The sequence below is a fragment of the Candidatus Methylomirabilota bacterium genome (assembly GCA_003104975.1).
Classification (GTDB): domain Bacteria; phylum Methylomirabilota; class Methylomirabilia; order Methylomirabilales; family Methylomirabilaceae; genus Methylomirabilis.
Genome location: PQAM01000018.1, coordinates 113355 through 170254 on the forward strand (window position 1 = coordinate 113355; position 56900 = coordinate 170254).

The 56900-nt window shown below is 61.5% G+C and carries 57 protein-coding genes, 5 tRNA genes and 1 other RNA gene (2 of these 63 cut by a window edge); 32 read left to right on the forward strand and 31 right to left on the reverse strand.

What is annotated here, in order from left to right:
• Positions 1-62, forward strand: the end of a protein-coding gene (locus tag C3F12_13425) for a hypothetical protein (protein PWB42905.1). It extends 136 nt beyond the left edge of the window; 62 of the gene's 198 nt are visible here — the last part of the coding sequence; its start codon lies off the left edge, out of view; the stop codon is at positions 60-62.
• Between the two features lie 16 nt (positions 63-78).
• Here the strand turns inward: C3F12_13425 and C3F12_13430 are convergent, their stop codons facing one another.
• The 22 genes from C3F12_13430 to C3F12_13535 form a co-directional block, all read right to left on the reverse strand.
• Complete coding sequence (locus C3F12_13430; GenBank protein PWB42906.1) at positions 79-1398, reverse strand: hypothetical protein; 1320 nt, start codon at positions 1396-1398, stop codon at positions 79-81.
• A gap of 218 nt (positions 1399-1616) precedes the next feature.
• A complete protein-coding gene (locus C3F12_13435; GenBank protein PWB42907.1) occupies positions 1617-2789 on the reverse strand; it encodes a hypothetical protein in 1173 nt (390 codons plus the stop codon).
• A 378-nt stretch (positions 2790-3167) separates the two neighbouring features.
• A complete protein-coding gene (locus C3F12_13440) occupies positions 3168-3407 on the reverse strand; it encodes a DUF2442 domain-containing protein (protein PWB42908.1) in 240 nt (79 codons plus the stop codon).
• Complete coding sequence (locus tag C3F12_13445) at positions 3382-3627, reverse strand: DUF4160 domain-containing protein (GenBank protein PWB42909.1); 246 nt, start codon at positions 3625-3627, stop codon at positions 3382-3384. The genes C3F12_13440 and C3F12_13445 overlap by 26 nt, the downstream gene beginning before the upstream one ends.
• A gap of 194 nt (positions 3628-3821) precedes the next feature.
• The gene (gene aroF, locus C3F12_13450; protein ID PWB42910.1) at positions 3822-4838 is read right to left on the reverse strand and encodes a 3-deoxy-7-phosphoheptulonate synthase; all 1017 of its coding nucleotides are present in this window, start codon (positions 4836-4838) and stop codon (positions 3822-3824) included.
• Positions 4839-4845: 7 nt separating this feature from the next.
• A complete protein-coding gene (gene atpC / locus C3F12_13455) occupies positions 4846-5253 on the reverse strand; it encodes a F0F1 ATP synthase subunit epsilon (protein ID PWB43035.1) in 408 nt (135 codons plus the stop codon).
• A 54-nt stretch (positions 5254-5307) separates the two neighbouring features.
• On the reverse strand, positions 5308-6729 hold the full coding sequence (atpD, locus tag C3F12_13460; protein PWB42911.1) for a F0F1 ATP synthase subunit beta: 1422 nt from the start codon (positions 6727-6729) through the stop codon (positions 5308-5310).
• Positions 6730-6874: 145 nt separating this feature from the next.
• Positions 6875-7747, reverse strand: a complete 873-nt coding sequence (gene atpG / locus C3F12_13465) for an ATP synthase F1 subunit gamma (protein PWB42912.1) — start codon at positions 7745-7747, stop codon at positions 6875-6877.
• Between the two features lie 90 nt (positions 7748-7837).
• On the reverse strand, positions 7838-9364 hold the full coding sequence (locus tag C3F12_13470) for a F0F1 ATP synthase subunit alpha (GenBank protein PWB42913.1): 1527 nt from the start codon (positions 9362-9364) through the stop codon (positions 7838-7840).
• 18 nt (positions 9365-9382) lie between these two features.
• Positions 9383-9934 (reverse strand): ATP synthase F1 subunit delta, encoded by a 552-nt coding sequence (gene atpH, locus C3F12_13475; GenBank protein ID PWB42914.1) that lies wholly within the window; start codon positions 9932-9934, stop codon positions 9383-9385.
• The gene (gene atpF, locus C3F12_13480; GenBank protein ID PWB42915.1) at positions 9931-10620 is read right to left on the reverse strand and encodes an ATP synthase F0 subunit B; all 690 of its coding nucleotides are present in this window, start codon (positions 10618-10620) and stop codon (positions 9931-9933) included. The genes atpH and atpF overlap by 4 nt, the downstream gene beginning before the upstream one ends.
• A 42-nt stretch (positions 10621-10662) precedes the next feature.
• Complete coding sequence (locus C3F12_13485) at positions 10663-11067, reverse strand: hypothetical protein (GenBank protein ID PWB42916.1); 405 nt, start codon at positions 11065-11067, stop codon at positions 10663-10665.
• Between the two features lie 79 nt (positions 11068-11146).
• Positions 11147-12289, reverse strand: coding sequence for a tRNA 2-thiouridine(34) synthase MnmA (locus C3F12_13490; protein ID PWB42917.1), 1143 nt, complete (start codon positions 12287-12289; stop codon positions 11147-11149).
• Positions 12290-12320: 31 nt separating this feature from the next.
• Positions 12321-13490, reverse strand: coding sequence for a cysteine desulfurase NifS (locus C3F12_13495; protein ID PWB42918.1), 1170 nt, complete (start codon positions 13488-13490; stop codon positions 12321-12323).
• The gene (locus C3F12_13500) at positions 13487-14197 is read right to left on the reverse strand and encodes a hypothetical protein (protein ID PWB42919.1); all 711 of its coding nucleotides are present in this window, start codon (positions 14195-14197) and stop codon (positions 13487-13489) included. Before C3F12_13500 ends, C3F12_13495 begins: the two co-directional genes overlap by 4 nt.
• Positions 14198-14220: 23 nt before the next feature.
• Positions 14221-15060: a chromosome partitioning protein ParB gene (locus tag C3F12_13505; GenBank protein ID PWB42920.1), complete on the reverse strand. Its 840-nt coding sequence runs from the start codon at positions 15058-15060 to the stop codon at positions 14221-14223.
• Positions 15035-15805, reverse strand: a complete 771-nt coding sequence (locus C3F12_13510; GenBank protein ID PWB42921.1) for a chromosome partitioning protein ParA — start codon at positions 15803-15805, stop codon at positions 15035-15037. Before C3F12_13510 ends, C3F12_13505 begins: the two co-directional genes overlap by 26 nt.
• 92 nt (positions 15806-15897) lie before the next feature.
• Entirely contained in the window at positions 15898-16683 is a 786-nt protein-coding gene (rsmG, locus tag C3F12_13515; protein ID PWB42922.1) for a 16S rRNA (guanine(527)-N(7))-methyltransferase RsmG, read from the reverse strand.
• Positions 16607-18358, reverse strand: a complete 1752-nt coding sequence (locus C3F12_13520; GenBank protein ID PWB42923.1) for a hypothetical protein — start codon at positions 18356-18358, stop codon at positions 16607-16609. Before C3F12_13520 ends, rsmG begins: the two co-directional genes overlap by 77 nt.
• The gene (locus tag C3F12_13525; GenBank protein PWB42924.1) at positions 18316-18531 is read right to left on the reverse strand and encodes a membrane protein insertion efficiency factor YidD; all 216 of its coding nucleotides are present in this window, start codon (positions 18529-18531) and stop codon (positions 18316-18318) included. Before C3F12_13525 ends, C3F12_13520 begins: the two co-directional genes overlap by 43 nt.
• Positions 18509-18874 carry a hypothetical protein gene (locus C3F12_13530; GenBank protein PWB42925.1) on the reverse strand — a complete coding sequence of 122 codons (366 nt, stop codon included), beginning with the start codon at positions 18872-18874 and terminating at the stop codon, positions 18509-18511. Before C3F12_13530 ends, C3F12_13525 begins: the two co-directional genes overlap by 23 nt.
• Before the next feature lie 72 nt (positions 18875-18946).
• Positions 18947-19081 carry a 50S ribosomal protein L34 gene (locus C3F12_13535; GenBank protein PWB42926.1) on the reverse strand — a complete coding sequence of 45 codons (135 nt, stop codon included), beginning with the start codon at positions 19079-19081 and terminating at the stop codon, positions 18947-18949.
• A gap of 471 nt (positions 19082-19552) precedes the next feature.
• Between C3F12_13535 and dnaN the strand changes: the two genes are divergently transcribed.
• The 18 genes from dnaN (at position 19553) to C3F12_13625 (ending at position 36349) form a co-directional block, all read left to right on the forward strand.
• Positions 19553-20659 carry a DNA polymerase III subunit beta gene (gene dnaN, locus C3F12_13540; protein ID PWB42927.1) on the forward strand — a complete coding sequence of 369 codons (1107 nt, stop codon included), beginning with the start codon at positions 19553-19555 and terminating at the stop codon, positions 20657-20659.
• 81 nt (positions 20660-20740) lie between these two features.
• Positions 20741-23221 (forward strand): DNA topoisomerase (ATP-hydrolyzing) subunit B, encoded by a 2481-nt coding sequence (gene gyrB, locus C3F12_13545; GenBank protein ID PWB42928.1) that lies wholly within the window; start codon positions 20741-20743, stop codon positions 23219-23221.
• A gap of 147 nt (positions 23222-23368) precedes the next feature.
• Positions 23369-25894: a DNA gyrase subunit A gene (locus C3F12_13550; protein ID PWB42929.1), complete on the forward strand. Its 2526-nt coding sequence runs from the start codon at positions 23369-23371 to the stop codon at positions 25892-25894.
• A gap of 108 nt (positions 25895-26002) precedes the next feature.
• Positions 26003-27277, forward strand: coding sequence for a serine--tRNA ligase (locus tag C3F12_13555; protein ID PWB42930.1), 1275 nt, complete (start codon positions 26003-26005; stop codon positions 27275-27277).
• Between the two features lie 93 nt (positions 27278-27370).
• Positions 27371-27456 (forward strand) — tRNA-Ser (locus C3F12_13560).
• Between the two features lie 83 nt (positions 27457-27539).
• Positions 27540-27631: transfer RNA gene (locus tag C3F12_13565), tRNA-Ser, on the forward strand.
• Positions 27632-27734: 103 nt separating this feature from the next.
• Positions 27735-27824: transfer RNA gene (locus tag C3F12_13570), tRNA-Ser, on the forward strand.
• A 102-nt stretch (positions 27825-27926) separates the two neighbouring features.
• Positions 27927-28016 (forward strand) — tRNA-Ser (locus C3F12_13575).
• Between the two features lie 112 nt (positions 28017-28128).
• Positions 28129-29079, forward strand: coding sequence for an ADP-glyceromanno-heptose 6-epimerase (gene rfaD / locus C3F12_13580; GenBank protein PWB42931.1), 951 nt, complete (start codon positions 28129-28131; stop codon positions 29077-29079).
• Positions 29080-29095: 16 nt separating this feature from the next.
• Positions 29096-29360: signal recognition particle sRNA large type (gene ffs, locus C3F12_13585), an RNA gene on the forward strand.
• 101 nt (positions 29361-29461) lie between these two features.
• Positions 29462-31249 (forward strand): DNA polymerase III subunit gamma/tau, encoded by a 1788-nt coding sequence (locus C3F12_13590; GenBank protein PWB42932.1) that lies wholly within the window; start codon positions 29462-29464, stop codon positions 31247-31249.
• A gap of 19 nt (positions 31250-31268) precedes the next feature.
• On the forward strand, positions 31269-31583 hold the full coding sequence (locus C3F12_13595) for a YbaB/EbfC family nucleoid-associated protein (protein ID PWB42933.1): 315 nt from the start codon (positions 31269-31271) through the stop codon (positions 31581-31583).
• Positions 31584-31589: 6 nt separating this feature from the next.
• Positions 31590-32189, forward strand: a complete 600-nt coding sequence (locus C3F12_13600) for a recombination protein RecR (GenBank protein ID PWB42934.1) — start codon at positions 31590-31592, stop codon at positions 32187-32189.
• 122 nt (positions 32190-32311) lie between these two features.
• Positions 32312-32386: transfer RNA gene (locus C3F12_13605), tRNA-Asn, on the forward strand.
• A gap of 195 nt (positions 32387-32581) precedes the next feature.
• Complete coding sequence (locus C3F12_13610) at positions 32582-34372, forward strand: phosphoenolpyruvate carboxykinase (GTP) (GenBank protein PWB42935.1); 1791 nt, start codon at positions 32582-32584, stop codon at positions 34370-34372.
• A 100-nt stretch (positions 34373-34472) separates the two neighbouring features.
• Positions 34473-34655 carry a hypothetical protein gene (locus tag C3F12_13615; protein ID PWB42936.1) on the forward strand — a complete coding sequence of 61 codons (183 nt, stop codon included), beginning with the start codon at positions 34473-34475 and terminating at the stop codon, positions 34653-34655.
• 3 nt (positions 34656-34658) lie between these two features.
• Positions 34659-35198, forward strand: coding sequence for a hypothetical protein (locus tag C3F12_13620; GenBank protein PWB42937.1), 540 nt, complete (start codon positions 34659-34661; stop codon positions 35196-35198).
• A gap of 182 nt (positions 35199-35380) precedes the next feature.
• Positions 35381-36349, forward strand: coding sequence for an aldo/keto reductase (locus tag C3F12_13625; protein ID PWB43036.1), 969 nt, complete (start codon positions 35381-35383; stop codon positions 36347-36349).
• 65 nt (positions 36350-36414) lie between these two features.
• Here C3F12_13625 and C3F12_13630 read toward each other — a convergent pair whose 3' ends face one another.
• Together C3F12_13630 and C3F12_13635 are read right to left on the reverse strand one after the other, a co-directional pair.
• Positions 36415-36750, reverse strand: a complete 336-nt coding sequence (locus C3F12_13630; protein ID PWB42938.1) for a toxin-antitoxin system HicB family antitoxin — start codon at positions 36748-36750, stop codon at positions 36415-36417.
• Positions 36734-36994 carry a toxin HicA gene (locus C3F12_13635; GenBank protein ID PWB42939.1) on the reverse strand — a complete coding sequence of 87 codons (261 nt, stop codon included), beginning with the start codon at positions 36992-36994 and terminating at the stop codon, positions 36734-36736. Before C3F12_13635 ends, C3F12_13630 begins: the two co-directional genes overlap by 17 nt.
• Before the next feature lie 276 nt (positions 36995-37270).
• On the opposite strand from C3F12_13635, the gene C3F12_13640 reads away from it, so the two are divergent.
• The 12 genes from C3F12_13640 to C3F12_13695 all read left to right on the forward strand — a co-directional run bounded on the left by C3F12_13640 (position 37271) and on the right by C3F12_13695 (position 45693).
• Complete coding sequence (locus tag C3F12_13640) at positions 37271-38500, forward strand: 2,3-diketo-5-methylthiopentyl-1-phosphate enolase (protein PWB42940.1); 1230 nt, start codon at positions 37271-37273, stop codon at positions 38498-38500.
• Positions 38497-39165, forward strand: coding sequence for a 2-hydroxy-3-keto-5-methylthiopentenyl-1-phosphate phosphatase (gene mtnX / locus C3F12_13645; protein PWB42941.1), 669 nt, complete (start codon positions 38497-38499; stop codon positions 39163-39165). Before C3F12_13640 ends, mtnX begins: the two co-directional genes overlap by 4 nt.
• Entirely contained in the window at positions 39162-39845 is a 684-nt protein-coding gene (mtnB, locus tag C3F12_13650) for a methylthioribulose 1-phosphate dehydratase (protein PWB42942.1), read from the forward strand. The genes mtnX and mtnB overlap by 4 nt, the downstream gene beginning before the upstream one ends.
• Positions 39846-39847: 2 nt before the next feature.
• Positions 39848-40381 carry an acireductone dioxygenase gene (locus C3F12_13655; protein ID PWB42943.1) on the forward strand — a complete coding sequence of 178 codons (534 nt, stop codon included), beginning with the start codon at positions 39848-39850 and terminating at the stop codon, positions 40379-40381.
• A gap of 498 nt (positions 40382-40879) precedes the next feature.
• Positions 40880-41260 (forward strand): fluoride efflux transporter CrcB, encoded by a 381-nt coding sequence (crcB, locus tag C3F12_13660; protein PWB42944.1) that lies wholly within the window; start codon positions 40880-40882, stop codon positions 41258-41260.
• A gap of 4 nt (positions 41261-41264) precedes the next feature.
• Positions 41265-41606, forward strand: coding sequence for a hypothetical protein (locus tag C3F12_13665; protein ID PWB42945.1), 342 nt, complete (start codon positions 41265-41267; stop codon positions 41604-41606).
• Positions 41607-41766: 160 nt separating this feature from the next.
• Positions 41767-42201: a hypothetical protein gene (locus C3F12_13670; GenBank protein ID PWB42946.1), complete on the forward strand. Its 435-nt coding sequence runs from the start codon at positions 41767-41769 to the stop codon at positions 42199-42201.
• The gene (locus tag C3F12_13675) at positions 42201-42656 is read left to right on the forward strand and encodes a hypothetical protein (GenBank protein ID PWB42947.1); all 456 of its coding nucleotides are present in this window, start codon (positions 42201-42203) and stop codon (positions 42654-42656) included. Before C3F12_13670 ends, C3F12_13675 begins: the two co-directional genes overlap by 1 nt.
• A 299-nt stretch (positions 42657-42955) precedes the next feature.
• Positions 42956-43582, forward strand: a complete 627-nt coding sequence (locus C3F12_13680; protein ID PWB42948.1) for a PEGA domain-containing protein — start codon at positions 42956-42958, stop codon at positions 43580-43582.
• 436 nt (positions 43583-44018) lie between these two features.
• Entirely contained in the window at positions 44019-44327 is a 309-nt protein-coding gene (locus C3F12_13685; GenBank protein ID PWB42949.1) for a hypothetical protein, read from the forward strand.
• Positions 44328-44336: 9 nt separating this feature from the next.
• Positions 44337-45398, forward strand: a complete 1062-nt coding sequence (locus C3F12_13690) for a farnesyl-diphosphate farnesyltransferase (GenBank protein ID PWB42950.1) — start codon at positions 44337-44339, stop codon at positions 45396-45398.
• Positions 45399-45408: 10 nt separating this feature from the next.
• Positions 45409-45693, forward strand: coding sequence for an acylphosphatase (locus C3F12_13695; GenBank protein PWB42951.1), 285 nt, complete (start codon positions 45409-45411; stop codon positions 45691-45693).
• A 524-nt stretch (positions 45694-46217) separates the two neighbouring features.
• Here the strand turns inward: C3F12_13695 and C3F12_13700 are convergent.
• The 7 genes from C3F12_13700 to C3F12_13730 form a co-directional block, all read right to left on the reverse strand.
• A complete protein-coding gene (locus tag C3F12_13700; protein ID PWB42952.1) occupies positions 46218-46853 on the reverse strand; it encodes a hypothetical protein in 636 nt (211 codons plus the stop codon).
• A 1-nt stretch (position 46854) separates the two neighbouring features.
• Entirely contained in the window at positions 46855-48528 is a 1674-nt protein-coding gene (ilvD, locus tag C3F12_13705; GenBank protein PWB42953.1) for a dihydroxy-acid dehydratase, read from the reverse strand.
• Positions 48529-48607: 79 nt separating this feature from the next.
• A complete protein-coding gene (locus tag C3F12_13710; protein ID PWB42954.1) occupies positions 48608-49867 on the reverse strand; it encodes a hypothetical protein in 1260 nt (419 codons plus the stop codon).
• Between the two features lie 81 nt (positions 49868-49948).
• Complete coding sequence (gene hemG / locus C3F12_13715; protein PWB42955.1) at positions 49949-51430, reverse strand: protoporphyrinogen oxidase; 1482 nt, start codon at positions 51428-51430, stop codon at positions 49949-49951.
• A gap of 26 nt (positions 51431-51456) precedes the next feature.
• Positions 51457-52419 (reverse strand): ferrochelatase, encoded by a 963-nt coding sequence (gene hemH / locus C3F12_13720; GenBank protein PWB42956.1) that lies wholly within the window; start codon positions 52417-52419, stop codon positions 51457-51459.
• Positions 52394-54388 (reverse strand): uroporphyrinogen decarboxylase, encoded by a 1995-nt coding sequence (locus tag C3F12_13725; GenBank protein PWB43037.1) that lies wholly within the window; start codon positions 54386-54388, stop codon positions 52394-52396. The genes hemH and C3F12_13725 overlap by 26 nt, the downstream gene beginning before the upstream one ends.
• Positions 54389-54637: 249 nt before the next feature.
• A complete protein-coding gene (locus tag C3F12_13730) occupies positions 54638-56365 on the reverse strand; it encodes a hypothetical protein (GenBank protein PWB42957.1) in 1728 nt (575 codons plus the stop codon).
• Between the two features lie 347 nt (positions 56366-56712).
• Between C3F12_13730 and C3F12_13735 the strand changes: the two genes are divergently transcribed.
• On the forward strand, positions 56713-56900 hold the beginning of the coding sequence (locus tag C3F12_13735) for a hypothetical protein (GenBank protein PWB42958.1). 313 nt of this gene lie beyond the right edge of the window; the window shows 188 of its 501 coding nt (coding positions 1-188); its start codon is at positions 56713-56715; the stop codon falls past the right edge of the window.

Sequence of the window (56900 nt, forward strand, 5' to 3'; positions counted from 1 at the left end):
TAACGGCTAGGTCCTTACTAACCGTTCCTCGATCCGCAGCGGTAATCATGCGACAGAAATAATTAAGTAAGAAGCTCCCTATCCCTGCTGCTCTTTCCGGTTTGTCGCTAAAATGGTTCTCTGCCGCGCGATATAGGGACGGGCACGAGAAAAAATCTCGTCAAAGCGGCCAGACCTAATCCCTTCAAAACGTGTGACCTCGATATTAGCGATCTTGAGGCGATCTGCCGCGCGGATATCGGGGTACACCTCGTTGAAGACGATCGATCCAACGCCCGCCTGCGTAATTTTCTCCGCACACTGGAAGCACGGAAACGTTGTGGTATATAAGGTCGCACCTCGTGCCCTGAGCCCAGCGATTAATAGTGCAGCAACTTCGGCGTGGATCGCGGTGCACCAGCTCATCGCCCGCTCCGGCCAAAAATACTTTTCCAGATTTGAACCGCAGCACACGCACTTCCAGGGTGGCTCCTCCGTTCTAGGCTCCGCGATGGCCCTGCCACAGTTGGGACATCTTGCTCTTTGATTTGCAAGAGTACGATATGAGTCGTAACGCACGATATCGCGATAACACCTGCCGGGAACGCCATTTTTAAGGTCGGCACCATACCCCGGCTCCTCGACACAAGGCATGGTCACGCTTGGATTTTCGTTGAAGCCTTGGCCGACAACTTCCCCCAGTTGCGAGGGTGGGGCATCCACAAGGACCGCTCCTACCTGACGCTTCAAGCACTTGGAGCCGTGCGATGCAGAGTACGCCAGATTCATCAGAATCTCCTCCGGCCGCGCGTACCGAGGCGATTCACCGGTCAACAGGTTGACGTAATCCACCAGCTTAGAACGCAGACGTGTGAGAGTCACTGAATTATCGTTGTTGATCAGAACATCAGAGTTATCAACACACAGCTCTACTTGCTGTCCAAACGGATCTTCTTGGTCGCGGTCCCGTTCATTATCAGCAGTGAACTTCTCGAAGGCGTCCTCACCCTGATAAACATTCGGCAAGCGATCAAAACGATCCGAGGTTGTGCAATCAAGTGCAATGAGATAAAAATTGCGCCCAAAGTGCTCTCGTAAGGTTTGAATCTCTCCGATATTACGAATACCGTCAACGACTATCTTGTCGTAAGTGGTACCTGATTCGAGGTTTGTTAGCATCCGCCCAGCTAGCTCTCCAGGGTTGTGCGCGCTTATGCGAATCTCATTGCCGAGCGCCTGCAAATCGGATCGTTGAGGGCGCCTTCTAGGGTAACGCCTCTTCCATTCGTCACGAATTATGTCGGACAGCACAAATACAGAATAGCCGAGGCGGTCCCTTAGGATTCCCGCGGCAGTGGAGCAACCACTCCCAAAAGGGGCCGTGAGACCAATCGCAACACTACGGCTGGAAAGGCTCATCGACTACTCCTTGCATTGTACTGGTTGTGACACTGTCGCTGACGTACACCCGGCTAGGACGGGCGAAGGCCGTCTAGCGCTATGCCGATAAACGCCGAACAAAAAGCGGGGGATAATCCGCAAACCGCTGTGGGACCTCCCCCATGCGGTCGTCTGACGCCTGGGCTGCAGTGGCTGACACATGCCAGCGCCGGCCACTGCAGCCCTTAGTTGGGTGTTTATGCAGATAGCTTCTTGTATATCGATGTGATTTGGTACAAGGCAGAATAGCAAGCTTTACTCTTGCCCATATTCCAGGGATTATGGTTGGCAATTTCCTGATAGACGGCTTTTGCTGCTCGTATTAGCTCATCTTCAGAAAAAAAGTGTGGAGGGTCGATTCGCCAACCAATGGGGGTTTTCTTGGCGAAGGCCGACAGGGAGGCAATAATCGGGAAGATAATGCCATCCGGAACCTCCTTAATCTCCCTGCCATCTCTTTCAATTGCGCGTATACCAGTGCCGACGAAACCCTGATGGGACTTCCACTTGTCGTAAATTTCAAGGGCCTGAGCCGCGATATCCAAGTAGAACTGATATAGTTCGACATACTTACCTTGTTCTGGATCTGACGGGTCAGTCTTTCTCTTGTAGATCTCCTGAAAATCTTTCAAGCACTTAGTCTTCATGCTGTAGGTATAGACCTTGTTCATATCACCGGGCTTGAACCACAGTTCTTCTGGGACTAGAGCAGTTATGACTTGCAGGAGTCTCTCCGTCTTGATGTAATCATCTGAAAGCTTAGTCTCAGACTTTTGGAGCTTGGCATCGGGCAGTTTAGCCTGGAGGCTCTGTTCAAGCTCATCCAATTGTCCGAGCCTTCCTGCGATTGAAATAGTCATAACATCATTCTGGAAGTTCCGGGCAATCGAGATCTCAGCAATGAGGTCTTCGTTGTCCGATACCACAACTTCAAACTTTATGTGAGAGGGGAATACATCTTCGGGATTCCTGTTCTTAAGGAAATCCCTGATCACTCCTTGAGTCTGAGAGCCATTAATTATGCTTGGCCTCCGCAGAATAAGATATTTGTCTTTTTCGTTAATTTCACAGTCTCGTGCAACTATCACTATTCCACTATTTAATACAGAGAAGTTGTGGGGGTTGTTTTCCAGGGTATCTTGAATGGCTTTATGCACTTGAGTCGGTCTCCGCTTCTTCCTGCCCTCTGCTTCGAGAAGATAGTCGCGAACGTTTTCATCGGTAGGAAGGTCTATTGCAGCAGAGATGGGGGCATGACCAACATAAATACGTCTATTGTTGTCGATGTCTTCTGGGGAGCTAATGTGACGGACGCTGTGGAAGGGGAAATGAACTTCTTTGCTCTGCTGCGCTGCTGTGAGCCTAGGCATGGCACTCCTCCTTTTGTTCAGTTGAGGCCATCCATTCAAGGCCACCAGAACCATTCTGGGGCAGGATGAGCCAACTAGAAGCAATTGTACGTGCCGCATGAAGGATGTCAAGGAAAATCGAACGCCTAACTATTCTCCCTCTACAATGATCAGCCTCTCCCAAACTGCTTTCTTTTCAGCCGAGGCAGACGGCACAGTGTTCGCTCTTGCTTGGCAGCGAATTCCCATGGACTCTGACTATGGTGTGAGCAGCTCAAAATATGGACATAGATCCTCGAAGTGTGTATATCGCTGCGCCTCAGGGGCGTTTACAGGATACGGATACTGTTATCGCCATTTTCAACAAATACGCGAAGGACTGGTGCGTCGCTAGGCCGTCTATGTGGCTAGCAGACTCTCTACCTCTATATCCTCATCAACCTGTGGCCAGTGGATGCCGATACCGTCACCGATCAGTTCCCACTGGGCGCGCTGTTCAGCAGTTGCCCCCAAGAGGCGAGGAAACCACTGAAGCGGCGCGGAGATCTCTCGCCCATCAGCCAGCAGCACACGCAGGGCGTCCTCGGTAAAGGATACCTCCCTGGCAAGCGGCTCAAGTTTCTCTACCAAAGTGCGCATACCATCTCCTTTCAATCTCGGCCCTATTGTCCTCGATCAGCCTAGCGATCTCCTGCAATTCGTGGCTACGAAAGTTGCGGGAACGCGCAAGCTTGAGCGGTCGCATCCAATACTTCGCGTATCCTCGATCCTTTGCGACATGTACGTGCATCGGCTCGCCGCGATCAGGGCTGAAAAAGAAGATGCGATACCCTCGTAGGTTATGGAAAATTGTGGGCATATCGGCAGCTTACCTCTACCCTCACCTCTCCGCATGGCAGCGACAAGAACCTGACCTACCGACCTCCCTGTCATAGTCGAATCCGTTACACGAAACGGGGGAACGTATCAACGCGACCCGATGCTAATCCGCAGGTTAGTTGAATGTCAAGGATAAGGTGGAGGTGGACGACTGGGCGCGCCGAAAGCGCGAAGCTAGATCCGGCGGCCGACGGCCGAGGCGAGGGGGCGCAGCTCGTCCATGAGCTGCTGGAACGTATTGAGCTTGAGCGACTGCAGCCCATCCGACTGAGCCGTCTCCGGCGTCGGGTGGACCTCGATCAGGAGGCCGTCGGCCCCGCAGGCCACAGAGGCCTTGGCCATCGGCGCCACATACTCCCAGTGGCCCGTGCCGTGGCTGGGATCGATGACGACCGGCAGGTGGGTCAGTTTGTTCAGGACCGGGACCGCACTCAGGTCGAGGGTAAAACGGGTGCTGGTCTCGAAGGTCCGAATCCCGCGCTCGCAGAGGGCGACGTTGTAGTTGCCCTCGGACAGGATATACTCGGCCGCCATGAGGAACTCCTTGATGGTAGTCGCCATCCCGCGCTTGAGCAGGACCGGCTTGCCGACCTCGCCGACCCGCTTGAGCAGGGCGAAGTTCTGGACGTTGCGGGCGCCGATCTGCAGGATATCGGCATAGGCCGCGACCAGGTCCACGTCGTTGGGGTTGACCACCTCGGTGATGATCTTCAGCCCGGTGGCCGCCCGCGCGGTATCCAGGAACTTGAGCCCCTCCTCGGCGAGTCCCTGAAAGGCATAGGGCGAGGTGCGCGGCTTGAACGCCCCGCCCCGCAGGACGGTGGCGCCGGCCGCCTTCACCGACCGGGCGGTCTGCACCATCTGTGCCTCGCTCTCCACCGAGCAGGGGCCGGCCATGACGACAACGGCCGGTCCGCCGATCTCCAGCTCGCCCACCCGGACGATGCTCTTGCCGCCCTTGACCTCACGGCTGGCCAGCTTGAACGGCTGGAGGATCGGAACGACCGTATCGACGCCCGGCATGACCTCGAGCGACTGCAGGCGATCCTTGCCCCGCTCATCCCCGACAGCCCCGATAACCGTCCGCTGCGTCCCCTCAATGATATGGGCCTGGTAGCCAAGCTCCTCGATCCGCCGAATGACCTCTCGGATCTCGCTTTCGTGGGCCCCCGTTTTCATAACGATAATCATACCGGTCTCATTGTTCCGACGGTCGTCCCTTGGCGGCGACCGCCATCCGGGCCAGCGCCCGCTCAAGGGCGACCTGCGCCCTGGCATGATCGATGGCCTCATCCCCAAAGCGGCGCAGCCGCTCCTCGGCCCGCGCCTTAGCCTCTTTGGCCCTGGCCACGTCGATTTCTTCCGGCCGCTCCGCCGACTCCACCAGGATGATCACCTTGTCGGGGCGAACCTCGGCGTACCCCCAGTCAACGGCCAGAAACCGCTCCTTCCGACCTCGGGTGTAGGACAGCTCGCCGATCTTCAGCGTCGTCATAAACGGGGTATGGCCTGGCCAGACGCCGAAATACCCCTCCTGGCCGGGGGCCATCAGCTCTTCGACCTCTTCGCTGATAATCAACCGCTGAGGCGTCACCACCTCGAGCATGAATGTGTAACCGCGCTGTTCTGCCATGACGTGAGGATGCCTTATGCGGCGGGATTATTTGTGGCCCGCCAGCCGTTCGGCCTTCTCCCGGGCCTCATCGAGGGTCCCAACCATGTAAAATGCCTGCTCCGGCAGCTCGTCCGCCTTCCCCTCGATCAGCTCCTTGAACCCCTGGATCGAGTCTTTCAGTTTGACATAGCGACCCGGCTGCCCGGTAAACTGCTCCGCGACGAAGAAAGGCTGCGAAAGGAATCGCTGGACCTTTCGCGCCCGCGCCACAACGAGCTTGTCGTCTTCGGACAGCTCGTCCATTCCCAGGATGGCGATGATATCCTGAAGGTCCTTGTAGCGCTGCAAGATCTTCTGAATCGACCTGGCCACAGCGTAGTGCTCATCACCGACGATCCGGGGGTCGAGGATTCGGGAGGTGGACGCCAGCGGATCGACCGCGGGATAGATCCCCAGCTCCGTAAGCTGGCGGGAGAGAACCGTTGTCGCATCCAGGTGGGCAAAGGCCGTCGCCGGGGCCGGATCGGTGATGTCGTCAGCCGGGACGTAGATGGCCTGGACCGAGGTGATAGACCCCGTCTTGGTCGAGGTGATCCGCTCCTGCAACTCGCCCATCTCCGTGCCCAGCGTCGGCTGGTAGCCGACCGCCGAGGGCATCCGGCCGAGGAGCGCCGAGACCTCGGAGCCGGCCTGCGTGAAGCGGAAGATGTTGTCGACAAAGAGGAGCACATCCTGCTTCTCCTCGTCTCTGAAATATTCGGCCACGGTCAGGCCGGTCAGCGCCACCCGCAGCCGAGACCCGGGCGGCTCGGTCATCTGGCCATAGATCAAGGCCGTCTTCTCAATAACCCCCGACTCCTTCATCTCCAGCCAGAGGTCGTTCCCCTCGCGGGTTCGCTCGCCCACCCCTGAAAAGACCGAGATGCCGCCATGCTCCATGGCGATGTTGCGGATCAACTCCATGATGACGACGGTCTTGCCGACCCCGGCGCCGCCGAAGAGACCGGTCTTACCGCCTTTGGTATACGGCTCCAGCAGATCGACGACCTTAATGCCGGTCTCCAGGATCTCGACCTTCGTCGCCTGTTCGTCGAAGGCCGGAGCGGGGCGGTGGATCGGGTAGTGCTTCTTTGCATCCACCGGTCCCTGTTTGTCGACCGGCTCCCCGATGACATTCATGATCCGACCAAGGGCAGCCTGGCCCACGGGAATGGTGATCGGCGCACCGGTATCGACCACATCCATCCCCCGGATCAACCCGTCGGTGGAGGAGAGGGCGATGGCACGGATCCGGCTCTCGCCCAGGTGTTGGGCTACCTCGATCACCAGCCGTTCGCTGTAGGAAAAGATATCTTTGGTCTGCTGGGCCTTGACCTCAAGGGCGTTGTAGATAGCCGGCAGCTTGCCCGGCTCAAACTCGACATCGACGACAGGCCCGATGACCTGTACGATCTTCCCCGTGTTCATCATCTCACTCCTGTGTCATTGCGAGGCGAAGCCGAAGCAATCTCACAGACTTTCAGGACAACGACGATGAGATTGCCACGCGCCCGTTGGTCGCTCGCGATGACGGCATGTTCTAATCCTTCAGCGCCCCACGCACTATGCACCTCTACCCGCGGGCCGCCCGCAATGCCTCGGCCCCACCGACCACCTCGAGCAACTCCTTCGTGATCCGTTCCTGTCGCGCCTTGTTGAACTGAAGCGTCAGCAGGTCGATCATCTCGGAGGCGTTCTTGCTCGCCGCATCCATGGCCGTCATCCGGGCGCCGTACTCGCCGGCCAGCGATTCCATAAGCGCCCGATAGACCTGCACCTCAACATGCTTGGGGAGCAGCCCCTCCAGGATCGCCTGGGGCGACGGCTCGTAGATAAAGTCGAGGGCGGCTATATCCTCCGGGGCCTGTAGCGGCTCGATGGGGAGGAGCCGCTCCACGATGACCCGCTGGGTGGCGACCGACTTAAACTCATTATAGATCAATTGGATCTCGTCCGCCTCCTCGGCGATATAGGCGTTGGCCAGCTCCCGGCCCAAGGCGGCCGCATGGCTGTACGCCAGACGATCGAAAAAGCCAACCTGCTCCGACCGGATGGTGTAGGGGCGTCGTCGATAGAAATCGCGCGTCTTACGCCCGACCACCATCAGCGTGACGGTGGTGTCGCCGGGCGTGTTGCGGAGAAGGTCGAGCGACCGGCGCATGATGTTCGCGTTAAACCCGCCGCAGAGCCCCTTGTCGGCGGCGATGATGACGACCATCTTCTTGCCGGTTTCGCGCCGGCAGAGGAGCGGATGATACGTGGGGTCGGCCCTCAGCGCCAGGCTGGCGAGCACCTCCTGCATCTTGTAGGCGTAGGGGCGGGCCTCCAGGATCCGGTCCTGGGCGCGGCGCAGCTTGGCCGCCGCCACCAGCTTCATCGCCTTGGTGATCTGCTGGGTGCTCTTGACCGATGTGATGCGCCGCTTAATATCGCGTAGTGTCGCCATGTATCTTTTGTGCGTAGGGGCGCTGCTCGCTGCGCCCTCACCGGGCAGGGCAAGCCCTGCCCCTACACCCTATACCCTATCCCCTGTCTTTTACGCTGCCTTTCGGGCGGCCAGAAACTCGGTTTTGCACTCGGTAATCGCCTGGTCCATCTGGGCGCGGAGCGCATCGCTCAGTTCGCGCTTTTCCCGAATCTCCTGGAAGATACTCGGGTACCGCCCCTGGACGGAGTGGAATAGCGCCGCCTCGAATTGAGAGACCGCGTCGACCGGAAGATCATCCAGGTGGCCGGCCGTCCCGGCGTAGATGATGAGGATCTGCCGCTCGACCTCAAGCGGCACATACTGTCCCTGTTTCAACACCTCGACCATGCGTGCGCCCCGATTGAGCTGGGCCTGGGTCGCCTTGTCCAACTCGCTCCCGAACTGGGCGAAGGCGGCCATCTCACGATACTGCGCCAGGTCGAGTCGAAGTTTGCCGGCCACCTGCCGCATCGCCTTGATCTGGGCCGAGCCGCCGACCCGGGAGACCGACAGGCCGACGTTGATAGCGGGCCGGACGCCGGCGAAGAACAGGTCGGTTTCCAGGTAGATCTGGCCATCGGTGATCGAGATGACGTTGGTCGGGATGTAGGCCGAGACGTCGCCGAGTTGGGTTTCGATGATCGGCAGCGCGGTGAGCGACCCGCCGCCCAGATCGTCATTCAACTTGGCCCCGCGCTCCAGCAGGCGCGAATGCAGGTAAAAGACGTCGCCCGGGTAGGCCTCGCGGCCGGGCGGCCGACGCAGCAGCAGCGAGAGCTGGCGATAGGCCTGGGCATGCTTGGACAGATCGTCGTAGACACAGAGGGAGTGACGGCCGGAGTCGCGGAAGTACTCGCCCATGGCGCAGCCGGCATACGGGGCGATATACTGGAGCGGCGCCAGTTCCGACGCGGTCGCGGCAACAACCGTGGTGTAGGCCATCGCCCCAGCCTCTTCCAGCGTCTTGACGACCTGGGCGACGGTAGAGCGCTTCTGTCCGACCGCGACATAGACGCAGAAGACGTCCTTCCCCTTCTGATTGATGATGGCGTCGATAGCGACGGCGGTCTTGCCGGTCTGGCGGTCGCCGATGATCAGCTCGCGCTGACCTCGGCCGATCGGGATCATCGCGTCGATGGCCTTAATGCCGGTCTGCAGCGCCTCCTTGACCGGTCGGCGGTCCACCACGCCGGGGGCCAACCGCTCGATGGGCCGAAGCTCCTGGGCGTCGATGGGGCCCTTGCCGTCTATCGGCTGGCCCAGGGCGTTGACGACCCTGCCCACCAGCGCCTCGCCCACCGGCACCGAGGCGATCCGCCTCGTCCGCTTAACCAGATCGCCCTCTTTGATGGCCTCGGCCTCGCCCAGCAGGACCGCGCCGACATTGTCTTCTTCGAGGTTCAGCACCATCCCGTAGACGTCGTGCGGGAACTCCAGCAGTTCGCCGGCCATGGCCTTCTCCAAGCCGTGGATGCGGGCGATCCCGTCGCCTGCCTCGATAACGGTGCCGACCTCCGCCACATCCACCAAGGCCTCGTAACCGGCCAGTTGCTGCTTGATGATTTCGGTGATCTCTTCCGCTTTGATCTGCGCCATTCCGCTACCCTTTCAGTATCAGCGATACTCGCTCTTCAGCAGGTGTTCGCGTACCCTTTTCAGTTGTGTCCTGACGGATCCATCGTAGATGGTGCTGCCGATCTGCGCCACAAAACCGCCCACAATGGCAGGGTCGACCTGCGCCTCCAGATAGATCTCTTTCCCGGTTGCGGCCTTCAGGCGCTCCTTCAGTCCCCGCATGATCGGTTCGGGCAGCGGGGCCGCTGAGGTGACGGTTGCCTTCCCGCGGCCCAGCCGCTCGTCGGTCAGTTCCTCATACGCGAGGACGATCTCGCCGAGGTGCGCGAACCGTCGTTTTTCCAGGATGAGATTCAGAAAATTCGCGGTGAGCGGCTTCACGCCGGTCCCCTCCGCAATCGTGTGGAGAACGCGCCGCTTATCGGTCAGCGGGACGGCGGGGCTTGCGAAGAAGATCGTGATCTCGCGCGTCCGCTTGATGGTCTCGACCACGGTATGGAGATCGCGTCCGACCGCCTCCAGCAGGTGCTGGTCCGACGCGACATCGGCCAGCGCCTTGGCATATCGTCTGGCGAGACCGGCGGCCCTCACCGGCCGCTCCCGATTTCGGCCATCACCTGCTCGGCCAGGCGACGGTGATCATCGGTCGTCAGGCTGCGGGCGATGACGCGCTCGGCGACACCGAGAGAGAGCCCGACCACCTCCTGGCGAAGCTCGGCCTTGGCCCGTTTGACCTCCTGCTCGATCTGCGCCTTGGCCTCGGTGACCAGACGGGCGGCCTCGTCACGCGATGCCTTGAGCAGACGCTGCCGCTCCTCCTCCACCTCGCGGACCGCAGCCTCTCGCATGGCGGCCGCCTCCCGGCGAGTCGCCAGAATCTGCGCCTCGTACTCCTTCTGCGCCTGGGCGGCGGCCTCTTTCGCCGTCTTGGCCTCCTCCAGCGAGCGCTTGATCCCGTCGGCCCGCGTGGCCAGGAACTGGGTGAGCGGCTTAAACAGGAACTTGTACAGTACGGTGATCAGGATCAGGAAGTTCACCACCTGAATAAGCAGTGTCATATTCAGGTTGATGATCCCGGGCTGCTCCCCGCCCCCATGGGCCTCCTCGGCGGCCCAGACAGGGAGGGCCGCGACAAGCGACAGGCCGAGGCAACAGGCGACTGCCGCAACAAGTCGAATACGATCCTTCATCATGGTTTTCGTTCCCCCATATTTAACCCTGTCATTGCGAGCGACCAGAGGGAGCGCGGCAATCCCACCGTTCTCCTCCAGAAACATTACGAGATGGCTTCGTCGCTCCGCTCCTCGCAATGACGATTGTTATTTCTGTTCTTGGCTGGCGGCATTCGTGTCCGGCAGCGACGAACGAACGATGAAGTAGCCGCCCATGCCAAGCTGAACGACAAGCAGGCCGAGCGCCATTCCGATCAGATTCACAGGCAGGTAGACGATCGCGAGAAACACGATGAGGGCGACCCCAAGGAGCCTCAGAATGGATCGGACCCACCAGTACCGCTGACCACGCGATCGGGGCGTCGAGCGCTCCGTGAGACGGACCACCGTGAGAACAATCAGCCTGAAACTGAACAGGCTAACGAGGGCGCCGACGGCCAGGCCCAGGGCCCAATCCCACTTCCCGAACAGTCCGAAACCGACGAGCCCGGCCGCGATAAGGCCAAGCGCGCCAACCTGCGTGCCCCGGACGAACTGCTCCCGCTCGTTCATACCACCAGTAAAAGACGCCACCGGGCCCCTTGAGTCGAATCCGGCAGCCCTCTACACGCCAAAGACCCCTTAGCTTGCCCTATCGTTCACAATCTGTCAAGCCTTTTTTGCCCACAACGCCACAGCCGACCTCGGCATCGGCCGCGACGATGGCGCCGCCCACGAGCAGGTCGGGCTCGGACGCATCGTAGAACACGGCCGCCTGGCCCGGCGCGGGTGCGGGCTGGGGTTCCTCCCACCGGACCCGGACCCGCCCGTCGCCAAGGGGACTCACCGTTGCCGGCATCGCGGCCTGCCGAGAGCGAACCTTCACAAAGACGGGCCGCTCGTCGTTCAAGCGGTCCCACGCGATCAGGTTGAGCCGGTCGGCCACAAATTCATGCCGCTGCAACTCATCCCGTCTGCCCACGACGACCGCGTTGGCCGTCGGGTCAAGCCGGATGACGTAAAAAGGGCCCCCCGCCATCCCGAGGCCGTTGCGCTGACCGACGGTGTAGAGCGCCAGGCCCCGGTGCTGTCCGAGAATCCGGCCGCCGCTATCGGTAATGGGGCCGGGTCGCAGACGGTCCCCGCACTGTTCCCGAAGGTAGGTCCGGTAATCGCGGCCGACAAAGCAGAGGTCCTGACTGTCGGCCTTGTCGGCGATCCGCAGGCCATAGGCCGACGCCCATTCCCGGACCTGGATCTTAGTCATCTGACCAACGGGAAATGAGAGTCTTGCGAGCTGGTCCTGGGTCAGACTGTAAAGAAAGTAGCTCTGGTCCCGCTCGTTGTCGATTCCGCGGCGCAGCAGGTAACGACCCCCAGGTCCTCGCGTAACCCACGCATAATGTCCGGTCGCCAGTTGCGCGGCCCCCAACCCCACCGCCTGCTGCAGCAGGGAGCCGAATTTGATCGTCTCATTACAGCGCACGCAGGGATTCGGGGTCAGTCCGCTGAGATACGCTTCTGTAAACTCGCGGATCACGTCGCGATGAAACTGCGACTCATAATTCAAGACGTAATAGGGGATGCCCAGTTGCGAGGCCACACACCTCGCGTCCTCGGCGTCCTTCGCGGAGCAGCAGCGGTCGGCCCGCTCCGAGCCGTTCCCGGCGTCTCGAGGCAACAGCCTCAGGCTGATCCCGACAACCTCATACCCCTGCTCCATGAGCAGCGCAGCGGCAACGGCGCTGTCGACCCCGCCGCTCATCGCCACAACAACTCTCGGTTTGCGCTTCATGGATTTGATCCTTGTCTTTTCCGCTCTTACCCTATCCCCTAACCCTTATCCCCTGTGCTTGTGCGGCGCGGACCCGTGCCACCAGCGGCGGCAAGAGCTCGATGACGCGCTCGACCTCCACCTCCGTCGTCCCGGCGCCCAGGGAAAACCGGATCCCGCCCCCGTCGATCTCCGGCGTTCGGCCCATCGCCTGCAGCACATGTGACGATTCAAGCGAGCCCGCGGCGCAGGCGGCACCCGCGGAGGCCTCGACCCCCTCCAGATCCAGGGCGACCATCAGTAAGTCCGCCCGAATCCCCTGAAACGAGATGTTGGAGGTGTTGGGCAGCCGTCGGTTCGGGTCGCCGTTCCGCCGCGTCCCGGCGATCCGGCCAAGAGTCGCCGCCTCGAGGCGATCCCGGAGCGCCCGTAGTCGGTGGCCCTCGGCCGACATCGATGCGAGCGCAAACCTGGCCGCACAGGCCAGGCCGACGGCTGCGGCCACATTTTCCGTCCCGGCTCTCATGCCGTGCTCCTGCTCCCCTCCATGTATCTGTGGGGTGATCTGTGTCCCCGGGCGAATATAGAGCGCCCCAATTCCCTTCGGCCCGTAAATCTTGTGCCCCGATACAGTGAGCAGATCGACTCCCATGGCCTCGATATCTACCGGCAAACGACCGAAGGTCTGAACGGCATCAACATGAAAGACGATCCCGCGCTCCCGCACAAGCTGCCCGATCTCGGCGACTGGAAAAATCACCCCGGTCTCGTTGTTGGCGTGCATAAAGGAGACAACGATGGTGTCGGGTCGAAGGCTTCGCCTGACCGTCTCTGGATCGATCAGGCCCTCGACATCGACCGGCAGATAGCTGACCTCGAAACCCTGAGCCTCAAGGGCGCGACAGGCATTGAGGACGGCCCGGTGCTCGACCGCCGAGGTCACGATGTGGCGTCCGCGCTCCCGTGCGGCCCAGGCCGCGCCCTTGATGGCCAGATTGTCGGCCTCTGTGCCCCCCGACACGAAGACGACACTCGCCTTGTCCCGTGCGCCAAGCGCCGACGCCAAGGTCTCGCGGGCCTCTTCCAGCGCCCGTTTGGCTTCGCGACCTGGACGATGGCCCGAGTTTGCGTTGCCGAAGCACGACTCGAAATGGGGTCGCATTGCGTCCAGAACCCCTGGCCGGACGGGGGTCGTAGCGTTATAGTCAAGGTAGATGCTCATCTGGCTGAGCAGACCGTGCCGAACAGGCGGGCGCCGACTATCAGGAGATAGAACGTAAGAAACGGCCACAGCAGGAGGCCAACGGCCGGAATGGCCCCAATGAGCCCCGCCACAATGAACGCTCCGAGGGCGAGCAGATATGCCTCGACGTACTCTGCTAGAACCGTTCGGATCTGCCCCCAGACAACCGCAGGGTGCAAGACGGCCTCAAGCCGCCGCTCCTCTAGATACCTCGCAATCCCCATCGGAAGAAAAAATCCGACCGTGATCCCCGCGAGCATTCCGACCATGACCAGGACGACACCCAGCACCAGTCTGGTTCCCCCCTTGACCAGGAGGCCGAAGCCGGAAACGACGAAGAGGATGGGGACGATCTCGTAGGCCATGGTCAGCGCAAACAGCAGCAGCCCCTTCGCGGACAGGCTCGCCCATTGCCGCCATGACGGTAACGAGCCCGCCGGAGGGATCGCGAGGGCGCCCTGAAAGGTTGCCAGCACAAAGCCGAGGATGGGAAAATTGGCGGCCTGCGCCAGCAGGGAGCCTGCGGGGGCGAGGTCTCGAGTGAGCAGGAGGCTCAGGGTGACAAACAGGCCCTCGAGGAGCAGTCCGATGCCGCCCCCTATCGCAATCTTCCGCGGCCACTCCCGATCTTCCAGGGGGAAGGCCAGCGCCTTCGCTGCCCGGTTAAGCAAGTCGGCCCCGGCAATGTTTCACGTGCAACATCTATCACTCAGCCGCGCCCGCAGATGCGCTCGTAGATCCGATCGAGGTCGTCCATCGAGTAAAATTCCACCTCGATCTTCCCCCCCTTTCCCTTCCTGCTGATCTGAACCTTGGTGCCGAGCGCCTGTCGAAGGGCGTCCTCGGCTACCAGAATCGCCGGTTCGTTGGTTGTCGGGCGCCGCCTGGAGGCGTCGGGCTGTTTCAGCCGTCGAACCAGCGCCTCGGTGGCGCGTACGGACAGGCCTCGGCGAATCGTCTCGTCACGCACCCCGATCTGGTCCGCGGGCCGCTCAAGACCCAACAGGGCTCGGGCGTGCCCTTCGGACAGGACGCCGTCAATCAGGTCGGTCTGGATCGGCTTGGGCAGCTTGAGAAGCCGGAGTGCGTTGGCCACCGACGAGCGGTCCCGACCGACCCGCCGCGCCACCTCTTCCTGGGTCAACCCAAACTCATCCTGAAGTCTCAGGTAGGCCTCAGCCTGCTCAATCGGGTTCAGATCCTCCCGCTGCAGGTTCTCGACCAGCGCCACCTCCAGCGCCTGATGGCTGGAGAGCTCCTTCACCAGGGCCGGAACCGTGTCGAGTCCCGCAATCCGCGCAGCCCTGAGGCGCCGCTCCCCGGCCACCACCTCGAACCGCCCTCCGTCTCGACGAAGCAGAATGGGGAGAAGCACCCCATGCGCCCGGATGGAGGCCGCCAGCTCGTTGAGCTTGGCATCGTTCATGGAGCGGCGGGGTTGAAGCGTGCCCGGCACGATCTCCTCTATGCGAATCTGCATGACCCCGGACCGCTCTGCCCCGGGGATCAATGTCTCCAGCCCCCTACCGAGGGCCCTGCGTTGCGCCATCGATGATCTCCCTGGCTAGGTGAAGGTAACTCTCGGCCCCAGACGAACGACTGTCATACAGCAGAACCGGTTTCCCGAAGCTGGGCGCCTCGCTCAGTCGTACGTTTCTGGGAATCACTGTTCTCAGGACCGAGTGCGGAAAGTGGCGCCGCACCTCCTGTTCTACCTGCTCACAGATATTGAGCCGCATGTCGTACATGGTCAGGACGATCCCCTCGATCTGCAGATCAGGGTTGAGCCTCGCCCGACAGAGGGTGATCGCCTCCATAATGCGGGCCAAGCCCTCCAGGGCGTAGTATTCGCATTGGAGCGGGATCAGAACCGAGTGAGCCGCCGCGAGGGCATTGACCGTCAGCAGACCAAGGGAGGGCGGGCAGTCGATCAGGACAAAGGCGTATGTGTCCGACCCTGCCCCTAATGCACCCCTCAGGCGATCCTCTCGATCCGCACTCAAGGCCAGCTCGACCTCGGCCCCAATCAGGCGCTCGCCTGCGGGGACCAGGTCCAGCCCTGGGGCTACCGTCGGTCGCGCCACCTCAGCGACCTTCACCCCCTCCATCAACAGGTCATAGGCGGTCGGCGTCGCCTCGCGCCCTATCCCCAATGCGCTTGTGGCATTACCCTGGGGATCCAGATCAACAAGGAGCGTCCGCTGCGCTGATGCGGCAAACGACGCCGCCAGATTCACCGCCGTTGTCGTTTTGCCGACCCCACCCTTTTGGTTCGCGATAGCGATGATCCGCATTCCCCTCCCCCTCTCACTTAACCCAGAAGGGTAACACAGCCGGCGACGGCAACAAAGCGCAGAATTGCGAGAGGTTTCACGTGAAACATAGTTTAGCGGGCAGTCTTCTCCAAGATAAGCAGACAGGTGGGCGCATAGCCGGTATCGGGGGCGGGTCCATCTACGATCTGTACTCGTATTCCCATTGGTGTGAGCAGAGGGCGCATCGACGGAAGCGCGTCGCGCGCCTCTTGGCCCGCCTGCAAAATCAGTCGCCCGCCAGGCCTGAGGAGCGGTTCAACCAGACACGCCATCGCCGGAACCGGCCCAACCGCACGCGCAAAGGCCACATCATACCTGCCCTGATGCTCGGGATTGGCGCAAAGCTCTTCCGCTCTCGCCTGGATACACCGAACCCCGACCAGCCCAAGACGTCGAATAATCGCCCGCAGAAAGGTGGCTCGGCGACGCCTCGGCTCCAGTAAGACCATGTTGATCTCCGGGTAGCCGATCTTCAACACCAGGCCGGGGAAGCCCGCGCCCGATCCGATATCGATGGCATGCACGGTCGGGGTGGGCTCGAAGGCGAGCCGGTGGGTGAGGGAGCGCAGGAATCCTTCGCGAACGATCGCGCCCTCGGATCTCAACCCGGTCAGATTTACCTGAGGAGCCCACCGTTGCAGTTCAGACAAGTAGATGCCGAGGGCATCCCGCTGGGGCGGTGTTAACTGAAGCCCTATGCGATCCAGCCCGCGGCGCAGCAGCTCGCTACCGCTGACCGCAGCCCGTCGGCCCTCTGCGGGCACCGGTCGGATCGGTCTTTTAGGTGGTTTCCGGTCGACTGAGGGCGAGCTTGCCTTGCCTCTGTAGCCAGGCCTGCTGGCCCATCTGGAGGACATTGTTTACAAGCCAGTACAACACCAGCCCCGAGGGGAAGTTCCAAAACATAAAGGTGAACAGTGTCGGCATCATCCACAGCATCATCTTGGCCTGCTGCGGATCGCTTGAGCTGGGGGGAGACATCTTTTGCTGAAAGAACATGCTGGCCCCCATGAGGAGCGCGAGCAGGTTGAAGGGGTAGTCCTTCAAGCCCCACATCTCTACTGTAAAGAGCGCATCCGGTCGTGAGAGATCGTTGATCCAAAGAAACGGCGCCCGCCACATCTCCACCGAGCTCGAAAGGGCATTGTACAACGCAACGAAGATCGGGAGTTGAAGCAGCATGGGGAGGCAGCCGCCCAATGGATTGACCCCGTGCTTTCTATACAGCGCCATGACCTCTTGTTGTTTCTTTGTGGCATTGTTCTTGTTCCGCTCCGAGATGGCCGCAATCTTTGGTTGCAGGTCCTTCATTGCCTGCATCGATCGAAGACTTTTTACCGTCAGGGGATGCAATACGATCTTCTGGATCAAGGCGACCAAAATGATTGCAACGCCGTAGTTCCCGCTGACACGATGCAAGAACCGGAGCAGATAAAGCGCCGGGCGGGCGAGCGCGTCAAACCACCCCAGGTCGACGAGTTGACTCAGGTCAGATCCGGCCGCCTTGAGATGGTCGAGCTCCTTCGGCCCGCCGTAGAAGGCGAAGCGTTGAATCAGCTCCCCTCCCGGGTCGATGCTCTGCGCCGACGAGGCAAGGGCGATTACCGGTTGGCCCTCCGGCGCCTTGCGCACCACCGCCACGCTGTCTTTCCCCTCCGGCAACAGTGCTGCGGCAAAATACAGATTCTGCAGGGCCGTCCACGACACCCGCCCGCTATGCGTGACGGGGTCTTTCAGGCTGCGAAGGTCATCCGTCACACGACGGCCGTCTATCCAACTTGTGGCCGACACCGCCTCCGCGGTTTGCTTACCGGCCCCGCTATAAAAACCCGGACCCCACGCCAGTTCTGGTGTAATGGTGATCGGCTTCTTGCCGGTGTTTTTCCAGAACAGTTCGACCTCAACGCGGTAACTGTTGGTCTTGAATGTCAGACGCTTGGAGAGCTGAAGAGGCCCGCCTCCGCGCGATGAGAAGGTGATCGCTCCGGTGTCGGACGCTGACCGAAGGCTGAGTTGCGATTTATCGGCATCGAAGTCGGCAGGCGCCGGCTCCTCCGGATTGCCGCTCGAGGTCCACAGCGGGCGCAGCAACCCGTCCTGCGGCGACGCTACCAACTCGAGCCCCTGCCCGTTGGCAATCCGATACTGGTTGAGCCGCCAACTTTTCAGCGCCCCACCCCGAGAGGAAAAGACGGCGCGCACGACATCGGTCTCCACGACAACCTCTCGCTCCGGCAACGCGGGCACAGCCTCCCGTCCACGCGGTTGGCCTGATACAGCGACGCCTTCACCTCGCTGGGGCGCTGTCGGTGTTGTCGTGGTAGAGGTAGGCTCTTTCTTCGACGGCGCCTGCGGCCCTCGAGGGCCAGGCAGGAGGAATTGTGCGCCGAAAAGAATGATGGTCGCAAGCGCGACCGCCAACAGTGCACGAGCTTGATTCGACATGGAGCTCCTATCTTTTATGGCTACCGATCCAGCCCGGAGACCGATTATTGAACCGGATCGTATCCACCCTCGCACCAGGGGTGACATCGGGCGAGTCGGCGCACCGCAAGCAGCAGCCCCCGCGTCAGTCCGTACCTGCCGATCGCTTCGTACGCATAATCACTACACGTCGGGTAAAATCTGCAGGCCGGGGGGAGTAGCGGCGACACAACGACCTTGTATGCTGCCAGCATCCCTCTAGCAATGAACGCTGGCATCATCCGATTTGACCGATTTGGAGGGATTCGGTGGTGAGTGTCTGCACACATATTCAAAAAGGCTGCGAATTTGATTCCTCATATCTCGTCGGCTCAGCGCGCCGATCCCTTTTTTGGAGGTGATGAGAATCTCAATATTCTCGGGAAGCCGGTCACGATTGAGTCGGAACGCCTCGCGTGATTGGCGTTTTGCCCGGTTTCGAACGACTGCTGCCCCCGTGCGTGCGCCGAACGCCAATCTAAGCGCTTGTTTTTTTGTTGACGCAAACCGAGCATAAAGCGTAAAATAACCGGTGTAAAAAGCCCTTCTTGGCCGAGCTGTACCGCTCGATTCCGGCTGTTGCATTTCCGTGATCGATCTCTAACGTTTGAGACTATTAGACTGGCGGCACACAGCGGGGGCGAAGAACAAGATTAATTACACGGTGAGCCTTTTTCGGCCCTTAGCCATTCTTCGCTTGATGACATTTCGGCCGTTTGGGGTGCTCATTCGAGCAAGGAAGCCGTGCGTTCGTTTTCGCTTACTGTTATTAGGTTGGTACGTCCGTTTCATAATAAGTTCCCTTTGAACAGTAGAGGGTTGACGTCCAATTGATCACGAAAATGAAGCTAAATATAACTTCTCACTTTTCCGCTGTCAAGCCCAAATAGTGTATGGAACCCACTGGGCTGACGCGTATTGCCTTCCTTTTGCTCTGCGTGATGTAGGTTTTTATCTAAGTATCTGAATATAAAGCGATAATAGTTTTCAACAGGTGTGGACAAGGTGTGCGTAAGTGACCGGTCTCGACAGGGTACCGTTCGCTGTGGGAACCCTGTTGACACCTGTTGATACACTTCGTGAGTGTGCCGGTTTTACACAGCATTCAACTGACACAGAATCTCTATAGAGCCGGTGTGCATGCGGCTTGATTAAATCATCCACATTTCCAGGGGCCCTATTACTACTTCGATCTTTACAAGATCTTCTTAAAGATATTTTAATAGAATAACCCCATAATCCTTTCGGAGGAGTGAGGAGTATATGCACATCAACGCGTTGCGGGATGATCTACTGGACGGTGTTGGGCCTATTCAGGCTGTTGTTGAAACCAAACGAAGTCTTCCCATCCTCTCCCACCTTCTCCTTGAAGCCTCCTCCTCCCACCTGTCGGTGTTTGGAACCGATTTGGATGTTGGGGTCCGCAAACGGATTCCTGGACAGGTGTTACAGGAGGGATCTATTGCGCTTTCAGCCAGAAAACTCTATGAAATTGTCCGCGAGCTCCCTGCAACTACCGTTGACCTTACCGTTGATGGGGAATTGACCGCCACGATCACCTGTGGCAACTCCGAATTCAAAATAAAGGGCCTCTCCCGGGATGATTTTCCATCGATGCGCGAAGCCAAGCAGGGCGGGATTGTCCTGGATCGTCGCCTGTTTCGTGATATGATTCGCCGGACGCTTTTCGCCGTCTCCTCAGATCAGACTCGGTATACATTAAACGGCATCCTTTTTCGGGTGACGCCGACGGATGTGCGAATGGTGGCGACCGACGGTCATCGGCTGGCCATAACGACCCATGAGCTGTCGGCTGATAGCTGTCAGTTAACCGCTCAAGTCGATGCTATTATTCCGCGGAAGGCTGCGGCTGAGACGCTGAAGTTACTGCGAGAAGATCCTGGAGAGGTGATGATTGAGATTTCCGACAATCATCTACTCCTTCAGACCGATGATACCCTGATTGATGCGCGTCTTATTGAGGGACAATTCCCTAATTATGAGCAGGTCATTCCTGTGAATGCGACCAAAGAGGTGACCGTCAACCGCGAGACCTTTGTTGCGGGGCTTCGGCGTACATCCACCATTCTTGGTGAGCGCGCGCTCCCCACCACCTTGAAGTTGATACCCGGGAGGCTGCTGTTGAGTTGTGTCAACCTTGATCTTGGGGAGGCACGGGAACGTCTCGATGTCGAATATCAACAGGAGGAGGTGACGGTAGGATTCAACGCACGGTATATCCTGGATTTTCTTGGTGCGTTGACTACCGATCAGGCGACGATCCGGTTGCAGGATGCGCTCAGTCCGGCTCTGTTTTCCGGTAAGGGCGACGCGCGATATACGTGTGTTATTATGCCGATGAGGCTTTAGAGAGTGACCGGCGAGTCGGCCATTGTTCACTGATCACGTACCACCGATTATTGGTCACTACTTACCGATAGGACGAGGTGTATGAATCAAGAATCGAAAGATCACCCCAACCCTCTGACGAGTCAGGGTGGACCGGACCCATCGACCCCGGTTGAGGTCTACGACGCGACCCAGATCCGGATCCTCGAGGGTCTTGAGGCGGTACGGAAGCGCCCGGCGATGTATATCGGCAGCACGGGTCCGGACGGGCTCCACCACCTCGTCTACGAAGTTGTGGATAATAGCGTGGATGAGGCGCTCGCCGGATACTGCGACCAGGTGGAGGTGACGATCCACTCGGACAATAGTATCAGTGTTCTGGATAACGGCCGCGGCATCCCGATCGATATCCACGAGCAGACCGGCCGGCCGGCCGTGGAGGTGGTGATGACCACCCTTCATGCCGGCGGCAAGTTCGATAATTCGGCCTACAAGGTGTCGGGCGGGTTGCACGGCGTCGGTCTGTCCGTCGTCAATGCGCTTGCAGAGCGGCTCGAGGTCGAGATCTGGCGTGACGGCAAGCGGTATCTTCAACAGTATGAGCGGGGCAAGCCGACGGGTGATCTTGAAGAGGTCGGGAAGGCGCGGAAGACCGGAACCCGTGTTACCTTCGTTCCGGACCGTGAGATCTTCGACGATCGAGTATTCAGCCTCGATACCCTCAGTAATCGGCTGCGGGAGCTGGCGTTTTTGAATAAGGGCCTCCGTATTCGGCTGACCGATGAACGGATCAACGAGACACGGGAGTTCTACTATACGGGGGGGATCCGGTCGTTCGTCGAGTTGCTGAATGAGAACAAGGCCGTTCTTCACCCCAAGCCGATCCATATCGAGGCCCAGCGTGACCTGACCGTCATTGAGGTCGCCATCCAGTACAACGACGGCTACGGCGAGACGGTGTTCTCCTTTGCCAACAACATCAATACCCATGACGGCGGGACCCATCTGATCGGATTTCGATCGGCCCTGACCAGGACGATCAACAGTTATGCCGCCTCTCACGATCTGCTGAAGAACCTCAAGGCGACGCTTACCGGCGACGACATCCGTGAGGGGCTCACCGCCGTCATCAGCGTGAAGCTCCCCAACCCTCAATTTGAAGGGCAGACCAAGGCCCGCCTCAACAACCCCGACATGAAGGGCCTGGTGGAAACCGTCGTCAATGAGAAGCTGGCCGAGTATCTGGAAGAGAGCCCGGCCATCGGCCGGCGTATCGTGGAAAAGGCCGCCGACGCGGCCCGCGCGCGGGAAGCGGCCCGCAAGGCAAAAGAACTGGCAAGGCGGAAGGGCCCGCTCGACGGGGATGATCTGCCTGGCAAGCTGGCCGACTGTTCCGAGAAAAATCCCGCCCTCTGTGAGCTGTATATCGTTGAGGGCGATTCGGCCGGAGGCTCGGCGAAGCAGGGCCGCGATCGGCGATTTCAAGCGATCCTGCCGCTGCGGGGGAAGATCCTGAATACCGAGCGGGCGCGGGCCGACAAGATGCTGTCGTCGGCGGAGATCCGGGTCCTGATCTCGGCCATCGGAGCCGGCATCGATCCCGAATTCGACCTCGGGCGACTGCGCTATCACCGGATCATTATCATGACCGATGCCGATGTTGATGGGGAGCATATCCGGACGCTGCTGCTCACCTTTTTCTTCCGACACCTGCGTGAAATCGTCGAGGGGGGCCATCTCTACATCGCCCAACCCCCGCTATACAAGGTCAAACGGGGGAAGGTCGAACGGTATCTCAAGAACGACCGGGCGATGGAAGAGCACCTGTTGGAGACCGCGGGCGAAACACTCCGGATAGACGGCAGCAACGGCGGGACCGCCTGGACCGGGCAGCGACTGGTCGGCATCCTTCGGAAGCTGATGGTGTGGCAAGGCTGCCTGCGGGCCATGGAGCGGCGTGGGCGGCATCCCGGCGTTGTGGCGGCGGCGGTCCAGGCCGGCGGCGTCTCCTACGGCACGCTGAGAGATGAAGGCAAGACGGACCGGCTCCTCGCGCGGCTGCTGGAGATATTGCGGTCCCAGGCGGACCGGCTGGGGCCGGTTGAAGGACGGATCGAGTGGGATGAAGAGGAGGCGGCCAATCGGATTATCCTCTCCCTTGGCGGTAACGGCAAAGGACAGCGCAGCATCACGACGATCGATCAGGCGCTTGTCGGATCGCCGGAATACCGGGAGCTGGAAGGGGCGGCCGCCGCCCTGTCGGGACTTGGCGCCCCCCCGTTCGTAGTCGCGACGGAGGGTGATACCGCGACCGCCGAATCATGGAGCGATCTGCTTGATAAGAGTCTGACATTGGCCAGAAAGGGTCTCACGATCCAGCGATACAAGGGTCTCGGCGAAATGAACCCCGAACAGTTGTGGCAGACCACGATGAATCCGGAAAGCCGGACCCTGCTTCATGTGAAGGTCGAGGATGCGGTGGCCGCCGAGCAGATCTTTACCACCCTGATGGGCGATCAGGTGGAGCCGCGTCGGCTCTTTATCGAGCGACATGCCCTGGAGGTCAGCAATCTGGATATCTAGGTGACAGCCAGGGTGTAGGGCGTAGAGGGTGTGGGGTGGGGGGGGGAGCGTGGCCCCCAGAACACGACGACATGCCAACGATGAACGGTCATCACGTCAAGGCCCGGAGACCGGGCCGTTTTCGTTTGTGTGAAGCGGAGGGGGCGAATGCCTGACGAGCCGCAGCAGATTGGGTTAAATCGGGTAGGCGAGCTGCGACCGACCGACATCCACGAGGAGATGCGTCGGTCCTACCTGGACTACGCCATGAGCGTCATCATTGGGCGCGCTCTGCCCGACGTACGGGATGGGCTGAAACCGGTCCACCGCAGGGTGCTCTATGCCATGCAGGAACTCGGGCTCACCGCCGGGAGGGCTTATAAGAAGGCGGCCCGCGTCGTCGGCGAGGTGCTGGGCAAATACCATCCTCACGGCGATACGGCGGTCTATGACACCATCGTTCGCCTGGCTCAGGACTTTTCCATGCGGTATCCCCTTATCGACGGCCAGGGGAACTTCGGCTCGGTGGATGGGGACGCGCCCGCGGCGATGCGGTATACCGAGGTCCGGCTCGCGAAGATCGCCCAGGAGATGCTGCGGGACATCGATAAGGAGACGGTAGACTTCGCGCCAAACTTCGATGAGACCCTTGAAGAGCCGATGCTGCTGCCGGCGGCGCTCCCAAACCTGCTGGTCAACGGCTCTTCGGGGATTGCTGTCGGGATGGCCACCAACATCCCGCCCCACAACCTTGGCGAGACGGTCGACGCCCTGCTGATCCTGCTGGAGGATCCGAATGCGGCGCCGGACCAGCTTATGGCCGCGCTGCCGGGACCCGATTTTCCGACCGGCGCCTATATCTATGGCCGGACCGGGATTCGGGATGCCTATCTGACGGGCCGCGGCCTTATCCGGATGCGCGCCAAGGCGTTTGTCGAGAAGAGCCGGGGCGCCCGCGAGGCCATTATCGTCTCAGAGCTGCCGTATCAGGTGAACAAGGCCAAACTGATCGAGCGGATCGCCGAGCTGGTTCGAGAGCGAAAGATCGAAGGGATCGCCGACCTTCGGGACGAGTCGGATCGGGAGGGGATGCGGATCGTCATTGAGCTCAAAAAGGATCAGCCGGCCGAACCGGTCCTGAATCAGCTCTTCAAACATACCGCGATGCAATCGACCTTCGGCGCCATCATGCTCGCCCTTGTCGAAGGTCAACCGAAGGTCCTGGCGCTCAAGGAGGCGCTCAGCCATTTTATTGAACACCGTAAGACCGTCGTCGTGCGGCGGACCCGCTTCGATCTTCGAAAGGCCGAGGAGCGCGCCCATATCCTGGAAGGATATCGAATCGCGCTGGACCACCTGGATGCCGTTATCGCCCTGATCCGACGATCGCGCTCGGCGGATGACGCCCGTGCAGGCCTGATGGCGCAGTTCGCCATGAGCCAGATCCAGGCCCAGGCCATCCTGGAGCTGCGTCTGCAACGCCTGACCCAACTTGAGCGGCAAAAGATCCAGGATGAGTACAGCGAGACGATCGCAGCCATCGAGCGGTATCGGGCCATCCTCGCCAGCGAAGCCCTGGTGCGTGAGATCATCAAAGAGGAACTGCTGGCCGTCAAGGACGCCTATGGCGATGCGCGCCGGACCGAGATCCTGGAAGAGACCGCCGAGATCGAGCTGGAGGACATGCTGGCCGACGAGGAGATGGTCATTCCGATCACCCACGGCGGCTATATCAAGCGGAGCAACCTGAATGTCTATCGAAGCCAGCGCCGCGGCGGCAAGGGGATGAGCGGGATGGCGACCAAGGAGGAGGACTATGTGGAGCACCTCTTTGTCGCGACGACCCACAGTCACCTCCTCCTCTTCACCAACCAGGGAAAGGTGCATTGGCTGAAGGTGCATGAACTGCCCCAGCTCGGGCACGCAGCAAAAGGGAAGGCCCTCGCCAACTTCTTGCAGCTCGGCAATGGGGAGCAGATCACGACCGTCATCCCGATTCGCCAGTTTGAGGTTGATCGCTACCTGCTGATGGCGACCCGGCGCGGGATTGTGAAAAAGACCGAGTTGAATGCCTACGGCCACCCCCGCGCAGGCGGCATCATCGCCATCACGCTGGACGAGGGGGACGAGTTGATCGCGGTCCGGTTAACCAAGGGGGACGACGAGGTCCTGCTCGGCACCAAGCAGGGGATGGCGATCCGTTTCAAGGAAGATGAGGTTCGGTCGGCGGGGCGTGCGGCCCGCGGCGTCAAGGGGATCTCGCTGGAGGCCGGCGACGAGGTCGTCGGGGCCGAGGTGGTCGCCCAGGATGCGGCGGTGCTCACCGTGACGGAGCGCGGGTACGGCAAGCGTACCGACCCGCAAGAGTACCGACTGCAGAGCCGCGGCGGTAAAGGCATCATCAACATCCGGGTGACGGACCGAAACGGCCCCGCGGTCGGGGTCATGCTGGTGCAGTCCGGCGATCAGATCATGATGATTTCTCAGGAGGGGCGGATCACGAGGATGCGGGTAGATGAGATCAGCTTAATCGGAAGGGCCACTCAGGGAGTGCGGCTGCAGGGGCTGGAGTTGAGCGATCGCGTAGCCGCCGTGACACGACTGGTCAGCGACGACGAGGGTGATGGGGAGGCGGAGGGCCCCCCGTCCTTGCCTGAACCGGAAGCCGGGGCGGGCCCGCTCGACGAGGCTTGAGCGATGCCGGAGGGCGTGCTATAGTGACGCCTCTGCTGCTGCGCCCGCGGTGATGCCTGGTGAGCCGCGGCAGGCCCCGGATGGGAACCCTGGATCAGAGGGACGGCCGTGCTGGACCTGAGATATATCCGTGACAACGTCGAGCTGGCGCGCGAGCGACTTGCGGCCAGGGGCGCTGCGCCCTTTATTCTCGAAGAGTTTATTCAGCTCGATGCTGAGCGGCGAGCCACACTCGCTGAGGCGGAACGGCTGAGGCAGCGGCGCAACGAGCTGTCGAAGCAGGTTGCCGAACTCAAGCGACAAGGCCAGGACGCAAGCGACGTTATCGCACAGGTCGCCGGCGACGCGCCGCTACTCGACGGGCTGGAAAAACAACTCAAGGAACAGGAGACGATCTTACAGGACGCCGCGCTGTTTCTCCCGAACCTCCCGCATGATTCCGTCCCGATCGGGAAATCGGCTGAAGACAATGTCGAAATCAGGCGATGGGGCAGTCCGCGCCGGTTTGACTTCGAGCCGAAATCGCACTGGGAACTCGGGGAGGCGCTGGGGATCCTGGACTTCGAGCGAGCGGCCGCCATCGCGCAATCGCGCTTTGCCGTCCTGAAGGGGGCCGGGGCCAGGCTGGAGCGCGCGCTGATCGACTTCATGCTTGACCTGCACGGCAAGGAGCACGGCTACACAGAAATCCTCCCGCCGCTACTGGTCAACGCCGACGCCATGCGGGGGACGGGCCAGCTCCCCAAGTTTGGCGAGGAGCTGTTCAAGACCAAGGACGAGGGGCTGTATATGATCCCGACGGCGGAGGTCCCGGTGACGAACCTGCATCGCGAGGAGATCCTGCCGCCCGGAACGCTCCCCCTGTCCTATGTGGCCTATAGTCCCTGCTTTCGGCGGGAGGCGGGCTCGTACGGCAAAGACACGCGGGGCCTCATGCGGCAGCACCAGTTCAACAAGGTGGAACTGGTGAAGCTCGTCGAGCCCGAGCGCTCCTACGAGACATTGGAGGAGATGACCCGGCACGCCGAGGCGGTCTTGCAGCGGTTGGGCCTGCCGTACCGGGTGGTAGCGCTCTGCACGGCCGACCTGGGGTTCGCGGCCGCCAAGACCTACGACATCGAGCTTTGGATCCCGAGTCAAGGAACGTATCGGGAGGTGTCGTCGCTCAGCAATTGTGAGGCGTTCCAGGCGAGGCGAGCCAATATTCGCTACCGGCCCGCATCGAAGGCGACGGCGCAGTTTGTTCATACGCTGAACGGGTCGGGGGTGGCCGTGGGACGGACATGGCTCGCGATTCTGGAGAACTTTCAGGAGGCCGACGGCAGCGTTGTCGTTCCTGAGGCGCTCCGACCCTATATGGACGGCCTGGAACGGATCAGCTAAAAGCAGGAGTTGGGGATTAGGGGATAGGGATTGGGGCGCGTGGGAGTGAGCTGTTACCGACCCCCATCCCCCACCCTCTAGCCCCTGCTCTTCGGAGGGGTGGCCGAGTGGTTGAAGGCGGCGGTCTTGAAAACCGTTAGGCGAAAGCCTCGTGGGTTCGAATCCTACCCCCTCCGCCAAGGAAAACTAGGGTCTAGGGTGGAGGGTAAGAAAGGGAAAGAGTTAAACCCTATACCCTAATCCCTAAACCCTGCTCTTATGCGGAGAGGTGACCGAGTGGCCGAAGGTGCTCGCCTGCTAAGCGAGTCTGTGCCGAAAGGTGCAGCCCGGGTTCGAATCCCGGCCTCTCCGCCATCAAGAACGACGTAAGGAGTAAGGGGTAAGGCGGTAGGGGAAAGAAGGGGGAGGCCCTTCGCCCCTTACGCCTCACCCCTCACGCCTGACGGTGCTTTAGCGCGGAGAGGTGCGAGAGTGGTTGAATCGGGCGGTCTCGAAAACCGCTGAGCGGGTAACTGCTCCGGGGGTTCGAATCCCCCCCTCTCCGCCATACAAAAACAGGGTATAGGGTTGAGGGTGTAGGGTAAGAGAAGGGGAGAGCGCACTGCATTGCTACACCCTAACCCCTATCCCCTAAACCCTGTCTTTATGCGGAGAGGTGCAGGAGCGGCTTAACTGGCACGCCTGGAAAGCGTGTGCGGGGGAAACTCTGCCCCGGGTTCGAATCCCGGCCTCTCCGCCATCAAAAACAGGGTATAGGGTGGAGCGTATAGGGTGTGGGAAAAAAGGAAGCCGGTAGTTGTGGCCCTTTACCCCACCCCCCAACCCCTATCACCCAACCCCTAGGGGTAAACATGGAAAGCGCGCTGATTACGGGTGGGGCCGGGTTTATCGGGTCGAATCTGGCCCTGGAGTTGGAGCGGCGATACCCCGATGTCCGGATCACCATCATCGACGATTTCCGCTCCGGCGATTTCAGTAACCTGATCGGGTTTCGAGGCGATCTGGTGGCCCAGGACCTCGCATCGCTGGATCCCTTGAGCCGTTTTCAGCCGGGTGAATTTCAGGTGGTGTTCCATCTGGCCTCGATTACCGATACCACCGTCACCGATGCGCGACAGATGATCTGGAGCAACGTAGAAGGCTTTCGGCGAGTGGCGGAGTTTGCGCGACGCTCAGGGGCGCCCCTGGTCTATGCCTCTTCGGCTGCCGTCTACGGTATCCGTGGTTCAGGCCGAATGCAGGAGGATCAGCCGATCCACCCTGCGAATGTGTACGGCTTTTCCAAGATGCTTCTGGAGAATCTGGCCAGGCGGTGCACTGATACGCCGGGAGGTTTTAGAACAGTCGGACTCCGATACTTCAATGTGTATGGGCCGGGCGAGGCCCACAAGGGGGCCGCGGCCAGCATGATCTATCAGTTGGCGCAGCAGATTCGAGCGGGGAAGCGGCCGCGGATCTTTAAGTATGGGGAGCAGGCGCGTGACTTTGTCTATGTCAAAGACGTCGTAGAGGCGACGCTGTTGGCCGCCGAGGTCGATCGTGGCGGCGTCTACAACGTCGGCTCGGGGCGCTCGACCACGTTTAATGACGTCATCGCGCTGCTCAATAAAGCCCTCGGGACCGACTACGACCCCGACTACTTTGACAACCCGTACCCGTTCTATCAGCCGCACACCGAGGCCGATGCGAGCCTCACCGGCGTGGAACTGGGCTATACGCCGCGCTATCCCATCGACCGAGGGATTACGGAATACGTCAAGCGGTTGCTGGAAGCCGACATGGGGCAAGCTGCGGTATCATGAGCAGGAATCGACTTGGCCGTGCTAGATGGGGAGTTAGCGGTGCCCTGTACCCGCAATCCGCTCTAGCGGGATCGAATCCCCGCCCGAGGTCTTACGTTGTCGAGCGATGGCCTGTGACCGGCGTGATGATGGTTGGGTCCCGCGCAAGGAGAGTTTGTGAACCCCGCCAGATCCGGAAGGAAGCAACGGTAAACAGACACGCTCCTGTGCCGCGGGGAAGCTCGGCCGGAGCCTCGGTCACCGGTACAGCCCGGCAGCCGCGATCGACGGCGGGTGCACGGCCAATTAAAACAGGGTAGAGGGTTTAGGGTTTAGTGGGACGGCCCCCTTCTGAACTTTATACCCCAACCCCCAACCTCTATACCCTAACCCCGGAGTTAAGATGTCCTACCTAGTACTCGCCAGGCGGTGGCGGCCGCAGAACTTTGACGAGGTGGTGGGTCAGCAGCCGGTCACCCAGACGCTGAAGAATGCCATCGCCAAAGACCGCGTCGCCCACGCCCTGCTCTTTACCGGCCCGCGCGGGGTCGGTAAGACGACCACCGCCCGCATTCTGGCCAAGGCGCTCAACTGTGAGCGGGGCCGCACCCCCGATCCGTGCAGCCAGTGTGCAAGCTGCAACGCGATCGCAGCGGGCCGCTCCGTCGACTGCCTCGAGATCGACGGCGCCTCCAATCGGGGGATCGATGAGGTGCGGGAACTGCGCGAAATCGTTCGGTATGCCCCGTCGCGCGACAAGCACAAGGTGATCATCATCGATGAGGTCCATATGCTGACCGAACCGGCCTTCAATGCGCTGCTCAAGACGCTTGAGGAGCCGCCGCCCGGGGTCATCTTCATCCTGGCGACCACACATGCGCACAAGATTCCGCCTACCATCCTGTCGCGGTGCCAACGCCACGACTTTCGGCGCCTGGGGCAGGCGGAGATCCTGCCGCGCCTGCAACAGATCGCATCCGAGGAGGGGGCGGCCGTGTCGGACGGCGCCATGAAGGCGATTGCCCGCGCCGCCGAGGGGAGCCTCAGAGACGCCCAAAGCCTGCTGGACCAGGTCATCGCCTATAGCGGCGACGTCGTCGGGGAGGAGGACGTGGCGATCGTGCTGGGGCTGGTGGAGGGAGAGTTGCTGGCGCAGACGACCCAGGCGATCATCGAGCGCGACGCCGACCATGCGCTGGCGGTCGTTGAGTCGCTCAGCGCCAGGGGGGACGACCTGCAGCGGTTCTGCCAGGAGCTGCTGGGCCACCTGCGCGACCTGATGATCTCGAAAGCGAGCAAAGACCCCGCGCCCCTGCTGCAGTTGAGCCGCGTACCGCCGGAGACGATTCGAGCGCAGGCCGAGGTGATGACGCTTGCGGATCTCGAAACCATCTTTCAGGTGCTGAGTCGGGCCGAGTTTGAGATGCGGCGGGCTCCCTATCCGCGGTTCGTTCTGGAGATGGCACTGGTCGAGGCGACGGAGGTCCGCTCCATACAGAGTCTTGAGACGCTGCTCGCGCGTCTGGCCGCGCTCGAGGCCGGGTTGCCGTCCGGGCACCGCGTCGACAATCCTGAGGCCGCGGCGCTTCCCATGTTCGCGCCTGGTCCCACGGCGGCGGCGACCGCCCCCCGCGCCCCGGTTGATCCGCCATCACCTGCGCCGGCCGAGCGCGCCACGGGCCCGCGTGATGGCTGGGGCCGCGTCACGCAGGCGCTGGAACGGCAGAAGCGGTCGCTCGCCGCGTTGCTCGCCGAGCCACAGGACGTTGCGTGCGAGGGCGACAGGCTGATCGTCGTCCTGCAGAACGGGAACGCCTTTGCGCGGTCAACGCTGGACGACCCGGAACACCGACGCCTTGTGGCCGCCGCCGCCGCCGAGGTCTTTGGGCGGCCCGTGACCGTTGAGTATCGATTCCAGAGCACAGGCGCCGGGCTGGGGGTGGGCGATTCAACCAAGGGTGCCGCAGGCGGTTCGACGAACTCCGCAATGGGCGAAGGGGAGAAACCGCGTCGGCCTTCGCGACTGGACGAGGCGTACCGCCGTCCGCGCGCTCCCGAGCAGGGGGTCGTCTCGGGACGGCGGACAGCCCCGCCCGATCAGGAGGCGCTGCGGGCTCATCCGATAGTGCGCCGCGCCGTGGAGCTGTTTGACGGTCAAGTCGTTCGGATCAGGGCGAAACAGCCCGAATAGGGCATGATGGGAGAATGCGATGAAGAACCTCGGGAACTTGATGAAGCAGGCGCAACGGATGAAGGCGGAGGCCGAACGGATTCAGGCGGAGGCGGCGGCCAAACGGGTTGAAGGGACGGCCGGCGGCGGGATGGTCACCGTTGTCTGCAACGGGCAGGGCGAGGTCGTCTCGGTGAAGATCGATCCGGAGGTGGCCGGCCCGGACGAATTGGAGATGCTGCAGGACCTTGTCGTGGCGGCCACAAATGAGGCGCTCCGGAAGGCCCGCGAACTGCTGACCCAGGAGATGGGTCGACTGACCGGCGGGTTGGGACTCCCGCCGGGGCTGGTGTAAACGCCCGTGTCGCGCTATGCCCCCACCCTGGTTCGGTTGATCGGCGAACTGGTCCGCCTGCCCGGCATCGGGCCCAAGACCGCCCAGCGCCTGACATTTCACCTGCTCAAGGTCGGCAGGGAGGAGGCGATCGCGTTGGCGCAGGCCATCGTCGAGCTGAAGGATCGGATCCGAAGCTGCGCGGTCTGCTACAACATCTCCGAGGGCGAGCAGTGCCCGATCTGCGCGGACCCGACACGCGACGGATCGGTGCTGTGCGTGGTGGAAGAGGCGAACGACCTCTGGGCGATCGAGAAGACCGCGACCTTCAAGGGACGCTACCACGTCCTGGGCGGGTCGCTGTCGCCGCTCGAGGGCCGGGGTCCGGATCAGTTAACGGCGAAGGCCCTTTTGCAACGTCTTGAGGAGGGCGAGGTCAAGGAGGTCATCCTGGCCACCAATCCGAACGTCGAGGGCGAGGCGACCGCAATGTATCTCTCGCGCCTGCTGAAGCCGCTGGCTGTTCGGGTGACGCGCATCGCGCGCGGCCTGCCGATGGGGAGCGACCTGGAGTATGCCGACGAGGTGACGCTGTCCAAGGCGCTGGAAGGACGACGCGACCTGTGACCGGCATGGGCCAGAAATTCGTTGCCCACATCCGTTGAGTGCGCTAAATTAAACACCGGCTTTCAGCTATCGGGATTCAGTTGTTCGCTGACTGCTGAAAGCTGCTTTTAGACTGCCAGTGATCCCCGGTAGCTCAATGGTGGAGCGAGCGGCTGTTAACCGCTAGGTTGTAGGTTCGAGCCCTACCCGGGGAGCCATTTCCTTGATTAGAAAGCTCTCGCCCGCGTCATTGCGAGGGAGCGTAGCGACCGAAGCAATCCCACCGTTCTTCGCAACTTCAAGAATGCTGAGATTGCCACGCTCCCGTTGGTCGCTCGCAATGACGGGATCGGGCGATTCTGTACGCCTGACAGCTAATTGGTGCGGTCCATGCAAGATTGTGAGGAGACCAGATGCCTCAACATAGAGCGTTAGAGCTGTGGGTAGATCAGGTAGCGAGGGTCACCCGACCGGATCGGATCCATTGGTGCGACGGGTCGGAGGAGGAACGCCAGATCCTCATTGACGGGATGCTTCGGGACGGAACCCTGATCGCTCTGAACCATCAGCGCTATCCCGGGTGCTACCTGCATCGCAGCCATCCGTCGGACGTCGCCAGGACCGAGCACCTGACCTTCATCTGCACAGCTCAAAAGGAGGATGCCGGCCCCACCAACAACTGGATGGATCCCACAGAGGCGCGCGCGCAGGTCGGAAAGCTGTTTGAGGGGAGCATGAAGGGCCGGACGATGTTTGTCATCCCCTATCTGATGGGCCCCGGCGGTTCCCCCTACAGCAAGGTCGGCGTCGAGATCACCGATAGCCCCTATGTCGTCGTCAACATGCGGCTGATGACCCGCATGGGGAAGATTGCGCTTGAGCGACTGGGCGAGTCCGGGAGCTTTGTTCGCGGGCTGCACTCGCTTGGGGATCTCAGTCCGGATCGCCGTTTCATCCTGCATTTCCCCGAAGAGCGTCTCATCTGGAGCATCGGGTCGGGATACGGAGGCAACGCCCTCCTGGGGAAGAAATGCCACGCCCTTCGCATTGCCAGTTGGATCGGCCGAGAGGAGGGTTGGTTAGCCGAGCATACCCTGATTATCGGGGTGGAGGACCCCTCGGGGCAGGTCACCTATATGGCGGCCGCCTTTCCGAGCGCCTGCGGCAAGACCAACCTGGCCATGCTGGTCCCCCCGGCGGATCTCGCGGGCTATAAGGTGTGGACGGTGGGCGATGACATCGCCTGGATGCACATCGGGTCCGATGGACGGCTGCGGGCCATCAATCCGGAGGCGGGATTCTTCGGCGTTGCGCCCGGCACCAGCGTCAAGACCAATCCGAATAGTATGGCCGCAGTCGATCGAAATGCGATCTTTACCAACGTGGCCGTCACCCCTGACGGCGAGCCGTGGTGGGAAGGGAAGGACCCGACCCCTCCCGACGGCCTCACCGATTGGCGGGGCAACCCGTGGCGTTCCGGGGAGGGACCGGCGGCCCACCCGAACTCGCGGTTTACGACGGCCGCCAGGCAATGCCCGTCAATCTCCCCCAGTTGGGAGGATCCGGAAGGGGTCCCGATCTCGGCCATACTGTTTGGAGGGCGTCGTGCCCGGGTGGCGCCGCTCGTCTATCAGGCATTCAATTGGCAGCACGGTGTCTTTATTGGGGCCGGGATGGCCTCAGAGACGACAGCGGCCCAGTCGGGAGCGGTGGGAGTCACCCGGCGCGATCCGATGGCGATGGTCCCGTTCTGTGGCTATCACATGGCCGACTATTTCGCCCACTGGCTGAATATGGGTGCGCGGATCGCACATCCGCCCACGATTTTCCATGTCAATTGGTTTCGCACCGACAACAACGGCCGGTTCCTCTGGCCCGGTTTTGGCGAGAACATGCGTGTCCTGCAGTGGATCGTGGAGCGTGCACAGGGCCGAGGCAAGGCTGTCGAGACCCCTATCGGGCTCATTCCGACCCCCGACGCGTTGAACCTGGATGGATTGAGGCTGTCGGACGGTGTCGAGGATGAGCTGTTGAGGATCGATGTCGACGCCTGGACGACCGAGCAGGCGGAGCAGGGACTGCTCTTCGACCGGCTGAACCCGCGCCTCCCCATTCAGATCCGACAGGAGCACGAGGCGCTGCGCCACCGGCTCAGTCGTCTCAATGCCCCCGCCAATACCGCCGAGCCCCCGCCTGCCCCGTAGCCGTCGCGTCATTCGGCGAGTCCGGCTCGAATTCACCACCAACCCGTAAGGCTTGCCGGCGCAGCGCAGTGAGACGACCAACACCGACTGAAGGAAGACAGTGGAAGAGCAGTTTGTGGCTATTACACTTCACCGGCTCGCGGGGAAGATGGTCTGCGGCGCCGTGATCCTGACCAGACAGCCGGATCGCTCCTGGTCCGGGAATTGCCAAAAGTGCGGCGAGGAGTTCCGGGTAGAGCCGGATGCCCGGTTCGAGGGGCAGGTCCGTGCGATGAGGAATTGACCGATGCTTGATCTTGAGTTGAAGGCGCGGTGTGACGACCTCGGAGGGCTTCGAGCCCGTTGCGAGTCGCTCGGCGCCGAGGGGCAGGAGCCTGAGCGGCAGATCGACACCTATTTCACTGTGGCCGCCGGCCGCCTCACGCTCCGTGAGACGCTGGAGTCGGGCGCTGCGCTGATTCATTATCTCCGCGACGACGTTGCCGGGCCGCAGGCGTGCCACTACGACCTCTATCCGGTCGAGGACCCAGAAGGCCTGAAGGCGATGCTGGCCAATGCGCTCGGCGTCAGCGTCGTCGTCGCAAAGCGACGCCAGACCTTTGTGCTGGGGGGCGTCCGAGTCCACCTCGACAAGGTGCAGGGACTGGGGGGCTTTGTCGAGTTGCACGGGACGGTCGAGGAGCCGAAAGAGCTCCCCTTGGTGGCAGACCAGGTCGAGGGTGTGCGGCAGACGTTGGGGATCGACGCACAGGCGCTGGTCAAAGAGTCGTATGCCGCCTTAGTTGCTGCGGCAGAGACTGAGCGCGCGCGCCACTACACCAATTGACCGGCCCGCAATTGCCCCTCACCCTCCCCCTCTCCCCAAAATTGGGGCGAGGGCAATACAAAAACGAACTGCGCACTGCGCCCAGCGATCAGGGACACCAAAATTGATCTCCTCTCCCCCGAAGTGGGGGAGAGGACGAAGGTGAGGGGGGCAGGGCGACCTCATTGTAGAGGATGAATGACGTGGAACATCGCAGGTTCGGACGCACCGGCGTACAGGTGTCGGAGATCGGGTTCGGGGCCTGGGGAATCGGCAAGGGGTGGTGGGGCGAGACCGACGATGCGCTCTCGGTCAAGGCCCTGATAGGGGCGCTGGAACTGGGCATCACCGTGATCGATACCGCGCATGCCTATGGCGACGGGCACAGCGAGCGACTGATCGCTAGGGCCTTTCAGGAGGCCAGGCATCGCGTCTTCGTCGCCACCAAGGTTCCACCGAAGGGTCGCGAGTGGCCGCCCAGGGAGGGGACAACGGCGCGGCAGGCCTTCCCGGCCGATTGGATCACCACCTGTACCGAGCAGAGCCTCCGAAACCTTGAGGCGGACCGCCTTGACCTGCAGCAGCTTCACGTCTGGCGCGATGAGTGGCTCGGCGAGTCGGAGTGGCTGGAGGCGGTGCATCGGTTAAAGCAGCAGGGAAAGCTCCGGTTCTTCGGCGTCTCCATCATGGATCACCGGCCGGACAGCGCGCTGGAACTGGTCCGGTCCGGGCTGGTCGATACCGTCCAGGTGATCTATAACATCTTCGACCAATCGCCGGAAGCCGAGCTGTTCCCACTCTGTCGGACACATGACGTCGGCGTCATCGCCAGGGTCCCCTTCGACGAAGGGGGCCTGACCGGCAGCCTCACCCCGGACACAATTTTTCCAGAGAAATCAGTGCAGAGCTTCTACTTTCGCAGCGACCGCTTGCGGGAGACGTGCGAACGGGTAGATCGGCTCAGGCCGCTGTTGGGGGGCGAGATCAAGACGGTGACGCAGCTTGCGCTGAAGTTCTGCCTGAGCCACCCGGCAGTCTCTACCGTCATCCCCGGGATGCGCCGGTCAGAGCATGTCGAAGCCAACTGCGCCGTCTCCGACGGCCGGCCGCTCGCCCCCGAGATATTGGCCGCCCTCCGCACCCACGCCTGGCCCCGGAACTTTTACCAGTAAGTAGAATGGCGACTCCCGCTCCGCGATTGGGCCCGCCTGAAGGTGTGGCTGGACAGTCGGTAGCGTTACGTTGAGCGACTGAGGGTTGCGCTGACCAGCCGGTTGAGACTCACCCCGGATTCAGCGGCCTCTATAGCCAATTGCCGATGCACGTCGGGCGGGACACGGACCATGAACTTGCCGCTGAAATGCCTGGTGGCGAGCGGCTCAGGGACCGCTTCCGCGTGGCGGCGCAGGTCGGCGACCACCTCGCGCACGAGCTTCCGGATGCCCTTCAACGCCGCCTCCGGCGTACGCGCTAGCCAGCTCAGGCTCGGCAACTCCGCGCACAGTCCTACGTATTCGACATCGTCTTCCGACCAGGTCACCCGATAGGTATATTTGTCATGTGGCTGTACCATGCTCCATCTCCATTCTGTCGATTGCCTTGAGTACCTGCTTGACCTGATAGGCCTTGGCGTATCCCTTGTGATGTTGGATATTGACCCGCGGATCGCCACTCCACGGCGTCTTGTACACGCGATGGCTTCCGCTCGTCAGTCGGGCTTGCCCGAAATAATGATCGCAGACCTTGCACAGGTCAGCAAAGCGAACCCCTGTGGGATGATGCCGCATGATCTCAAGGATGCCTGCGATGGTCGACACGTCGAAATAGTATCAATACTGGTATCGGCTGTCAAATGCCTACCCCATGTGTGACCCCCCACTCGACATTCCCGCCCTTGCGTGCTATTTTCTGCTCTGACTGGTTCGAAGGTTTCCCGCCCACGTCATTGCGAGGGAGCGTAGCGACCGAAGCAATCTCACCGTTCTTCGTACCTTCAAAAACGATGAGATTGCCGCGCTCCCGTTGGCCGCTCGCAATGACGGACCGGTGATCGGTGTGGTATTGAGACAAGCGAACAGAAGGGGACAGCGTCTGTGGACGATACCTGGAACGACTATGTCATTGCGACCTATCGGCTGGCCGAGGGGGGCGATTGGACGCGGAAGGCCGAGACGATCGCGCTGGGGATGACGGTCGGCAGTTGGCCCCACCTTCCTGCTGACCGACTGGCGGCTCTTCAGCGCCACGTCGGCCGCGTCGTGTCGGTGGATGCGAGCCTGATTCGGATCGCCTATCCGCTTGCGAACCTTACGCCTGACCTGCCGGCGCTGCTGACCGCTACCTTCGGCAAGCTCTCCATGGACGGGAAGATCCGCCTGCTGGACCTTACCCTGCCGCCCGACTTCGCTGCCGCCTTTCCCGGGCCGAAGCTCGGGGTGGAGGGGGTCCGCGAGAAACTCGGGGTCCGTGATCGGCCGCTGCTCATGAGCATCTTCAAATCATGTGTAGGCCTGACGCTGGCTGAGCTGGCCGAGGGCTTTTTCCGGCAGGCGTTGGGCGGCGTCGATCTGATCAAGGATGACGAGATCCTCTTCAACGACGCCGACGCGCCCTTCGAGCAGCGCCTGGAGGCGTGTCTGCGGGCGGCCGAGCGGGCACGGCGCGAGACGGGCCAGCCCGTCCTGTATGCGATCAACCTGACCGGTCCGGTGCATCGGCTTCCCGAGAAGGCGAGGCGGGCCGTGCGGCTTGGTGCGAATGCGCTGCTCATCAACGTCCTGCCCTACGGTTTTGATGTCCTGCAGCGACTGGCGGAGGATCCGGAGATTACAGTTCCCCTTGTCGCCCACCCGGCACTGGCCGGAGCGCTCTATCCGTCCCACGAATACGGCATCGCCGCGCCCCTGTTGTTGGGGACACTGATGCGGCTGGCCGGGGCCGACCTGGTTCTGTTTCCGTCTCCGTATGGTGGGATGGCGCTGGATCGCTCTGTGGCGCTTGATCTGGCCCGACGACTCAGAGATACGACCAGCCTCCCGTGTCGTCCTGCCTTACCTGTGCCGTCCGCCGGGATCCACCCCGGCCTGGTGCCGCACATGATGGACGACTTCGGCCCCGATGTCGTCATCAATGCCGGAGGCAGCATCCATGGCCATCCGGGCGGTGCGGCTGCCGGCGGGCGGGCCTTCCGCGCGGCAATCGCCGCCGGCGTGGCCGGTGTTGCGCTGGAGCAGGCCGCCGCGCAGAGCCATGAACTGCAGGCCGCCCTGGACCAGTGGGGTGGCGGCAGGCCCAGAATCCCCAAAGGGTTTCCGGTGGCATGAGCCGGCAGACGGTTGTCTTCTGCGACTTCGACGGGACCGCCGCCGAGCAGGAGGTCATAGTCGCGCTCTTTCGGGCGTTCGGACCGCCCGGATGGGAGGGGGTGCGCGACGCGATCATCGGCGGATCTATGAGTGTGCGGGAGGGGGTCGGCGGCATCTTTGCCCGTATCCCGTCGTCCCGGGTCCCGGAGATGGTGGCGTATGCACGCCGGACAACCTCCTTACGGCGCGGGTTTTGGGAGTTTCTGGACTACTGCCGGGTGCATGATCATCGATTCCTGCTGACCAGCGGCGGGGTCGATTTCTTCATTTACCCCATCCTGGACGGGATTCTCTCAAGGGATCAGATCTACTGCAATGGAAGCGACTGCAGCGGCTCTACGGTGCGGATTCTGTGGCCTCATGCTTGCGACGAGCAGTGTCGGGCCGACTGCGGCATGTGCAAGCCCAGCATCATGCGACGCTTCCCGCCCGAGCAGTACCGGCGGGTGGTGATCGGGGACGGGGTCACCGACCTGCAGGCGGCCAAGCTGGCCGACCTGGTCATCGCGCGCGATCTGTTGATTGTGAAGTGTCAAGAGACCGGGATCCCTTATGAGCCCTTCGAGACCTTCTATGATGTCATGGCGCTGCTCGATCGCATGAAAGCAGCAGCGCACCGATGACGACTCACGCCATGGAGCAGGCCCGGACGGCCCTGGCCGAGATCGCCGCGAGCTTCGCCCGGCGGGGATGGTTTCCCGCGACCAGCGGCAATCTCTCGGCGCGGGTCAGCGCCCCGGACAAGCCGCTCCTGCTGATGGTTTCCGCCAGCGGTCGAGATAAGGCGTCGATGACGACAGCCGACTTCCTCCTTGTAGACGACTCATTGAAGCCTGTGGAGCCTGGGGCTTTACGCCCGTCGGCCGAGACAGCGGTTCATGCCCGCATCTACGAGGCCACGGGATGCGGTTGCGTCTTGCACGTGCACACCGTGTGGAATAACCTGATCGCAGAACTGTTCGCCCCCCAGGGCGAGGTGATGCTTCGGGATCTTGAAATGCTCAAGGGGCTCGACATCTGGGAGGAGGCGGCTGCGATCCGGGTTCCCATCGTGAAAAATCTCTTCCATCTGCCTGCCTTGGCGGATGCCGTCGTCGCGCGGATTACCGATCCGCGGGTGCCCGGGGCGCTTATCCGACGCCATGGACTGTATGCCTGGGGCGCGAACCCGTTCGAGGCGAGGCGACACGTCGAAGCCTTTGAGTTTATGTGGGAATACCTATTCCGGTGGTGGTCCGTCCAGCGAGGGAGCCTTCCGTCCACGATGGTAGAGGCTGGGCAGGGAAGCGTTGTGGGAGGCTAAATATGGCGACAATCAGGTTGCGGACTGGGAATCGGCTCATCGAAGAGCCCGGGGAGATGGCGAGTTTTCTCGAGGGCGAGGACCTCATCTACCGCAACTGGAACGTGTCGAAGCTGCGCGCAGAATTACGAGACAACTATGCTCTGACCGAGATCGAAAAGGCGGAGATTCTGGCAACATTTAAAGAGGAGGTAGAATCACTCAAGGCCGAAGGAGGATATGTTGCGGCCGATGTTGTTGTCCTCTCCGAAAAGACCCCCGACCTGGAAACGCTGCTCGGCAAGTTCGGTCGGGAGCACCACCACAGCGAGGACGAGGTGCGATTTGTGGTGGACGGCCACGGCATCTTCACGATCCGCGGGCGGCGTGGCCGCTACTTCGAGCTGACCGTCGGTCCCGGCGATCTCATCACGGTACCTGCGGGTACCCGCCACTGGTTTACGCTGGCCGAGGATCGGCGGATCAAGTGCATTCGCCTCTTCCAGGACCCTTCGGGTTGGGCTGCCATCTACGACGACGCCCCCGTGGCGTTTTAACTTGACAGCCGAAAGGGTGCCTGATATAAAAATTTAAAAAATAGGCGATGGAGTTCGCCGAATAAGTATCCCGGTGTTCCATCCGGGATTGATAACTCCTACCGATGGCTCGTTGTCGGTAGGAGTTTTTGTGTTTTTGATGGAGATGGACCGACCAATCCATTTAACGGTCGGACGACATCACGAAAGGGGGTTGAGCGATGGAGAATACCGGGTTGCCATCATTGTTGCCAGAAATAACGCTATTCGTCATCATTGGTTTTGTGTGGCTCTTAAAGCACTGGGGGATTTTTTGAAAGGGGGGGGTTTGTGGATGGCTGAGCCTAACACTTGAGGAGACTGTCTGCTTATTGGATTGAAACTGACCCACTACCCCGCCCACCGACTGTTTTGCAAAGGCATGCGCAGCATGCTAGTCTTTCGCGCGACGCTGCGGGAAGCAGGGTAAGTGAGGCTGCCCGGTGCGTCCAATAGCGAAACGACTTGAAACGAGGTGCCGTGGGAACGGTTCTGCTTGTTGGCATTGGGGGATTTCTCGGCTCGATCGCCCGTTATCTGGTCAGTGGGTACATTCAGAATCGGACGGGCGAACTGTTTCCTGTCGGTACCCTGGCGGTCAATGTGATCGGGTGCTTTGTCATCGGCGGCCTCTCCGAACTGGCCGAAGCGCGCGCCTTCCTGTCGCCGGAGACGCGCGCCTTGGTGGTGATCGGCGCGCTGGGCGGGTTCACCACCTTCTCGACCTTTGGGAACGAGACAGTCAACCTGCTGCGCGACGGCGAGTGGACGTTTGCGCTGCTGAATCTGCTGACCCATGCGGTGTTGGCGATCGGGGCGGTCTGGGTCGGCCGGACAATGGCGCATGCCATCTGGAGGTGAGGTGATGGTGATCCCTCAGGAAGGCTACCTGCTCCGGATCTTCATCGGCGAGAGCGACCGCCACTCCGGGAAACCGCTATACGAGTGGGTTGTCCTCAAGGCGCGCGAGCAGGGCCTGGCTGGCGCGACCGCGCTTCGGGGCCTGATGGGGTACGGCGCGCACAGTCGGCTGCATACCTTCAAGATCGAACGACTCTCGCTCGACCTGCCGGTGGTCGTGGAGATCGTCGACAGCCGCGAAAAGCTCGAAGCGTTCCTCGACCTTATCGACGACGACATCACCGAGGGCCTGGCCACGATTGAGAAGGTCAACGTTCGCCTGTACCGCAGCCGCAAGACCGAGTAGGGCCACATCAAACAGGTCAGAGCCTGCCGAAGTTCGCCTTGACACAACTGCCATTTGGCACTATGATTACGCCAAATGGGCACTTCGAAGCAAATGTGTACCGTAGAGTACGCCGATTATCCCTGCCTAAAGACCGAAAGATCTGTCGAGGGAAACACCTATGATCTCAGTTGAAAGTCTCAGCAAGACCCTGGGTGGCCCGACCGCTCTCAAGCGGCGGATCACCACATTGGCGGACTTCCACCGGCTCATCGCGGGCGGCCTTCCTTTCGCGGCCTTGGAGATGGTCATGCGACGGTTTCAGCTTAATCGTGGCGAGGTCGAAACGCTCCTGCAGATCCCTGCCCGCACCATCGCCCGCCGGAAACATAGCCGCCGTTTACGCCATGACGAATCCGACCGTTTGATGCGGCTCGCCCGCATTGCCACCCAAGCCGCTCAAGTCTTTGGAGCCGAAGATAAGGCCGCGATATGGCTACACCGGCCGAATCGGGCGCTCGGACTTGCTGCCCCACTCGGCCTCCTTAGTACGGATATCGGCGCCAAGCAGGTAGAGGACCTGCTGGGACGGATTGAGCACGGCGTGATCAGCTAATGCGCGTGTGGCGCCTATGCGCAAGACAGCACGCTACACCCGATGGTGAAGGCGCCCGGCTGTTCGGCGGACGGTGGAACCCTCCCGGTACCGCAGTCGTCTACACCTCCGCCACCTTGTCGCTCGCCACGCTGGAATACCTCGTCAACCTTGATTCGGACCTGTTTCCACACCATCTCGTTGCTGTGTCCGCCGACGTCCCCTCCATTCTCGACATTCAGTCCGTCATGATCGTGGATCTCCCGGCTCATTGGCGGGCATACCCCGGACCAGATGCCCTGCGCGCCATCGGCGCCACATGGGTGGCGGCCCGTCAGACCCCGATCCTCTCCGTGCCTTCCGTCGTGATTCCTGAGGAACGCAATTATCTCCTCAACCCGGCCCATCCCCTATTCAGCCGCATTTCCTGGAACGCCCCAAAGCCCTTCCGATTTGATCCGCGTTTTCGCCCCTGACGTTTACATGAGGCTGCGTGGCCGGTGACTCGGTCTGAATGTGTCCAGGATACGGCGGCACTCTCCAAGACAGGTCCGTCGAAGAGTTCATGGTGTGGCAATCTATGCGACAATGTTGCAAAGAACAACAATAGTGCTTTATAAACGATTATTTTAACCTGTTGTATCATATACGAGTTGACAAAGAGCTGTACAGTCTTATAATATGCGCGATACTTTTTCTGATGTTTAGTTAAGCACAGTAATGCTACATCAGATGATCTCACCCGAGAGACCCAACCTGTTAGAAGGAGCTACCCATGAAAGAGGCTAGGCTCGCAGCTCTGCTCTTCGCGCTTGTTGCTCTTGCGGGATGTGCCAGTATCGTATCTGGTAGAACTCAAGAAGTCAGCTTCACTTCCAATCCAGAAGGAGCAACGGTAACGGTGAATGGGAGGATCATCGGAAAGACTCCTCTGACAGCCAACCTACAGAGGGAAAAAGGGCAATCGCTAGCCTTCTCAAAGGAAGGCTATAAGACGCTTTCAAGAGAATTCGAGACCGACCTTAACGGATGGTTTTGGGGCAACATCGTAATCGGAGGTCTCCCCGGATCGACAACCGATGGCATTACCGGGTCCATGTACAAGTATGCCCCGAGTCAATACATGGTGACACTTGAGCCCGATGGCACGAACCGGATTGACGGAAAGCCCACCCTCAGTGACCAGCAGAAGGCTAAGGAGTATATAGTCGTGGCGTACAAGAGTCTTCATGAGGAGCTCACAAAGAATGATAAGGGTGAGTATGTCCGTTCGCTCTTGAATATCCTTAAGATTCCTGACGCGCAGCAGGATGATGCCACCACCAAGATCCGTGCGCTTTCGGAGGCCTATAAAGATATCCCCGTTTTCGCCGACAGGGTCGTAGAGATGTACCTAAAATGATCCTTCCCAACGTCTTATTTGTGTGCCCTCTGGCCTCCCTGGTCACGGCGATCAAGAGGTCTCCGGCTGCGGCCTCGGCTCCGTTCATGTGAGCGGCCCATCCGCTTCCCTGACTCGTCTTGTCCCATACGTGTGACAAGAGTCCGAGGGTGGCGGTGTCCCACCAGCCGTGCCGTTGCCTGAAAGCTGGCCCACCCCTACTGAATGTCGACCTCCTTTTGCAAAGGTCTATACAGTGTGTTAGTCTTTCGATGGTCACGCCAAATATCACTGCAAGTTCCCGTGTCATTGCGAGGCGTAGCCGAAGCAATCTCATAGTTCTTGAGTACAACGACGGTGAGATTGCCGCGCTCCCGTTGGTCGCTCGCAATGACGAAGCCGGAGGGACATGTATGCCTGCGGGCGCTGCTGGCGCATGAGGTGCTGGGAGCAAAATATGAGCCAAGAATCGAAGCTGACCATCGAGGTGGTCTGTCCCTGCTGCCAGGCGAGGCTCACGGTTGACCCTGAACTGGGTGCCGTTCTGCACCATGAGCCGCCGCCGAAGGCGGAGACCGTCACGGATCTGAAGGCGGCCGTCGAGGAGCTGAAGGGTGAAGCTAGTCGGCGCGAAGCGCACTTTAGGGAGTCGATGGAGGCGGAGAAGGAGAAGGGGAAACTCCTGGAACGGAAGTTCAAAGAGCTGCTCAAGAAGGCGAAAGACGAACCGGTCACCCGGCCCACCCGGGACATCGACCTGGACTAGCCCCCGCCTGTGGTGAGCCTGACCGAACCACCCGCCGCAATGAAGCATCAAGACCTGCTCGGCCCACTCCTCAAGCACGTCAGCCGCTCATTCTATCTGACTCTCAAGGCGGTTCCCGGCGATCTGCAGCGACCGATCGGCCTGGCGTATCTGTTGGCCAGAGCGGCCGACACCATCGCCGATACCGCCCTCATCGGCCGCGCCGAACGTCTGAAGCACCTTGAACTCTTCCGGGATGCGATCCGGGAAGGAAGCGCCGAACGGCTCTCGCTTATCAAAGAGGCGCTGGTGGAACGGCAGCAGGATGCAGCCGAGCGGGAGTTGCTCACCCGCCTCGAGGAGGGGTTTGCTATCCTCGTTTCCCTCAATCCGCCCGATCAGGCAATGGTTCGAGATGTGGTCCTGACCCTGACGGAGGGGATGGTCATGGATCTCGCTACCTTCCCCGGTGAGGATGAGGGCCGCCTCGTCGCCCTGGAAACACGAGCCGATCTTGATCGGTACACCTACTATGTAGCGGGGTGCGTGGGGGAGTTTTGGACCGATATCCACCTGGCACATCGCCCCTCACTTACCGGATGGGATCGGGAGGTGATGAGGCGACGCGGGGTTCGGTTCGGGAAGGGGCTGCAGATGACCAACGTTCTGCGCGACATCCCGAAGGACCTCCGCATCGGCCGCTGTTACCTCCCCAAACAGGAGTTGGAAGCCCTAGGTCTTCAACCCGCCGATCTGCTCAACCCATCAGCGATTACCAAGGTCAGGCCGTTGCTGCACTCTCTCCTGGCGCTTGCCCTCGAGCACTACCAAGAGGGCTGGGCCTATACGTTGGCAATTCCACGACACGAGATCCGAATGCGCCTCGCCTGTATCTTACCCCTGTTCATCGGCCTCAAGACGCTGGCGCTGCTGGCGAGATCGCCGAATCTGCTGGACCCGAGCGTGGTGATCAAGATCCCGCGCGGGGCAGTCTATGGCATCATGGCGCGCTCACTGGTGCGGATCGGCTCCGATGCGGCCCTGGACCGATACTATCAACGCCTATGGCAAGACGTGTCGGTCGCCGACTAAGAGCGGAAACATGACAGAACACAAGCACGTCAGGGCGCATGTCGTGATCTCGGGATGGGTGCAGGGGGTCTGTTACCGCGCCTATACGGTGGATGAGGCATCCGCCGCCGGCATCGCCGGGTGGGTACGGAACACGGCGGATGGTCGGGTCGAGGCGGTATTCGAGGGTGAAAAGTCAGCCGTGGAGGCGATGATCGCCTGGTGTCACAAAGGCCCATCGGCCGCGCGCGTGAGCAATGTTGAGGTAGTCTGGTCGGAGCCCCAGGGCGAACAGGGCTTCGGGATCAGGTATTGAACAAACATAGCGGGCTCACCAGCCAAGGCCGGCATTTGCACTGCCAGCCGTGCGGAGAGCCCATCGGTAATTTTGCGACAGGTTGTGGCAAAGCCGGAATCCAGGAAATACCGGGGGTTCTGGATTCCCGCTTCCGCGGGAATACCGCATGCGCTGCTGGTGCGCCTACGGGCATGAAAGTCTGTTGCGAGACCGTCCCGTCACCGTCATTGCGAGCGACCAACGGGAGCGCGGCAATCTTACCGTAGTTGCCCCGAACGACTGTGAGATTGCTTCGGCTTCGCCTTGCAATGACACGGGGGACTTTCGGAACAATAACGACACATGGAGTGCCGACTTCGTCACCGGATTTCTGGCTCAGGACACTAGAAGGCGTAAAGGAGCGTCTCGCTTCTTGGCGAGGGTATAAGCCACCGAACTACCATTCACCATTCCGTACCACTAAGGTGGACCCTACTGTCAAGGCAGACGTGAGGTCAGGGCGCAGCAAGCGGCGCCCCTACAAAAGAATGAGGAGGGGGGAATTACGTGGAAAGCTTGCGGGCGCGCTGACGGGTTCTCACGAATGTGACAATCCCGGGCACTAAGGAAAGAATGATGACGGCGGCGATGACGACGTGGATATATTTATCAATGTCCGGGATGGTTTTGCCGAGGAAATAGCCGATGGAGGTCATGCTGACGACCCACCCGATCCCCCCCAGCACGTTATACATGGCGAATCGACTGTACCGCATGTTGCCGACCCCCGCTACAACGGGCGCAAAGGTGCGCAGGATCGGCATGAACCGAGCGAGGACGATGGTGATCCCACCGTGGCGATCATAGAACTCTTTGGTGCTGGTGAGGTGTTTTTTATGAAATAGCAGGGAGTCCTCCCTGGAGAAGATCTTAGGGCCGGTTCTCGCGCCAAGGAAATAGCCGACGGCATCGCCCACGATAGCGGCCAGGCTGACGAACAGGAAAAGGCTCCACAGCTCCAGATGGCCGCTGACCGCGAACAGCCCAGCGGTCACCAGTAGCGAGTCGCCCGGCAAAAAGAAGCCGATCAGCAGACCGGTTTCCGCAAAGACGATGGCGACGAGCGCCATCAGGCCGCCGACGCGTACCAGCCCCTCGACATCGTAGATAGTGTGGAACAGAGTCCAGAGCAATTCCATATCAATCCGTGACGGCGCCTTCCGAGGCCGACGAGACGGTGCGGGCATACTTGGCCATGACGCCGCTCTTGTAGCGTGGCGCAGGCGGCTTCCAGGTTTTGAGACGCCGCTTGAGTTCAGCGGCCGACAGCTCAACGTCCAGGCGACGCTGCTTGATGTCCAGGTGTACGATATCCCCGGTACGCAGCGCGGCGATCGGTCCGCCTACCGCTGCTTCTGGCGCGATGTGGCCGATCATCAGACCATGCGTGGCGCCCGAAAAGCGCCCATCCGTCATCAGCGCCACCGAGTCCAGGAGGCCGGCGCCGGCCAAGGCGCCGGTGACACCGAGCATCTCACGCATCCCAGGCCCGCCCCTGGGCCCCTCGTAGCGAATCACGACCACGTCGCCCGCCTTAATCTTCCCGGCCTTGACGGCGGTGAAGGCGTCCTCCTCCCGGTTAAAGACCTTGGCTGGGCCGCGATGGACCATCCGTTCGTGACCGGCGACCTTCGCCACACACCCGTCAGGCGCCAGATTGCCTCTCATGATGACCATCCCTCCGGTTGGTTTGATGGGCTTCCGGAGCGGAGAGATCACTACCTGTCTTTTGGTCTCGCGGGCCGCCCGCGCCTCTTGGCCGATCGTTCTACCGGTGACCGTCAGCTCATCGGCATGTAGGATCCCCGCATCCAGCAGACGTCTGGCCACCAGCGGCATCCCGCCTGCTCTATACATGTCGGGGGCGGTAAAGCGTCCCCACGGCTTCAGATCGGCCAGGAGCGGGGTCGTTCTCGAAATCCGATCGAAATCATTCAGCGACAGCTTGACCCCGGCGGCCTTGGCTACAGCAATCAGGTGAAGGACGGCATTGGTAGACCCGCCGGTGGCCATCACCCCGGCGATGGCGTTGCAAAAGGCATTGCGGGTCAGGATCTGCTTCGGCGTGATCCCCCGGCGCAGCAGTTCCATCACCAGCTTCCCACACTCGAAGGCCACCTCGTCCTTCCGCGCATCGGTCGCCGGGACACCATTCCAGCCCATCGGTGAGATGCCCAGCATTTCAAAGGCGGTGGACATGGTGTTGGCGGTGAATTGGCCGCCGCAGGCGCCTGCGCCGGGGCAGGCGCAGTTTTCGATGGCGCGAAGCTCCTCGGCCGGCATCGTACCGACATTGTAGGCGCCTACCGCCTCGAAGACATCCTGGATCGTGAGGTGGCGGCCTTCGTAGTCGCCGAAGGCGGTAGAGCCGCTGTACAGCATCAGGCCCGGGATATTCAGGCGGGTCAGCGCCATGACCGTACCCGGGATCGTCTTGTCGCACCCGGATATGGCGACCAGGCCGTCAAACAGGTGGCCTCTGGCCACCAGTTCGACCGAGTCGGCGACGATCTCCCGGCTGACCAGGGAGGTCTTCATCCCTTCGGTTCCCATCGAAATCCCGTCGGAGATCCCGATGGTGTTATATTCTATCGGCGTTCCGCCGGCTGCCCGGATCCCCTCCTTGACCCGCTCAGCCAGCGTCCGGTGATTAATGTTGCAGGGCATGACCTCGATCCAGCAGTGGGCCACGCCGACGATCGGCCGCGCAAGGTCCTCGTCCTTGAACCCGATGGCCTTGAGCATGGCCCGGGCCGGCGCGCGGTCCGGTCCATCCAACAATGTTCGGCTCTTATGTCGCGGATCAAACGTCATAACCTCCTCCCTGTTGACAACGCCTCGACCTCTATCTTCCCGTCGCGCAGCGCGACAACCATATCATGGCTGCAACGACTCACGGGCGCGTAAGGGTCATGTGAATACCCTGCCCCAGCAAACGGGGCGGTGACGTGCGGTTGGTTGAAAGTAGGTACAACCTGCCGTCCTCTGTGACGACGCCGATGTTGTGCGCCGACACCGAAAAGGGGCGATTGGCTACTCGGGCTACGCCTGCTGAGAGATCGACGGGATCGCTACCGATCCGGTCCAGCGGCGCCCCCCATATTTTCTTGCCGGCAGGATCATACCAGACCAACAGATCCCTGGTCGACGCGAGATAGACGGCTCCCTCGTAGGCGCCCGTCCTGAGACCCTCCAAACCCTTTGCCGCATAGACCGCGCGCACCAGGTCCGGGTTACGCAGATCGCGCACAACCCAAAAAAGATGTCGTTCGGTAATCTTCTGCGCGGTAATCTCGTATCCTTCCAGCGTGACCAGCTCTTCCTCGAGCCGTGTGACCAACGTAAAATCAAACAGACTGAACCGATGAACTCGTGCCGCCGGATCGTACGCCAGCCTGATGATCGGAAGGATGAACTCAGAGGGGATCTCAGCAACGGCCCTCAGTTCCGTACCGTCCAGACGCATATGCGAGAAGGCTCGTTCCTTCGGGGTGACCATTGTGCTGAAGATGAGGGCGTTCTCAAAGACCCCCATTTTCTCATAGGCCAGCCCCGAGGCGCTCCCTGTGTTTGCCACAATCGACCGAAGCGGTCCGGTCGGGAGGTCATATCGGCGAATCTCTTTATTGAGTCCAAAGAACAGCGCCTCTTTGCCGTCAATGTTGTACCGGATCACAGTGTCGATCGATCCGCTGATTGCGGAAATCTTCTGCTTGCCACCGGTGCGCAGGTCAACCAGAACTAAGATCCGGTCGCCACGAGTTTCCGACAGATAGAGGAGGCGGTCGTCATCAAGGAACTTGGGCGAGAAGCTTCCCGCGCTGGAGAGTTCATCCGACACGTTCCGCCTCACCCCTATGATGTTGTTATTTTCGTCCAGATCGACGACGAATATCTGATCGAGGCCGGTGGTCGTCTCTCCGGTCACGTAGGCCAGCCGTTGTCCGCCGGGCGACATGACGATCTCCGACATTGCGCCGGATAGACCCGGGACGCGGACGGGTCTGCTGCCATCCGCGTTCTGAACCAGCACCGAGGTGGCCCCCTGCCCTTCTGAGACGATGTAGGCAACCTTCGACGGGGTGGTCGCGCAACCCGCAGCAAAGATCACGACCACGAGTCCACACAACGTAACGATCTTCCTTGCCTGCATACGCATTCTCCTTCTTACGCTCGTGACGGAATCACTGATTGAGTCGATCCGCGTCGTCATCTCCAGGCCCCGGGTAAAGTATTATAGGGGAGAATCACCCTCGGCACAAGCGGAGGCGGGCTCCATCGGTAACGGCGCCAACGCTGCCAGCAACGAATCGGCGGCCATCTCCCCGCTGTGTACGACGTCGGGGACGCCGACCCCGCGGTAGGCGTTGCCGGCCAGCTTGAGGGTCGGCCACCGCTGCAGCGTCTGTTCGAGCGCGGCCAATCCGGCCAGGTGGCCCACCTGGTACTGAGGCATCACGCGGGCGTGGCGGACCAACTGGCTCCATAAGGGCGGCGCATGGATCGCCAGCAACTCCTCCAGATCGCGGCAGACCGCGCGGAGCAGCCGCTCGTCGTCCCATGTGAACGGCTCCGGCTGGAGCGCGCCTCCCGCAAAGGCGCGCAGCAGGACATACCCGACGGGCGCCCTGTGGGCGAACTTGATGCTGCTGAACGAACAGGCGATGATGGTGCGCCCCTCGCAGGCCGGCACCACGAAGCCGAACCCGTCCAACGGATGCCCGATCGCGTCTCGGCGGTAGGCCAGATTGATCGTCACCGAAGAGGCGTAGGGGATCGCCTCAAGCTGTCGCGTCAGGTCGCGGTCCATGTCGCGGGTCAGCCGCGCGACCTCGAAGGCCGGGAGAGCCAGGATCAGGCCATCGGCCTGCACGTGGGTGCTGTCCGCAAGTCGAATGGTCCACCCGTGCCCCGTGTGCGCGATCCCGTCAACCGCCGTACCGAGATGCAGCGTCTCGGCGGGCAGCCTATGCACCAGCGCGTCGACGAGGTCTTGCAGTCCCTTGTCCAGCGTGACGAACAGGCCATAGCGTGGGCCGCTGCTGGTCCCGCCTGCGTGACGACCGGCTGGGCGCATCCGTCGCAGGCCGAGGATCAGACTACGGTACGTCGCCTCCATCTGCAGAAACTGCGGGAAGGTCGCGCGAAGGCTCAGCCGTTCCGGATCGGCGCCATAGATCCCGCCGATCATCGGCTGGGCCAGCCGGTCGAGAAACTCCCGTCCAAAGCGGCGCCGCACGAAGGACGCCAGACTTTCGTCGTCGACCGGCCTCCCTCTAGGCAGTACGAGGTCCATCCCCGCTCGTACCTTGCCGGGCCACGACAGCAGACCTGTCTGCACAAACGGCCGGATCCTGGTCGGCCCGATCAGGGCGAACCCTTCAGGCAGCGGGTGGAGTACGCCCCCGCGCGCGACAAAGGTCCGGCGGTGCGCCTCGCTCGTCCCGATGATCTGGTCGCCCAGACCGAGGCGCCGGATCAGATCCACGCCCCACGGCTTGTCGGTAAAGATCGTATCGGGTCCCGATTCGAGGATGAAGCCATCCCGATGTGTGGTGCTGACCGAGCCGCCGACGCGCGCAGCGGCCTCCAGAAGACGGACCTCGAGAGGCAGCCCATCCTGCGCGCACCGTTCCAGCAGCCGATGGGCGGCGGCGAGGCCCGCGATGCCGCCCCCCACGACCACGATGCGTGTCCTGCCGCTGTGCCGCTGCATCCCCATCCGCGCTCGCCAACCGGTTGCTAGCCCTGCGCCACTTGCCGGCGCACCAGATCGGCCAGGGCGCGGATATAAAGGGGATGATCGTTCGCAGGATCAGCCCGTCTGAATTCGATCCCGAGCGCATCGGCCAGCCGCTTGGCCTCGACGTCCAGGTCGTAGCAGATCTCGACGTTGTCGGTGACAAAGCCGATGGGGACGACGACGACCGATCGATGCCCCTCGGCGTGGAGCGCGCGCAGGACGTTGCCTATATCGGGCTCAAGCCATCGCTCTCTGGGACTGCCGCTGCGGCTTTGATAGGCCAGAGACCAACAGGGGTGTCCTAAGGTCTCGGCGACGAGACGGCACGAGGTTTCAAGCTGCTGCACATACGGGCACGAAGCGGCGATGGCGGCCGGGATACTGTGGGCCGTAAAGATCAGCGGCGTCCTGTGTCGTTGCGCATGGGGGATCGGCAGCAGTTGCGCACGCACCAGTTCGGCCATCGCCGCAATGAAGTCCGGATGGTCGAAGCAGGGCGGGGCGAATTCGACCGCCGGCGCGCCGGGTCCACTGTTGTCGAGCGCGGTTGTGACGGCCTGCACCGACCTGTCCCAGCTTGCCGCCCCGGAGTCGTGCGGCGCCATAATCAGCCCGACCGCGCGCCGAATCCCGTCTTGGCGCATGTGCGCGACTGCCTCGGCGATAAAGGGGCGCCAACAGCGCATCCCGACATGGACCGGCAGTTGTGGCCCCTCCCGCTGAAGCAGTGCGGCCAGCCTCTCGGCCTTCTGAAAGGTCCGCTCGGCGATCGGCGACCGACCCCCGAGCGCGTCGTAGTGACGGGCTACCTCCTCCAGACGTTCAGGCGGGATCGGTACGCCCTGCAGTACATGAGCAAGAAACGGCCGGACCTCCTCCGGCTGTGTGGGACCGCCAAAGGCGACCATCAGGACCGCATCGAACGGCAGGGCCGCGTCACCGTGCCGTCGCGTCGTGGACATGGTCAATGAGAACGCGCAGGTGGTCGACGGGGGTCTGCGGAAGGATGCCGTGGCCGAGGTTGAAGATATGGCCCGGCCGCCCGGCCGCGCGCTCCAGAATACGGTCCGCCTGGCGACGAATCTTGTCCGGCTCGGCGAACAGCGCCACCGGATCCAGATTCCCCTGAACACCGACCTCATAGCCGAGGCCGGCCCAGGCCTCTCCGAGGTCCACTCGCCAGTCCAGTCCGATCACGTTCCCGCCCGCCTCCCGGATCAGCGGCAAAAGCGACGTCGTATCGGTCCCGAAGTGGATGACCGGCACGCCGGGCGTCAGCTTCGTAATGGCGCGTTGGGTGTGGGGCAGGACGAACTCGCGATAGTCATCGGGGCTGAGGCAGCCGACCCAGCTATCAAACAACTGGACCACCTGCACCCCCGCGGCGATCTGCCCGTTCAGGTAGTCGGAGACCACATCCGACAGCCGTTCCATCAGGGCATGCCACGCGGCAGGGTCGCGGTACATGAGTGTCTTGGTCTGCTGATACTGGCGCGACCCGCGTCCCTCGATCAGGTACGAGGCCAGGGTAAACGGCGCCCCGGCGAATCCGATGAGCGGGATGGTCGGCGGCAGCGCTGCGCGCGCCAGGCGTACCGCCTCAAAGAGAAATGAGAGCGATGCCTGTATATCCACCGGTCGTAGCCGTTTCAGGTCGGCCCCGCACCTGACCGGATGGTGAATGACCGGACCGTCCCCTTTAGTAAACTCCAATCCGACCCCCATCGGCTCCACTACCAGGAGGATGTCGCCGAAGATGATCGCGGCGTCCACCCCAAGTCGTTCGGCAGCGGTCACCGTCACCTCTGCTGCCAGGTCCGGATGGTGGCACAACTCCAGAAACGACAGTTTCCCTCGGATCTCCCGATACTCCTGCAAGTACCGCCCTGCCTGCCGCATGATCCAGATCGGCGTATAGGGGGCCGGCTCCAGACGGCAGGCCTTAAGAAACGCACTCTCCCGCAACAGGTCGGCAGCGATGTCAGACGTAGGGGCAGGGCTTGCCCTGCCCGAAAAGGGCGCAGCAAGCGGCGCCCCTACCCGCCTCCCGCCTGCCGCCTCCCGCACCGTCCTTGCTCGCTTGATCCGCCGCAGTACGTTGGCGTGACGCGCGGCCGTCTGAACCAGATGGCCCATTTTGGGATGTTCAGGTTCCAGGTCGACCGTAATGCCGTGCTCCCGCAGCGCCTTGCTGCAGGTGGGTCCGATCGACGCGACGACCGTCTCGCGTAAACCTGCCCGCAGCGCCTGCTCCAGACCATCCGCCGCCGCAATCTGTAACAGATGGTCGGCCTGTACGGCGGTGGTAAAGAGGACCAGGTCGACCTCGCCGTTAATAATGGACTTGATCGCCCGCCGCAACGGCTCGCAATCCTCCGGCAATGCCCACTGGTAGACCGGGACTCGCAGGACACTGGCGCCGCGCGTCTCAAGCCCCGCCACCAGCTCCGGGTTGCTGCGTCCGTATTCCTGAACCGCAACCCGACATCCCTGTAAGGGGATCGCCGCAGCGTCGATCGCGCCCAGGATTTCTCGCCAGGTGTTGGGTTCCGGGACGGTCAACGCGATCGGGATACCCAGTTCCCGCAAGACGGCTTGGGGTTTTGGACCCAGGGCAATCGACGAAATCCGACTCAGGGCTGTCAGAAATGCCGTGCGCGAGACGGTACCCTCCACAGCGGCAAGCAGGGTGCGGGTACCGACGCCGGTCAGCCACACAACCATGTCGATCCGGCCGTCCAACAATGCCTTCGCAAACTCATTGGCTTCTGCATCGTCCGCGCATGGGATCTCGCGAAGCGCCGGCGCAGACACCGGTCTTCCCCCATGACGGCTGATCATCTCAGTCATGGCGGCGGCCAGCCGGCTTTCCAAGGAGACCACCGTAAGGTCGGTCAAGCCGGCAAGCGCCGGCGCAGCAACCGGGTTCATCATTCAAGCCTCTTCAGGAGCGATGAAGTCCAAAAACGAAACATTGGTCGCGTAATCCGTTCATATGTCTGTCATTGCGAGCGACCAACGGGAGCGCGGCAATCTCACCGTCGTTGTCCTGAAGGACCGTGAGATTGCTTCGGCTTCGCCTCGCAATGACGCGGGGAACAGCTGAACCGATTGGCTCTTAGTATAGGGTGGGTCGAGCAAAAGCGCCACAGCAAAGATACACCGCAAGTTCAATGACCGTCACCGGCCGCCGGCTCGCGCAGGGTGCGGATGACCCTGGCCGGCGCGCGACGATGCGGGCATCCCTCCTCGTGTTCCGCCTGTGGTGAGCCCGGTCGAACCACCATGGACGGATTGGGCAGCCCGCGGAGTTGCCGGGACCATTGAAGAACTCGGCGACCGGGGTGACCGGACCTCGGCGGCCCTGCCGCCATGACGGTGCATCGATGCAGCGGGGGGCGGGGGCGACCCCAACCGGATTTCCGGCGTGATCCTGCGCTGGTGAACCTCCTGGCGAGGGACCGGCCGCATGCCTGCGGCAACCGGCGGCCGTTCGGCAGGACGCACGACAGGCCTTTCGACAGGGCTCACGAAAGGCCCACCGCGAGCCCCACTCCTCTCAACGCCTCGAACGGTCGGCGATGCAGGTCTGCCCGGATCGAGGGCCCTTCGCCCAGGCGTAGACAGTTGCGGCGTCCCCTGCCGGGCCCCAGACCCGGATGGGACGTGGCGCAACACGAGGGCTGCCGGCCGGAGCGGTGGCGGTCCGATCGCCCGGCGACCGCCGGCGGCAAAGACATCCTTTGGCGGGCTGAACGAGGCGGGGGCCCGCCCAGCCGCCACAAACGTGTCTTTGTGGACGACGACGACGGCATTCGTGACCCTGGTGTTGACGAAGACATTGGTCACGTGAACATTGGTCACGTGAACCTCGGTGATGTTCACACTTGCAGGGCCGAAATCCCGGACACCGAAAAAGATCTCCCCGGGCGCCAGCGGGATCCAGGCAACAAACTCGGGGCCGGTAATCCAGGCCACCGCCCCTGGGTTCCAGACCACCAACTCAGGTCCGGGCGGGATCCAGACCCACCCGACCGCAGGGTAGAAGAGCCACCGGCCGTAATGATACGGCACCCAGCCCCAGGGCTCGAAGGAGAGCCATACCAGCTCGTCCCGCCACGTGATCCACTGTCCGTGTCGGAACGGCGACCAGCCCGCCTCTACAATAGGAGCCCAGCCGTAGCCGTACGGAGGAACCGGGACCCAGTGGCCATAGGCCACGAAATCAGAGGCATATGGGGTCAACTCCGTCGGGAGGTAAGAGGCCGGGGTCGTACGCGATAGCTGGATGTCCCGCAGGTCGTTCCAGCGATCGAACTCGTCCCATGGCGCAAGCGCGTATAATTGAAAGCGCCGGTCGGGGCCCACCCGCAGCGTCTGGCGGTTTCGGACCTCGGCCCTCCCCTCGGGGGTCTGGATCACCACCTCTCCGGCGTAGACCGAGACCTGGGCGGAGCCGTCGGGGTAGAGATTGGTGCGGAAGGTCGAAGGGATAGAGGTTCGAATGGTGGCTTGCGGCAGCTCCACCTGAAAGACGGTGGGCTCAGGCGGCTGCCGCCTGATATAAAAGGTCGCCATCCCGCGCTCGAGCCGGGTCGGCGCCGCCCCGGCGGCGGCAAACGGGAACGCGCCGGGCTCGAGGCTCGTGTCGTCCCCAAGGCGCACGAGGTTACCCGCCGGAAGTTGAATCTCGACCCTGCCAGGGCCTGTTATCCAGACGCGGTCTCCGGGTCCCAGGGGCAGGTTGGAGGTAGCGGCTACCCCTTCGGATGCCCCGGCCATCAGGACGGCGACCTGCCCTTCAAGCAAGCTCAGGCGCGCTGGATTTGCGGGCCACTCCCGCGCCCAGACCGGATGTACAACCCCAAGAACCAAGAATACCGATACCGCTGCCACTGTCCTGTTCATCGACACTTCCCCTTCGCCCAGAAAAGGTCTCTATATCATGAATTTAACATGGGGCCAAGGTCACCAATATGCCGGCGCAACTCTGACGACGGACCAGCTACGATCCATTATTAATTACGCTGCAGTGACGGTGATGGTGACGCCGCATCGAAAAAAATAGGGCAAGCAGGGTGGCGCTTTTTAGTGCGGTTTGTCTTCCCCTGGGTGCGACACAGGTGGCAGTCGGGGAAACACCCTATAGACCGATTCTGTCTTGGGGGGCATACTATTATTCGTAAGAGGAGGGCTGTACCTTTCTACTGTAACCGTCGCGCGAGACACTCGCCCGACAGCAAGGAGGGACGACAATGCGGCAGAGTAGAATGTACTCAGGGGTCATTGCACTGGCTTTGGGAACCCTGCTCTCCACTGCAGGACCGGCGATGGCGGCGGAGAATTTCGGCGCTCACCTGAACGGAGGCCAGGAGACGAACCCCTCCACCATCTCCACAAACGGAACGGGTTTCCTCTTTGCCACTCTCAACGATGCTGAGAA

Bases quoted from the DNA above. Each gene is read 5' to 3' on its own strand.
- C3F12_13435 (PWB42907.1), bottom strand. From the start codon at position 2,789: ATGCCTAGGCTCACAGCAGCGCAGCAGAGCAAAGAAGTTCATTTCCCC.
- C3F12_13710 (PWB42954.1), bottom strand. From the start codon at position 49,867: ATGCAGGCAAGGAAGATCGTTACGTTGTGTGGACTCGTGGTCGTGATC.
- atpG (PWB42912.1), bottom strand. From the start codon at position 7,747: ATGGCGACACTACGCGATATTAAGCGGCGCATCACATCGGTCAAGAGC.
- dnaN (PWB42927.1), top strand. From the start codon at position 19,553: ATGCACATCAACGCGTTGCGGGATGATCTACTGGACGGTGTTGGGCCT.
- C3F12_13665 (PWB42945.1), top strand. From the start codon at position 41,265: ATGGTGATCCCTCAGGAAGGCTACCTGCTCCGGATCTTCATCGGCGAG.
- C3F12_13505 (PWB42920.1), bottom strand. From the start codon at position 15,060: ATGGCGCAACGCAGGGCCCTCGGTAGGGGGCTGGAGACATTGATCCCC.
- C3F12_13470 (PWB42913.1), bottom strand. From the start codon at position 9,364: ATGGCGCAGATCAAAGCGGAAGAGATCACCGAAATCATCAAGCAGCAA.
- rsmG (PWB42922.1), bottom strand. From the start codon at position 16,683: ATGTCCTCCAGATGGGCCAGCAGGCCTGGCTACAGAGGCAAGGCAAGC.
- C3F12_13685 (PWB42949.1), top strand. From the start codon at position 44,019: ATGAGCCAAGAATCGAAGCTGACCATCGAGGTGGTCTGTCCCTGCTGC.
- C3F12_13430 (PWB42906.1), bottom strand. From the start codon at position 1,398: ATGAGCCTTTCCAGCCGTAGTGTTGCGATTGGTCTCACGGCCCCTTTT.
- C3F12_13730 (PWB42957.1), bottom strand. From the start codon at position 56,365: ATGAACAGGACAGTGGCAGCGGTATCGGTATTCTTGGTTCTTGGGGTT.
- C3F12_13520 (PWB42923.1), bottom strand. From the start codon at position 18,358: ATGTCACCCCTGGTGCGAGGGTGGATACGATCCGGTTCAATAATCGGT.
- C3F12_13590 (PWB42932.1), top strand. From the start codon at position 29,462: ATGTCCTACCTAGTACTCGCCAGGCGGTGGCGGCCGCAGAACTTTGAC.
- C3F12_13670 (PWB42946.1), top strand. From the start codon at position 41,767: ATGATCTCAGTTGAAAGTCTCAGCAAGACCCTGGGTGGCCCGACCGCT.
- mtnB (PWB42942.1), top strand. From the start codon at position 39,162: ATGACGACTCACGCCATGGAGCAGGCCCGGACGGCCCTGGCCGAGATC.
- C3F12_13610 (PWB42935.1), top strand. From the start codon at position 32,582: ATGCCTCAACATAGAGCGTTAGAGCTGTGGGTAGATCAGGTAGCGAGG.
- C3F12_13525 (PWB42924.1), bottom strand. From the start codon at position 18,531: ATGATGCCAGCGTTCATTGCTAGAGGGATGCTGGCAGCATACAAGGTC.
- atpC (PWB43035.1), bottom strand. From the start codon at position 5,253: ATGCTCGAGGTGGTGACGCCTCAGCGGTTGATTATCAGCGAAGAGGTC.
- C3F12_13620 (PWB42937.1), top strand. From the start codon at position 34,659: ATGCTTGATCTTGAGTTGAAGGCGCGGTGTGACGACCTCGGAGGGCTT.
- C3F12_13490 (PWB42917.1), bottom strand. From the start codon at position 12,289: ATGAAGCGCAAACCGAGAGTTGTTGTGGCGATGAGCGGCGGGGTCGAC.
- C3F12_13675 (PWB42947.1), top strand. From the start codon at position 42,201: ATGCGCGTGTGGCGCCTATGCGCAAGACAGCACGCTACACCCGATGGT.
- C3F12_13440 (PWB42908.1), bottom strand. From the start codon at position 3,407: ATGCGCACTTTGGTAGAGAAACTTGAGCCGCTTGCCAGGGAGGTATCC.
- hemG (PWB42955.1), bottom strand. From the start codon at position 51,430: ATGCAGCGGCACAGCGGCAGGACACGCATCGTGGTCGTGGGGGGCGGC.
- C3F12_13680 (PWB42948.1), top strand. From the start codon at position 42,956: ATGAAAGAGGCTAGGCTCGCAGCTCTGCTCTTCGCGCTTGTTGCTCTT.
- C3F12_13535 (PWB42926.1), bottom strand. From the start codon at position 19,081: ATGAAACGGACGTACCAACCTAATAACAGTAAGCGAAAACGAACGCAC.
- C3F12_13630 (PWB42938.1), bottom strand. From the start codon at position 36,750: ATGGTACAGCCACATGACAAATATACCTATCGGGTGACCTGGTCGGAA.
- mtnX (PWB42941.1), top strand. From the start codon at position 38,497: ATGAGCCGGCAGACGGTTGTCTTCTGCGACTTCGACGGGACCGCCGCC.
- C3F12_13510 (PWB42921.1), bottom strand. From the start codon at position 15,805: ATGCGGATCATCGCTATCGCGAACCAAAAGGGTGGGGTCGGCAAAACG.
- atpD (PWB42911.1), bottom strand. From the start codon at position 6,729: ATGAACACGGGGAAGATCGTACAGGTCATCGGGCCTGTCGTCGATGTC.
- C3F12_13530 (PWB42925.1), bottom strand. From the start codon at position 18,874: ATGCAACAGCCGGAATCGAGCGGTACAGCTCGGCCAAGAAGGGCTTTT.
- atpF (PWB42915.1), bottom strand. From the start codon at position 10,620: ATGTTTCTGGAGGAGAACGGTGGGATTGCCGCGCTCCCTCTGGTCGCT.
- C3F12_13550 (PWB42929.1), top strand. From the start codon at position 23,369: ATGCCTGACGAGCCGCAGCAGATTGGGTTAAATCGGGTAGGCGAGCTG.
- C3F12_13695 (PWB42951.1), top strand. From the start codon at position 45,409: ATGACAGAACACAAGCACGTCAGGGCGCATGTCGTGATCTCGGGATGG.
- rfaD (PWB42931.1), top strand. From the start codon at position 28,129: ATGGAAAGCGCGCTGATTACGGGTGGGGCCGGGTTTATCGGGTCGAAT.
- ilvD (PWB42953.1), bottom strand. From the start codon at position 48,528: ATGACGTTTGATCCGCGACATAAGAGCCGAACATTGTTGGATGGACCG.
- C3F12_13495 (PWB42918.1), bottom strand. From the start codon at position 13,490: ATGAGCATCTACCTTGACTATAACGCTACGACCCCCGTCCGGCCAGGG.
- C3F12_13595 (PWB42933.1), top strand. From the start codon at position 31,269: ATGAAGAACCTCGGGAACTTGATGAAGCAGGCGCAACGGATGAAGGCG.
- hemH (PWB42956.1), bottom strand. From the start codon at position 52,419: ATGTCCACGACGCGACGGCACGGTGACGCGGCCCTGCCGTTCGATGCG.
- C3F12_13655 (PWB42943.1), top strand. From the start codon at position 39,848: ATGGCGACAATCAGGTTGCGGACTGGGAATCGGCTCATCGAAGAGCCC.
- gyrB (PWB42928.1), top strand. From the start codon at position 20,741: ATGAATCAAGAATCGAAAGATCACCCCAACCCTCTGACGAGTCAGGGT.
- C3F12_13485 (PWB42916.1), bottom strand. From the start codon at position 11,067: ATGAACGAGCGGGAGCAGTTCGTCCGGGGCACGCAGGTTGGCGCGCTT.
- C3F12_13700 (PWB42952.1), bottom strand. From the start codon at position 46,853: ATGGAATTGCTCTGGACTCTGTTCCACACTATCTACGATGTCGAGGGG.
- aroF (PWB42910.1), bottom strand. From the start codon at position 4,838: ATGATTATCGTTATGAAAACGGGGGCCCACGAAAGCGAGATCCGAGAG.
- C3F12_13445 (PWB42909.1), bottom strand. From the start codon at position 3,627: ATGCCCACAATTTTCCATAACCTACGAGGGTATCGCATCTTCTTTTTC.
- C3F12_13725 (PWB43037.1), bottom strand. From the start codon at position 54,388: ATGAACCCGGTTGCTGCGCCGGCGCTTGCCGGCTTGACCGACCTTACG.